Origin of the sequence: Patulibacter sp. (genome assembly GCF_030655195.1) — a bacterium.
In the GTDB taxonomy this organism is placed as follows: Bacteria; Actinomycetota; Thermoleophilia; order Solirubrobacterales; family Solirubrobacteraceae; genus Patulibacter.
Genome location: NZ_JAURWA010000128.1, coordinates 1 through 43,281, shown reverse-complemented (window position 1 = coordinate 43,281; position 43,281 = coordinate 1). Strand labels below are relative to the sequence as shown.

At 75.2% G+C, this 43,281-nt stretch carries 39 protein-coding genes; 18 read left to right on the top strand and 21 right to left on the bottom strand.

All coding sequences use genetic code 11. From position 1 onward, the window contains the following. Window positions 1-143: 143 nt before the first annotated feature. From Q7T67_RS14300 to Q7T67_RS14285, 4 genes are all read right to left on the bottom strand, one after another. A complete protein-coding gene (locus Q7T67_RS14300; protein ID WP_304790852.1) occupies window positions 144-1,262 on the bottom strand; it encodes an oxygenase MpaB family protein in 1,119 nt (372 codons plus the stop codon). Between the two features lie 60 nt (window positions 1,263-1,322). Then, window positions 1,323-2,201 (bottom strand): DsbA family protein, encoded by an 879-nt coding sequence (locus tag Q7T67_RS14295; RefSeq protein ID WP_304790849.1) that lies wholly within the window; start codon window positions 2,199-2,201, stop codon window positions 1,323-1,325. 241 nt (window positions 2,202-2,442) lie between these two features. Further along, window positions 2,443-2,613, bottom strand: a complete 171-nt coding sequence (locus Q7T67_RS14290) for a CsbD family protein (RefSeq protein WP_304790846.1) — start codon at window positions 2,611-2,613, stop codon at window positions 2,443-2,445. 132 nt (window positions 2,614-2,745) lie between these two features. Continuing rightward, the gene (locus Q7T67_RS14285) at window positions 2,746-3,408 is read right to left on the bottom strand and encodes a DUF1707 domain-containing protein (protein ID WP_304790843.1); all 663 of its coding nucleotides are present in this window, start codon (window positions 3,406-3,408) and stop codon (window positions 2,746-2,748) included. Between the two features lie 47 nt (window positions 3,409-3,455). Here Q7T67_RS14285 and Q7T67_RS14280 point away from each other — a divergent pair, with 47 nt between their 5' ends. Continuing rightward, a complete protein-coding gene (locus Q7T67_RS14280; protein ID WP_304790839.1) occupies window positions 3,456-4,016 on the top strand; it encodes a hypothetical protein in 561 nt (186 codons plus the stop codon). A gap of 58 nt (window positions 4,017-4,074) precedes the next feature. Here the strand turns inward: Q7T67_RS14280 and ettA are convergent, their stop codons facing one another. Continuing rightward, window positions 4,075-5,727 (bottom strand): energy-dependent translational throttle protein EttA, encoded by a 1,653-nt coding sequence (gene ettA, locus Q7T67_RS14275; RefSeq protein WP_304790836.1) that lies wholly within the window; start codon window positions 5,725-5,727, stop codon window positions 4,075-4,077. Between the two features lie 175 nt (window positions 5,728-5,902). Between ettA and sugE the strand changes: the two genes are divergently transcribed. Together sugE and Q7T67_RS14265 are read left to right on the top strand one after the other, a co-directional pair. After that, a complete protein-coding gene (sugE, locus tag Q7T67_RS14270) occupies window positions 5,903-6,229 on the top strand; it encodes a quaternary ammonium compound efflux SMR transporter SugE (protein WP_304790833.1) in 327 nt (108 codons plus the stop codon). A gap of 21 nt (window positions 6,230-6,250) precedes the next feature. Continuing rightward, complete coding sequence (locus tag Q7T67_RS14265; protein ID WP_304790829.1) at window positions 6,251-7,417, top strand: NAD(P)/FAD-dependent oxidoreductase; 1,167 nt, start codon at window positions 6,251-6,253, stop codon at window positions 7,415-7,417. A gap of 27 nt (window positions 7,418-7,444) precedes the next feature. Here Q7T67_RS14265 and Q7T67_RS14260 read toward each other — a convergent pair whose 3' ends face one another. Then, complete coding sequence (locus Q7T67_RS14260) at window positions 7,445-8,476, bottom strand: aldo/keto reductase (RefSeq protein ID WP_304790825.1); 1,032 nt, start codon at window positions 8,474-8,476, stop codon at window positions 7,445-7,447. Between the two features lie 50 nt (window positions 8,477-8,526). Further along, window positions 8,527-9,570, bottom strand: a complete 1,044-nt coding sequence (locus Q7T67_RS14255) for a medium chain dehydrogenase/reductase family protein (protein WP_304790822.1) — start codon at window positions 9,568-9,570, stop codon at window positions 8,527-8,529. Between the two features lie 93 nt (window positions 9,571-9,663). Here Q7T67_RS14255 and Q7T67_RS14250 point away from each other — a divergent pair, with 93 nt between their 5' ends. The 6 genes from Q7T67_RS14250 (at window position 9,664) to Q7T67_RS14225 (ending at window position 15,961) form a co-directional block, all read left to right on the top strand. Further along, on the top strand, window positions 9,664-10,401 hold the full coding sequence (locus Q7T67_RS14250) for a TetR/AcrR family transcriptional regulator (protein ID WP_304790819.1): 738 nt from the start codon (window positions 9,664-9,666) through the stop codon (window positions 10,399-10,401). Between the two features lie 122 nt (window positions 10,402-10,523). Next, window positions 10,524-11,879 carry a hypothetical protein gene (locus Q7T67_RS14245; RefSeq protein ID WP_304790816.1) on the top strand — a complete coding sequence of 452 codons (1,356 nt, stop codon included), beginning with the start codon at window positions 10,524-10,526 and terminating at the stop codon, window positions 11,877-11,879. Window positions 11,880-12,364: 485 nt separating this feature from the next. After that, complete coding sequence (locus Q7T67_RS14240) at window positions 12,365-13,693, top strand: glycerophosphodiester phosphodiesterase (RefSeq protein WP_304790813.1); 1,329 nt, start codon at window positions 12,365-12,367, stop codon at window positions 13,691-13,693. A 116-nt stretch (window positions 13,694-13,809) separates the two neighbouring features. Next, on the top strand, window positions 13,810-14,277 hold the full coding sequence (locus Q7T67_RS14235) for a hypothetical protein (protein ID WP_304790810.1): 468 nt from the start codon (window positions 13,810-13,812) through the stop codon (window positions 14,275-14,277). 136 nt (window positions 14,278-14,413) lie between these two features. Next, window positions 14,414-15,271 carry an endonuclease NucS gene (nucS, locus tag Q7T67_RS14230; RefSeq protein ID WP_304790808.1) on the top strand — a complete coding sequence of 286 codons (858 nt, stop codon included), beginning with the start codon at window positions 14,414-14,416 and terminating at the stop codon, window positions 15,269-15,271. A 9-nt stretch (window positions 15,272-15,280) separates the two neighbouring features. Next, on the top strand, window positions 15,281-15,961 hold the full coding sequence (locus tag Q7T67_RS14225; protein ID WP_304790805.1) for a phenylalanine--tRNA ligase beta subunit-related protein: 681 nt from the start codon (window positions 15,281-15,283) through the stop codon (window positions 15,959-15,961). Window positions 15,962-16,281: 320 nt separating this feature from the next. On the opposite strand, the gene Q7T67_RS14220 is transcribed toward Q7T67_RS14225, so the two are convergent. Then, window positions 16,282-16,527 (bottom strand): hypothetical protein, encoded by a 246-nt coding sequence (locus Q7T67_RS14220; protein WP_304790802.1) that lies wholly within the window; start codon window positions 16,525-16,527, stop codon window positions 16,282-16,284. Window positions 16,528-16,792: 265 nt separating this feature from the next. Next, window positions 16,793-17,464 carry an MBL fold metallo-hydrolase gene (locus Q7T67_RS14215; protein WP_304790799.1) on the bottom strand — a complete coding sequence of 224 codons (672 nt, stop codon included), beginning with the start codon at window positions 17,462-17,464 and terminating at the stop codon, window positions 16,793-16,795. A gap of 94 nt (window positions 17,465-17,558) precedes the next feature. Here Q7T67_RS14215 and Q7T67_RS14210 point away from each other — a divergent pair, with 94 nt between their 5' ends. Then, window positions 17,559-18,326 carry a crotonase/enoyl-CoA hydratase family protein gene (locus tag Q7T67_RS14210; RefSeq protein WP_304790796.1) on the top strand — a complete coding sequence of 256 codons (768 nt, stop codon included), beginning with the start codon at window positions 17,559-17,561 and terminating at the stop codon, window positions 18,324-18,326. 79 nt (window positions 18,327-18,405) lie between these two features. Then, the gene (locus Q7T67_RS14205; protein ID WP_304790792.1) at window positions 18,406-19,626 is read left to right on the top strand and encodes an acyl-CoA dehydrogenase family protein; all 1,221 of its coding nucleotides are present in this window, start codon (window positions 18,406-18,408) and stop codon (window positions 19,624-19,626) included. A 15-nt stretch (window positions 19,627-19,641) separates the two neighbouring features. Here the strand turns inward: Q7T67_RS14205 and Q7T67_RS14200 are convergent, their stop codons facing one another. After that, the gene (locus Q7T67_RS14200) at window positions 19,642-21,054 is read right to left on the bottom strand and encodes an FAD-binding oxidoreductase (RefSeq protein WP_304790789.1); all 1,413 of its coding nucleotides are present in this window, start codon (window positions 21,052-21,054) and stop codon (window positions 19,642-19,644) included. Between the two features lie 104 nt (window positions 21,055-21,158). Between Q7T67_RS14200 and Q7T67_RS14195 the strand changes: the two genes are divergently transcribed. Then, the gene (locus Q7T67_RS14195) at window positions 21,159-22,667 is read left to right on the top strand and encodes an LCP family protein (RefSeq protein ID WP_304790786.1); all 1,509 of its coding nucleotides are present in this window, start codon (window positions 21,159-21,161) and stop codon (window positions 22,665-22,667) included. 101 nt (window positions 22,668-22,768) lie between these two features. Here Q7T67_RS14195 and Q7T67_RS14190 read toward each other — a convergent pair whose 3' ends face one another. Next, entirely contained in the window at window positions 22,769-24,220 is a 1,452-nt protein-coding gene (locus tag Q7T67_RS14190) for an aspartate aminotransferase family protein (RefSeq protein ID WP_304790783.1), read from the bottom strand. Window positions 24,221-24,360: 140 nt separating this feature from the next. On the opposite strand from Q7T67_RS14190, the gene Q7T67_RS14185 reads away from it, so the two are divergent. Together Q7T67_RS14185 and Q7T67_RS14180 are read left to right on the top strand one after the other, a co-directional pair. Further along, the gene (locus Q7T67_RS14185; protein ID WP_304790781.1) at window positions 24,361-26,280 is read left to right on the top strand and encodes a hypothetical protein; all 1,920 of its coding nucleotides are present in this window, start codon (window positions 24,361-24,363) and stop codon (window positions 26,278-26,280) included. Window positions 26,281-26,355: 75 nt separating this feature from the next. After that, complete coding sequence (locus Q7T67_RS14180; protein ID WP_304790778.1) at window positions 26,356-26,934, top strand: hypothetical protein; 579 nt, start codon at window positions 26,356-26,358, stop codon at window positions 26,932-26,934. Window positions 26,935-26,991: 57 nt separating this feature from the next. Here Q7T67_RS14180 and Q7T67_RS14175 read toward each other — a convergent pair whose 3' ends face one another. From Q7T67_RS14175 to Q7T67_RS14130, 10 genes are all read right to left on the bottom strand, one after another. Beyond that, window positions 26,992-27,996 (bottom strand): hypothetical protein, encoded by a 1,005-nt coding sequence (locus Q7T67_RS14175; protein ID WP_304790774.1) that lies wholly within the window; start codon window positions 27,994-27,996, stop codon window positions 26,992-26,994. Window positions 27,997-28,218: 222 nt separating this feature from the next. Continuing rightward, window positions 28,219-29,682 carry an aminobutyraldehyde dehydrogenase gene (locus tag Q7T67_RS14170; RefSeq protein ID WP_304790771.1) on the bottom strand — a complete coding sequence of 488 codons (1,464 nt, stop codon included), beginning with the start codon at window positions 29,680-29,682 and terminating at the stop codon, window positions 28,219-28,221. Between the two features lie 40 nt (window positions 29,683-29,722). After that, window positions 29,723-30,826 carry an alanine dehydrogenase gene (ald, locus tag Q7T67_RS14165; RefSeq protein WP_304790768.1) on the bottom strand — a complete coding sequence of 368 codons (1,104 nt, stop codon included), beginning with the start codon at window positions 30,824-30,826 and terminating at the stop codon, window positions 29,723-29,725. A gap of 73 nt (window positions 30,827-30,899) precedes the next feature. Beyond that, entirely contained in the window at window positions 30,900-32,363 is a 1,464-nt protein-coding gene (locus tag Q7T67_RS14160) for an aminotransferase class III-fold pyridoxal phosphate-dependent enzyme (protein WP_304790766.1), read from the bottom strand. Window positions 32,364-32,477: 114 nt separating this feature from the next. Continuing rightward, window positions 32,478-33,731 carry a PAS domain-containing protein gene (locus Q7T67_RS14155; protein ID WP_304790763.1) on the bottom strand — a complete coding sequence of 418 codons (1,254 nt, stop codon included), beginning with the start codon at window positions 33,729-33,731 and terminating at the stop codon, window positions 32,478-32,480. Between the two features lie 99 nt (window positions 33,732-33,830). Beyond that, window positions 33,831-34,754 carry an LLM class F420-dependent oxidoreductase gene (locus Q7T67_RS14150; protein ID WP_304790761.1) on the bottom strand — a complete coding sequence of 308 codons (924 nt, stop codon included), beginning with the start codon at window positions 34,752-34,754 and terminating at the stop codon, window positions 33,831-33,833. Between the two features lie 135 nt (window positions 34,755-34,889). Beyond that, a complete protein-coding gene (locus Q7T67_RS14145) occupies window positions 34,890-35,066 on the bottom strand; it encodes a hypothetical protein (RefSeq protein WP_304790758.1) in 177 nt (58 codons plus the stop codon). Window positions 35,067-35,194: 128 nt separating this feature from the next. Then, window positions 35,195-35,605, bottom strand: a complete 411-nt coding sequence (locus Q7T67_RS14140; RefSeq protein WP_304790755.1) for a hypothetical protein — start codon at window positions 35,603-35,605, stop codon at window positions 35,195-35,197. 182 nt (window positions 35,606-35,787) lie between these two features. Next, on the bottom strand, window positions 35,788-37,461 hold the full coding sequence (locus Q7T67_RS14135) for a PucR family transcriptional regulator (protein ID WP_304790752.1): 1,674 nt from the start codon (window positions 37,459-37,461) through the stop codon (window positions 35,788-35,790). 95 nt (window positions 37,462-37,556) lie between these two features. Next, window positions 37,557-38,633: a glycosyltransferase gene (locus Q7T67_RS14130; protein ID WP_304790749.1), complete on the bottom strand. Its 1,077-nt coding sequence runs from the start codon at window positions 38,631-38,633 to the stop codon at window positions 37,557-37,559. Window positions 38,634-38,824: 191 nt separating this feature from the next. Between Q7T67_RS14130 and Q7T67_RS14125 the strand changes: the two genes are divergently transcribed. From Q7T67_RS14125 to Q7T67_RS14110, 4 genes are all read left to right on the top strand, one after another. Then, complete coding sequence (locus tag Q7T67_RS14125) at window positions 38,825-39,796, top strand: WcbI family polysaccharide biosynthesis putative acetyltransferase (protein ID WP_304790854.1); 972 nt, start codon at window positions 38,825-38,827, stop codon at window positions 39,794-39,796. Beyond that, entirely contained in the window at window positions 39,793-40,785 is a 993-nt protein-coding gene (locus tag Q7T67_RS14120; protein ID WP_304790746.1) for a hypothetical protein, read from the top strand. The genes Q7T67_RS14125 and Q7T67_RS14120 overlap by 4 nt, the downstream gene beginning before the upstream one ends. Further along, window positions 40,782-41,960: a glycosyltransferase gene (locus Q7T67_RS14115; protein WP_304790743.1), complete on the top strand. Its 1,179-nt coding sequence runs from the start codon at window positions 40,782-40,784 to the stop codon at window positions 41,958-41,960. The genes Q7T67_RS14120 and Q7T67_RS14115 overlap by 4 nt, the downstream gene beginning before the upstream one ends. A gap of 87 nt (window positions 41,961-42,047) precedes the next feature. Further along, window positions 42,048-42,965 (top strand): alpha/beta hydrolase, encoded by a 918-nt coding sequence (locus tag Q7T67_RS14110; protein WP_304790740.1) that lies wholly within the window; start codon window positions 42,048-42,050, stop codon window positions 42,963-42,965. The last annotated feature ends 316 nt before the right edge of the window (window positions 42,966-43,281 follow it).

Here is a 43,281-nt window from a genome sequence, read left to right as displayed (position 1 = left end):
GGACCGCCCCGGCGCCCGGCTCTCGGACAGCCCCGGCGCCCGGCTCTCGGACCGCCCCGGCGCCCGGCTCTCGGACCGCCCCGGCGCCCGGCTCTCGGACCGCCCCGGCGCCCGGCCCTCGGCCAGCCCCGGCGCCCAACCCTTCAGACGGGTCCGTCGACCGCCCGGCGGAACGAGACGCGCTGCTCCCGGGCGATCTCGCGCATCGCCGCGTAGGCGAGCGGGTGGTACCGCACGAACGGCGGCAGCAGGCCGTTGAACGAGCGGATCGCCGTCCGCAGGTACGCGAGCCGGCGCTCGTCGCGGTCCGTCCACGCCACGCCGAGGGTGTCCCGGCAGTCCTCGGGCAGCAGCCCGACCCCAACCCAGAGCCACGCGGTCAGGAGCGGCCGCTGGACCAGCTCCCACACGGGCTCGGGCAGCCCGGGGACCGGGCACGGGACCCCGTCCTTCGCGGCGTCGAGGATCCCCTGCGACGTGGCGTTCAGCTCGAGCACGTCGCGGCACATGTGCGCCCACCAGGCCTCGAGCTCGGCCCGGGTCTCCGGCATGCCGTCCTCGCTCGCGCCGTAGCGGCGGTACCAGAGCAGGGCCTCCGCGAAGAGCTGATCGCGCTCCTCCTCCGTCAGCGGCACCCCGAGCCGGTCGCTGCCGGCGACGATCCCGTAGACGAAGGTCATGTGCGCCCAGAAGAACGTCTCGCCGTCGAGCGCGTCGTAGTCGCGACCCTCGTCGTCGGTCCCCTTGATCGACCCGTGGAAGCTCCGGACGAGCTCGCCCTTCGCGGTCGGTCCGGGCGGCGCGAACGGGTCGGCGTAGACCACGCGCATGATGTGCGGCAGCGACCGGAAGATGCGGTCCAGAGGGTCCTCGAAGAAGTTCGAGTGGTCCTGCAGCGACTGGCCGATCCCCGGATGCATCGTCTGCAGCAGCCCGATCGAGCCGGCCGTGAGCGCCTGGTAGGACTCGGCGAAGAGGCGCCAGACGAGCGAGCCGGGGCCGAGGCCCAGCGGCGGGCCGTCCCCGGCGGGCGGCATCGCGGGCGACCGCCGCGGGGCGTCCTGCTCGGCCGGGGTCAACCCGAGCGGGAGCAGCGACCCGGCCAGGCGCGTCGGGCCGGGGAGCACGGTGCTCGCGACCCGCACCGGCGTCTGCAGCACGGCCCCGGCGACCCGGACGGGGGTCCGCAGGACGCCGCCGGCGGCCCGGACGGGGTCGCGGAGCGGGACGCCCGGGACCCGGACGGGGGAGGTCAGGCGCACGTCCGGGCTACGCGGTCCGGGGCCCCGTCGGACGCATCGGCACCGGGCGCGGGGCGCCGCTCATGCGAGCGACCAGAACGCGTCCGTGCCGACCTCGTGCTCCACGCCGCCGGCCGTGCGCAGCCGCTCGCGGGCCTCGTCGCGGTCGACGTCCATGAGATCCGCGAGCTCCTGGGTCGAGAGCGGCACCGGCGCCCAACGCAGGACCTCGGCCGCGTCCTCCGGCCAGTCGCGGCGCTCGAGGCCCGGCGCGAGGTTCGCGACCACGGCCTCGACCGCGGCCCACGGCTGGAAGCCCGGGACCTCGGCGACCGTCCCCTGCTCGTCGTCCAGCTCGAACACGAACGTCGGGCAGGTGTAGCGACGACCCGACGGACCGGAGGCGCCGTCCCAGTCCTCCTCGACGTCCGCGAGCTTGTGGTCCATCGCCAGCGCCGCCGGACCGGGGGCGCGCGCGGCGTCGCAGTCGGCGCGGAAGTCGCGCTCCGTGGCGTCGTCGCGCATCCGCTCGAGCAACGCGTCGGGCGGCAGACCGGCGGTCTCGCACGCGTCGGACAGGACGTCGGGATTGTCGATCGGGCGGGCCTCGGCCAGCCCCGCGACGCGCAGGGCGCGCAGCAGCCGGACCGCGCCGTCCTCGTCGTCGCGGCGCGCGGCCACGACGAGCCGGCACGCGTCCCAGCTGCCGGCGGGCTCGCGGCGCTCCGCGGTGCTCAGCGGCATCCCGAAGCGGTCGAAGTTGCGCAGGATCTCGGCGTTCCGCTCCGCGTCGAAGCCCTTGGCCTCCTGGGCGGCGGCGTCCCGTGCGAGACCGACCATCCGCACGGTCCAGTCGAGCTGGTCGCCGAAGCGCCAGGCGAGCCTCCACCGCACGGGCTCGGCGCTGTAGGCGAACGGGCAGGCCGGATCGGTGAACTCGACGACGGAGACGCGGGGCACGTCCTCACGCTACCCGGGGCGGGGGAGCACGGAACGGGCAGGCGCGGCGCACGGGCGGGGACGGGCGGGCGGCCCTGGTCCGGGACGGAGCGCCGCCCGCCCGGCGTCCGCCCGGGCGGACCCGCCCCCCCCCGGAACGATGACGACCCGCCGCCTGGTCGGGCGACGGGTCGAGGAACGCGGGCCCGGCGCGCCGTGGAGGGTGCGGGCCGGATCCAGGTGACGCCCGAGGGCGTCGGGACTACTTGCCGGAGAGCTTGTCCTTGACGGCGTCGAGGGCGCCCTCGACCTTCTCCTTGACCTTGCCGACGTTCTGGTCGGTCTTGCCCTCGGCCTTGAGCTGGTCGTCACCCGTGGCGGTGCCGGCGGTCTCCTTGACCTTGCCCTTGAGCTTGTCCGTGTTCCCGGTCATGTCTTCGTCCTGGATCGTGGGGTCCGGCTGATGCGGGGCCGCTGGGGCCCCGCTCCGCCCTCGGTCATCACGTACCCGCCTCGGGCGCCGGGCCACGTAAAAGTCTCCTGAGCAGGTGTACGCGCCAGGTCCTCAGGGCCCGAGCCGGCCGCGCAGCACGTCGGCGAGGCGCTCGCGCAGGCGCTTGGCGCGGACCCGCACGTCGCCGAACCACGAGCCGCCCGTGAGGACGACCACCGGGGCGCCGGGCGGGCCGGACTCCCCGGCCTCCTGCCGCACGACGCCGAACCCCGTCCGGCTGCGCACGTCCACCACGACGCCCTCGGGGACGAGCAGCGTGACGTCGCCGAAGACCGTCTGCGCGTCGATCTCGATCCGCCCGTGCGAGACGACGGCCTCGCGCAGGTCGATGTCGATGTCGCCGAACACGGTCGACCAGCGGCTGACGTACGGGACGCGCCACGCCCCGGCCTGCCGGACGTCGCCGAAGACGGACCGCCGGTTCTCGGGGGCCCGCACCGCGGTGCCCGGGCCGTCGGCGGGTGCGACCGCGCTCGGCAGGCCCGCCGCCCCGTGCCCGCCCGTGGGCGGCAGGTCGGCGATCAGGGCGCCCAGGTCGTCCCGGGTGACGGCGCGCCCCGCGGCGTCGATCCGGTCGGCGAGCTCCTCGAACGTCAGCCGCCCCTCGGCCGCGGCGTCGCGCAGGGCGTCGATGACGTGGTCGCGCTCGGCGTCGGACGCGCGGATCGGGACGGCGCCGGGACGCGGCCGGTCGTGGTCGGCCTCGCCGGGCATGCACGGGATCGTAGCCCGGTCCGCGACGGACCCGCGAGGATGGGGGCATGGCCTCTCTGCGACCCCCGGACGCCCCACCGGACCGCTCGCCCGAGGCCCGCGAGCTCTGCGACGCGCTCCGGCAGGAGCTGTCGGACGAGTGGATCGTCGTCCTGCGGCCGCTGCCGGGGCTGCCCCGGGAGGACCGGCTGCAGCTGACCGGCTGGGCGCTCGTCGGACCGCCCGGCGTCCTGTGGCTGGCGCACGGGTTCCGCTTCCGCTGGGAGGCCGGCGGCTGGTGGTTCGCGGGCCACGGGGCGCGCGACGTCGTCGCCGGCGCCCGGGGCGCGGAGGACCGGGTGCGGTCCGTGGTCGGCCCGCACGCCCGGACCCTCGGCGGAGGCGACGTCGTCCTCGGCCACGGCGTCCTCCTGACGGCGGGCGGGCTCCCCGCCGACGCCCCGGGCGACCGCTTCGTGGCGTGGTCGCCCGAGCCGGACGGGGAGTCGCTCGCCGCGTTCGTCGACCGCCTCGCGGCGCGCGGCCGGGTGGCGCGGCGCGTCGAGCGCCCACCGTTCACGCCGGCCGAGGTCGAGCGCCTCGCGGCGCTGCTCGACCCCGGACCGTGATGTGCCTCGCCGGCGAGGCCGAGCGCGGGTCAGCGCCCTGGCACGCCGGGGCCTGCCCTCAGCGTGCGAGCTTCTTGTACGTGAGGCGGTGCGGGCGGTCGGCCTCGTCGCCGAGCTCCTCGCGACGCCACGCCTCGTACGCCTGCAGGTTGCCCTCGAACCAGGTGGCGGTCGAGTTGCCCTCGAAGGCGAGGATGTGGGTGGCGATGCGGTCCAGGAACCAGCGATCGTGGGAGATCACGACGGCGCAGCCGGGGAACGCCAGGAGGCCTTCCTCCAGCGCCTGCAGCGTCTCGGTGTCGAGGTCGTTGGTCGGCTCGTCCAGCAGCAGCAGGTTGCCGCCGCGGCGCAGCAGCTTGGCGAGGTGGACGCGGTTGCGCTCACCACCGGAGAGGTTGCCGACCTTCTTCTGCTGGTCGCCCTTCTTGAAGTTGAACGACGCGACGTACTGGCGGGAGTTCATCTCGCGGTCGCCGACCTTGACGTAGTCGAGCTTCTCGGAGATCTCCTCCCAGACGTTGTTGTTCGGGTCCAGGTTGTCGCGCGACTGGTCGACGTAGGAGAGGTCGACGGTCTCGCCGAGCTTGATCTCGCCGGTGTCGGGCTTCTCGAGCCCGGTCAGCAGCTTGAACAGCGTCGACTTGCCCGCGCCGTTGGGGCCGATGACGCCGACCATGCCGCCCGGGGGCAGCGTGAAGGAGAGGTCCTCGAACAGCAGCTTGTCGCCGAACGCCTTGGAGAGGCCCTTGGCCTCGATGACGGTGTCGCCCAGGCGCGGTCCGGGCGGGATCGTGATGCGCGTCTCGTCCAGGCGCATCGCCGACTGCTCCTTCATCAGCTCGTCGAGGTTGTTCAGGCGGGCCTTCTGCTTGACCTGGCGGCCCTTGGGGTTCTTGCGCGACCAGTCGAGCTCCTCGTTGATCCGCTTCTGGCGGGCCACGTCGGTGCGCTTCTCCATGGCCATGCGCTTGGCCTTGTTGTCGAGCCAGCCGGAGTAGTTGCCCTCGAAGGGGATGCCGCGGCCACGGTCGAGCTCGAGGATCCAGCCGGCGACGTTGTCCAGGAAGTAACGATCGTGGGTCACCGCGACGACGGTGCCCTTGTAGGCCTCGAGGTGGCGCTCCAGCCAGGCGACGGACTCGGCGTCGAGGTGGTTGGTCGGCTCGTCCAGCAGCAGCAGGTCGGGTGCGCGCAGGAGCAGGCGGGCGAGCGCCACGCGGCGCTTCTCGCCGCCGGAGAGGTCGACGACGTTCCAGTCGCCGGGCGGGCAGCGCAGCGCGTCCATCGCGTACTCGACCTTGGCGTCGAGGTCCCACGCGTCGGCGGCGTCGATCTCGGCCTGCAGGCGGGCGAACTCGTCGGCCGTCTCGTCCGAGTAGTTCATCGCGAGCTCGTTGAACCTCGTGACGAGGCCCTTGAGCTCGGAGAGGCCCTCCATGACGTTCTCGTGGACCGTCTTGGACTCGTCGAGGTTGGGCTCCTGCTCCAGGATCCCGACCGTCGCGCCGGCCAGCAGCGTGGCCTCGCCGTCGAAGTCGGTGTCGGTCCCGGCCATGATCTTCAGCAGGGAGGACTTGCCCGAGCCGTTGATGCCCAGGACGCCGATCTTGGCGCCCGGCAGGAAGGACAGCGACAGGTCCTTGAACACCGTCTTGTCCGGAGGATGCACCTTGGTCAGCTGGTACATCGAGAAGACGAACTGCGTGCTCATTCCCCCAACGGTACCGGGGATCGGACGGTTCTCGAACGCGGCGTGCGGGGCGATCCGGGACGCGGCGGGGGTCGGCCCCCGGTGCTACGGTCGACCGGCGACCCCGATGGGGCCCGCCCGGACGAGAGGACGCGCCGTACCCGGCACGACGACGGCGCCTCGAAGGGACACCACCATGGCGTGGATCTCGCTGATCGCCGCAGGCCTGCTCGAAGTGGTCTGGGCGCTCGCCCTGAAGCGGTCCGAGGGCTTCTCGAAGCTGCCGGAGACCGTCGCCTTCGTCGTCGCGCTCGTCGCCAGCATGGCGCTCCTGGCCCTCGCGCTGCGGTCGCTCCCGGTCGGGACCGGCTACGCCGTCTGGACCGGCATCGGCGCGGTCGGGACCGCCATCGTCGGGATCGCGTTCCTGGGCGAGTCGGCCGCGGCCCTGCGTCTCGTCAGCATCGCCCTGATCGCGGCGGGCATCGTGGGACTGGCGCTCGCGAGCCCCGCGGGATCGTGAGCGGGGGATAGCCTCGGGGCCATGAGTCCCAGGCGCGCCACGCTCCGCGGTGCCGAGCGCACGTCGATCGACGGCGACGCGGCCGACGTCCTCGTCTGCGGGGCCTCCTTCGCCGGCCTCGCGCTCGCCCGCGAGCTCGCGGGCCTCGGCCACGACGTCCTGCTGCTGGACCGCTACGAGATCGGCGAGCGGCAGACCTCGGCCTGCGCGGTGCCGACCCCGTGGCTCGACGCGCTGGGGATCCACGAGGCCCGGCGCTCCGAGCTGCCGCACATGTCCTTCACGACCCCCCACGGCTCCGCGCGCTACCGCCTGCCGTGGACCTGGACGAGCTTCGACTACCGCACGCTCTGCCACGAGCTGTGGGACCAGTGCGGCGATGCGCGGTTCGTCACGGCGAAGGTCCAGGGGCGGACCCGCACGGCCGACGGCCACGTGGTCCACACGGACCGCGGCGACGTCTCCGCACCAATCGTGGTGGACGCGATGGGCTGGCGCCGCACGCTCGCCACGCCGCACTACCAGCCACCGGACGCCCCGCTCTCCCGGGGCCTCGAGGTCCATCCCGACGTCGATCCCGCGACCCAGGACGACGCGCTGGACTGCTGGATCGACCGCTCGGTGATCCCCCGCGGCTACGCCTGGCGCGTACCGGCCGGCGGCGAGTCGCGGGTCGGGGTCGGCTCCTACGACCCGCACGACCACGTCAAGGCGCCGACCCAGGAGGTCGCCCGGCGCCTCGACGTCGACGCGGTCCGCTACCAGGGCAACTGGTTCCCGCACCGCCTGCGCCCGGCGGCCGAGGACGGGGTCTTCTTCTGCGGCGACTCCGCGGGCCACTGCATCCCGGTCTCGGGCGAGGGCATCCGCACCGCGTTCCTCTTCGGCATCGCCGCGGCGCGCGAGATCGCGAAGGTCCTGGACGGTGCGCAGACCCGCGACGAGGCCCTGGTCGCGTACGCGGCGTTCTCGAAGACGCGTGCCGCGTTCTTCCGCCGGCTCCTGCTGCTCCAACGCGTGATGCCACGGATCCCGCCGCGCCTGCTGACCCTCGGCTTCAAGCTCGTCTCCCCGCAGCCGGTCGTCGACCGCGCCTTCGGCTGGTACCTCGCCGCGGCCGACGCGGAGATGGCGCTGCGGGACCGGCCGGTGCGACGGGCGTCGGCACCGGCGATCGCGGCGGACTGAGGGTCTCGATCCGGCCCGAGCGCGGTCTCAGCCCGCCGACGTCTCGCTGTCGAGGTGCTGCATCTGGGCGTGCGGGTAGCGGGCGCCGGACGCCGCGTCGCGGGGGACGGCCTCCTCGATGCGGGCCAGCGTCGCGTCGTCGAGGGTGACGTCGAGCGCGCCGAGGGTCTCGGTCAGCCGCTCGCGGGTGCGGGCCCCGACGATCGGGACGACGTCCTCCCCGCGGCTGAGCACCCAGGCCACCGCGACCTGCGCGGTCGTGACCCCGAGGTCGCCGGCCACCGCGGCGAGCGCGTCGACCAGCGCCAGGTTCGTGGGCAGGTGGCGCTTGCGGAAGCGCGGCGACATGGCCCGGGTGTCCCCCTCGGCGGTCCCGCTCTCGGGTGTCCAGTGGCCGCTGAGCAGCCCCCGCGAGAGGACCCCGTAGGCCGTCACGGCGATCCCGAGCTCGCGGCAGGTCGGGAGGATCTCGTCCTCGAGCCCGCGCGAGATCAACGAGTACTCGATCTGCAGGTCGGCGATCGGGTGGACGGCGTGGGCGCGCCGGATGGTGTCGGCACCGACCTCGGAGAGGCCGATGTGCCGGACGTAGCCCTGCTGCACCATCTCGGCGATCGCGCCGACGGTCTCCTCGATCGGCACGTCGTCGGTCAGGCGCGCGGCGCGGTAGACGTCGACGTGGTCGGTGCCGAGCTTCGCCAGCGACTGTGCCAGCGAGTGCTTCGCGTGCGCCGCGCTCGGGTCGTGGCCGAACCACGCGCCGTCGGGACCGCGAAGCGCCCCGAACTTCACGCTCAGCTGCACGGCGTCGCGGTCGCGCCCCTTCAGCGCCTCCGCGATCAGCAGCTCGTTGTGGCCCATCCCGTAGAAGTCGCCGGTGTCCAGCAGCGTCACGCCGGCGTCCAGGGCCGCGTGGATCGTCGCGATCGATTCGGTGCGGTCCGCCGGTCCGTACATCCCCGACATCCCCATGCAGCCGAGGCCGACCGGGAAGACCGCCGGGCCGTCCGTGCCGAGGCTCCGCGGCTTCGGGGTGGCGTCGGGGGCGTTCGGGCTCATCCGTCGAGGGTGCCAGGTCGGGGTCCGACGACGAGGCGGCCGCGCCTGCGTCACCCGGCACCGCCGGCCGCCGCCGGCCGCAGCAGCACCTTGCCCGTCAGGCCGCCGCCCTCCGCGAGGCGCAACGCCGCCGCGGCGTCCTCCAGCGCGAACTCCGCGGCGATCTGGGCGGTCAGGCGGCCGTCGCGCAGCAGGGCGAACACGTGGGAGAGGTCCGCGCGGGCCTCGCGGCGGTAGCGGTCGGGATGCCGACGGTTGCCGGCCCAGAGGTCGAAGAACGACGCGCGCCGGCCGTTGGGCAGCGCGTTCCAGAGCAGGAGTCGGGCGAGGAGCCGGAGCACCGGCAGCCGCGGATCGCCGGGGAGGTCCTTCGTGGCGGCCGTCCCGTAGGAGACGAGCGTGCCCCCGCGGCCGAGCATCCGCCAGGAGCGGACCAGTCCCGGACCGCCGACGTGGTCGAAGACCGCGGCCACGCCCTCGGGCGCGATCTCACGGACCCGGGAGGCGACGTCCTCGGTGCGGTGGTCGACCGGGATGGCCCCGAGCTCGCGCACCCGGTCGAGCTGTCGGACGCCGGCCACGCCGACGACGGTCGCCCCGGCCTCGATCGCGAGCTGCACCAGCAACGAGCCGACGCCCCCGGCGGCGCCGAGCACGACCACCGTGTCCCCGGCCCGCACCTTCGCGGTGCGGTGCAGCATCCGCCACGCCGTGAGGCCGTTGACGACCGCGGTCTCGGCCGCGGCGGGGTCCAGGCCCTCCGGCACGGGCGCCAGGTCGCGGGCCTGCAGGAGCACGTGGGTGGCCCAGCCGCCCGTCTTCGTCAGGGCGGCGACGCGGTCGCCGGGCACGACGTCGGGGACCCCGGCGCCGACCTGCTCGACGACCCCCACCAGGTCGTAGCCGGGGACGAACGGGAACGCCGGCTGGTCGTAGTACTTGCCACGCCGCATCTGCTGCTCGGCGAACGAGACGCCCGTGGCCTCGACGCGGACGAGGGCCTCGCCGTCGCCGGGGGCGGGGAGCTCCCGCTCCCGGACGCGGAGGGTCTCGGGTTCGCCGATGGCCGGCAGTTCGATCTGGGTGGTGCGCATGGTCGTCTCGCTGTTCGGTGCTGTTGCTTTGGTTAGATGTTCTAACACAAAGGAGACCCAATCGCGAGAGTGTCGATCCGTTACGGTGGGGCCGTGCCCGCGAACGCCGACCCGTCCGAGTCCGCCGAGCCGGCGGGGTCCCGCCGCGAGCGGCTGCGCCGACAGACGCTGGGGGAGATCAAGGAGCACGCGCTCGGTCAGGTCGCCGACGGTGGTGCGGCCGCGCTGTCGCTGAACGCCATCGGCAAGGCGATGGGGATGTCCGGGCCGGCGATCTACCGGTACTTCCCGTCGCGCGACGCGGTCCTGTCGGCTCTGGTCACCGACGGCTACGCCCAGCTCACCGCCGTGCTCGAACAGGCCGACGCCGGAGCCCGGAGGCGCACCCCGGAACGACGCCTCGAGGTGCTGGCCGAGGCGTACCGCACCTGGGCGACGGCGCAGCCCCAGCTCTACGCCCTGCTCTTCGGGCTCCGGCCGGCGGGATACGAGGACGGCGACGAGGCGATCGCCGCGATCCAGGGGGCGATGGAGGTGCTGCTGCGGACGATCGGGGCGATCGCCGTCGGACCGCGACCGCGACGGCCGCGCGACGCCCTCGACGAGCAGCTCCTGCGCTGGGCGGCGTCCCGCGGGAGCACCGGTGCGGGGGAGGACCCCGACCCGCTCGTGCTGCGTCTCGGCGTCCTCACGTGGACCCGGCTCCACGGACTCCTCGGGCTCGAGCTGGCGGGGATCCTCGGCGACATGGACCTCGATCCGGTCGCTCTGCTGGCCGCCGAGCTGCGGACGGTGGTCGACGCCGCGTCGGGGCCCGGAGACCCCGCCTGAGCACCGTCGCGGTCCGCGGGCACGCAGGCGCCCGGAGCGCCGTCCCGTAGCACCTCGAGGACGCCCGTGCCAGGGCCCGTGACCTGCCTGGCGGGGTGTCGCGGCGCGGTACTCTGGATGCAGTGGCCGGTTCCGTCTTCGACATCGAGCACGCACTCGGACTGCTCGAGCTGCGCCCCCCGTTCGGCAAGCGCGACGTGCAGCAGGCCCGTCGCTCGCTGGCCAAGCGCTGGCACCCCGACCTGGCCCCGCCGGGCAAGCAGTTCGAGCACGAGCGCCACCTCAAGGGCATCAACGAGGCGGCCGACCGGCTCGAGAAGCTCGCCGAGGACTCCCACGGCGGCGAGGTCACTGCGACCGCCGTCAAGGTCAACGCCGCCGCCGCCCGCGCCGCGCGCGAGGAGGCCGGCCGTCGCGCCTACGAGAACGAGCAGGCCACCCGCGACCGGGCGAAGCACGACCCGTTCGGCAGCCGCACGCCCGACCACTCGGTCGTCCACCGCTACGCCCGCTGCGTGTCGTACCCCGAGTGGGGCGTCGGCAACGTCACCGGCGTGTACTTCACGGGCGAGGGCGACGAGATCCTGCAGTTCGCCCGCGTCTCGTTCCACCTCGGCGTGCGCACGGTTCCGGCCGGCACGCTGCAGTTCGTCGACTTCTCCAAGCCCGACCCCGGCGCGGAGCGCGTGCAGCGGTTCATGACCGCCGCGCAGCACGCCATGGCCGAGGGCGAGTTCAAGGTCGCCGCCAAGCGCCTGCTCTACGCCCGCGACGCCGACCCCGCCAACGCCGCCGTCCTGCGGATGCTGACCGTCGCGCTGCTCCAGGCCGACGACCTGCCCGCCGCCGGGCGCGCCGTCCGCGACTGGCTGCGCGCCGAGGGTGAGCGTCCCGCGCCGCACCGCTTCGCCGCCCGGATCTACGAGGCGCAGGGCGCCAACCTCCAGGCGGAGGAGTCGGCGGCCCGTGTCGTGCGCCTGACCCCGGCCGACGGCGCCGCCTGGGCGCGGCTGGGGCGCCTGCGCCTGCGCCTGCACGACCGCGAAGGCGCCCTCGTGGCGCTCGAGCGCGGCATGCAGCTGGACCCGACGGTCGAGGGCCTGCTGGACCTCGCGCTGGCCGCGCACCTCGCCGGCGACATCGGCCGTCAGGTCGACGCGTGCCTGCAGGCCACGCGGCTGGCCGACGGGGCGAGCGGATCGCGTGCCGACGACGCGCGCGCGGGCTCGGCGGACGCCGGGGCGTCGGGCACCGCGGTCCAGGACGACGACGAATCGCCCGCGGGCGTCACCCCGGCCCTGCGCGCCCGGGCCTGGTCCCGCTACGCCCACGCTCTGGCCCGGACCGACCGCACGACCGATGCGCTCTCCGCGGCGGACCGGGCGCTCGACCTGGCGCCCGAGGACCGCGAGGTCCGCGACCTGCGCGACCGCCTGCGCGAGCGCATCCCGCGCGAGCTGCAGACCGCCGCGGGCTGAGGGCCTGCCCGGGGGCGGGCCGGCTTGGCCGCCCGAGCGGCACGTCGGGTGCGGCCTTGGCGCTGCTCTCGTCGGGTCGTGGCGCCCGACGGGGGGTGGGGGCGGGGGTGGGGCGAACCTGTGCCAGGGGGTGGCACCGGATCGACCGGACCCCTGGTCGGGTCGTGATGGGCGACGGGGGGTGCGGGCGAACCCGTGCCAGGGGATGGCACCGGATCGACCGGGCCCCTGGTCGGGTCGTGATGGTCGACGGGGGGTGGGGCGAACCTGTGCCAGGGGGTGGCACCGGATCGACCGGGCCCCTGGTCGGGCCGGGATGGGCGACAGGGGGTGGGGCGAACCTGTGCCACGGGGTGGCACCGGATCGACCGGGCCCCTGGCGCCCCGGGGCGATCGGCCGAACCCTTCCACGTGATTCCCCGCGGTTCCGCCACCTTCACGTCCGCGACACATCGCGGCGGCCCGTCGGCGGTTGACTGGGCCGGATGATCCCCCACGCTCCCGTCCCTCCGCCCGCGTCCGACGCGACCCCGTCCGGCGGCCGCCGGTCCCGCCGCCGCGGCCTGGCCGCACCGCTCGTCGCGGGCGTCGTCGTGCTCGGACTCGCGGTCCCGGCGGCCGCCGACGCCCGCGACGGCCAGGGGCACGGGTCCTCCCACGGCGGCCCCACGCAGGGCCACGACAAGCCCGGCGGGCCCGGCGGGGCGACCAAGCCCGGCAAGCCGTCCAAGCCCGGCAAGCCGACCGGGCCCGGCAAGGGCTCCCGCTCCTGGGAGCGCAGCGCGCCCGACTTCGGCTCCGCGAAGAACCGCGTGGTCTACGCCCACCGCGGCGCCAGCGGCTACCGGCCGGAGCACACGCTCGAGGCCTACCGCCTGGCGATCCAGCAGGGCGCCGACGTCATCGAGCCCGACCTCGTCTCGACGAAGGACGGGCAGCTCGTCGACCGGCACGAGAACGAGATCGGCGGCACGACCGACGTCGCGACCCGGCCGGAGTTCGCCGACCGCAAGCGCACGAAGACGATCGACGGCGTCTCGTACACCGGCTGGTTCACCGAGGACTTCACGCTGAAGGAGCTGCGGACGCTGCGGGCGAAGGAGCGCCTCCCGGCCGTCCGCCCGGCGAACACCGCCTACGACGGCAAGTACCAGGTGCCGACCTTCCAGGAGGTCATCGACACCGCCAGGAAGGCCAGCCGCACGACGCGCCGCACGATCGCGATCTCGCCCGAGATCAAGCACTCGACGTACTTCCGCTCCGTCGGCATCGACCAGGAGTCGGCCGTCCTGCGCACGCTCCGGAAGAACCGCCTCGACGACCGTCGCGCGCCGGTCATCGTGCAGTCCTTCGAGGTCGCCAACCTCAAGCTCATCCGCCGCGAGTCGAAGGTCCACACGGTCCAGCTGCTCGACGCGGCGAAGAGCAGCCCGGCCGACGTCGTGGCCGCCGGCGGCACCACGACCTACGGGCAGCTCGCGACCCCCGCGGGCCTGAAGGGCATCGCCCGGTACGCCGACACGGTCTCGCCCAACACGGACTACGTGATCCCCCGCGACGCGACCACCGGAGCCTCGCTCGCCCCGACCTCGTTCGTGCGGGACGCCCACGCCGCCGGGCTGCCGGTCGTCGTCTACACGTTCCGTCGCGAGAACCAGTTCCTGCCGCTCGAGCGCCGGTCGAGCGCCGACCCGGCCGGCATCGGCGACCTGCAGGGCTACATGGGCCAGATGCTGGATCTCGGCGTCGACGCGCTGTTCACGGACAACCCGGACCTCGGCGTCGCGGCCGTGAAGGCGTTCGAGGCGAAGTAGTCCCGCGCCCGGGCGGTGCCGCACCATCGCGGTGCGGTCCGCCCCGGCGGCCCGTGCCGCGTTCCCTCACGAACTTCTCACGCACGAGCGGCACGGCGCCGCGAAGATCCCGGGCGATGCGCCGCGTCCGACCGTCCGTCGCCCTCGTCCTCGCCTCGCTCGCGGTCCCCTCCGCGGTCGGGGCGGTCGCCGCGCCTGCGGGCGCCCAGGGGGCGGCGCAGCCGCCGGACGCGTGCAAGGAGTCCCTCGACCGCGGGGAGCGGGAGTCGTACCGCTTCAAGGACGGCCGCCGCACCTGGGAGCCGGGCCGCGTCGTCGTCACCCCGACGCGGGCGGACCCCGACCGGTACTGCATCGAGATCCGGTTCGGCGGTCGCGAGGTCCTCCACGAGTCCAGCACGAAGGGCTGGGAGCGACGGAACGGCCGCTGGGTCGTGATCGGTGGGGACGGCGGCGGCGGAGACCTCACCCGCAGCTACACGCGGACGGCGCAGATCAAGGAGCGCCGCCGCGTCGAGTTCCGGTACGACGTCCGCATCCAGGGTCGCGAGTACCGGGCGTCGTTCCGTCGCCAGAACCTCTGACCGGCCGTCGGCGTCGCCCTCGACCGGCCGATCCGGCCGCGCCCGGGGTGCTCGTCGCCGACGCGGCCGCCGGCGCACCGCGGCCCCGTCGTCACCCGCCCCGGTCCCGGCCGCCCTGCCGGGTACGGTGTCGGACGTGCGTCTCATCGTCGCCCGCTGCGAGGTCCGCTACTCCGGGCGCCTCGAGGCCCTGCTGCCCGAGGCCCTGCGCCTCCTGATGATCAAGTCGGACGGGTCGGTCATGGTCCACGCCGACACGGGCGGCTTCAAGCCGCAGAACTGGATGACACCGCCGACGGTGATCGAGCTGGAGCGCGGCGGCGTCCCCGTCCCCGAGGTCGCCTCGGGCTTCCCGGACCTCGGCGGCGTGCGCACCGTGACCGAGGCCCGGGCCGCCGCGGCCGGCCTGGGGCTGGTCGAGGAGGAGCCGACGCCCGCCGAGCGCGCCGCCGCCGACCAGGCCGCCGCCGCGGCGGCCGCGGTGATCGACGAGCCGCTGTCGAAGATCGTCGTCCGCAAGCGCGCCGGCTCGACCGAGGACCGGTTGGACATCGTGATCTCCGAGGTCGTCTCGGACGTCTTCCACGACATGGGGGAGGCCGCGGCGCTCGAGAAGTCCGGCGTCGAGCGCGAGTTGCAGGAGCTCCTGGCCGACGCGCCGCACCACTGCGGCGACGGCTTCCGCCTGGTGCGGCGCGAGTGGCCGACGGACATCGGCCCCGTCGACCTGATGTGTCGCGACGAGGACGACGGCTGGGTCGCGGTCGAGATCAAGCGGGTGGGCACGATCGACGCCGTCGAGCAGCTCTCGCGCTACCTCGAGCGGATGCGGGACGACCCCGGGATGGGCGACATCAAGGGCGTCCTGGCGGCGCAGTCGATCAAGCCCCAGGCCCGCGTCCTCGCGGAGAGCCGCGGGCTGGGCTGGGTCGAGGTCGACCTGGACGTCCTGCGCGGCGACCGCGAGCCCGCCCTCAAGCTCTTCGAGCTCTAGGCCGGACCGATGGCGGGCCTCCCGGACGACCCACCGGCCGAGGAGGGCGAGGGCCCCGCGCAGCTCGGCTGGATCGAGGCCGAGATCGAGGACGAGTTCCCGGGTCTCGCGCTCGTCACGGTCGAGGTCCCCTGCCGGCCCACCCGCACCGCGCCGTGGGTCGTCCACCGCCTGACGGACCTCGCCAACCGCATCACCGGCCCCTACGCGCTGCGCGTCCGGCAGCTGCCCGTCCCCGCGCTGCACCGGGCGTTCTACCGACAGCTCGGGCTGGACCCCGACGTCCGCCGACCCCCGCTGGAGCAGGCGCTGTTCGACCGCCTGTGGAGCGGCGGCTTCGTCCCGGGAGGGATGCCCGGGGACGCGCTCCTCGTCGGCCTGCTCGAGACCGGCGTCGCCGTCTGGGCGGCCGACGCCGCCGCGCTGTCGGGCCCGCTCGGCGTGCGCGGCGCCCGGACGGGGGAGGAGCTGTGGACGGCCGGTCAGGTCCGGCCGCTGGCGAAGGGCGAGCTCGTGATCGCCGACGCCGACCGGCCCGTCGCCCGCATCTTCGAGCCGCTCGCCCCGCCGTTCGCCGTCGGCCCGACCACGCGGCGCGTCGTCCTCTACGTCCTGCAGGTGCCGGGCGTCCCGGCGCTCGACGTGCAGGAGTCGCTCAACACCTGTCGCAAGCTCCTGCGGATCGCCTGAGGCGGGGCGACCCGCGGCCCGCCCCGGCCCCATCGCCGGTCGGTGGCGCCGTCCGACGTCGCACGGTGTCGCCCGCCGACCGATCCGGGACACCGTGGATCGGATCGGACCCGCGTCACGTACGGCGTCGGCTCACGTGTCGGTTGCCGGTCGACGCCACCGACGCGCGCTGCTACGGTCGAAGGACGGAAGGCGACGTGGAGGAGGTGGGTATGCGCGGGATCGAAGGACTCGAGCTGGTCGACGAGGAGCCCGTGGCGCCGTTCGCCGCACCAGCCACGGAGCGGCTCCCCGTCGTTCCGTCCCTGCCCGACCGGGCCCTAGAGCAGGACGAGCACGCCGCTCGCCGCACGCTGCGCCGCCAGGTCGCGCGGTTGGAGCAGCAGCTCTCGATCGCCGTCGCCGACGACCTCTTGGCCGGTGCCCGAGGGCGCCTGCAGACCGACGTCCTCGCCGCCCCCGCGGGCGTCGCGCGACTCCAGTCCCTCGGCGAGCTCGAGCGGCGGCGCGACGAGCTCGTCGCCCGCCTGACCGAGGTCGAGGCGCGTCGCACCGAGGAGCTCCACAACCGGGTGCTGCTGCGCGAGATGTACCGCGACCCCGCCGCGTACAAGCACACGCGGCTGGAGACGTCGGACCTCGCCGAGCGCGGCTGCCGCGTCTACGAGGTCGTCCCGCGCTTCGGCCTCGTCGGGATCCTCGGCGGCTGGTGGCGCGTCAAGGTCTCCTCCGGCTGCCCCTTAGCCCCGGCGGCATCCAGCTTCGCGGGCGATGAGGCCCGCCACACCGACGGGCGGCCACGGGCCGCCCGTCCCGTGTCCGGGGTCGGCCTCAGTCCTGGGGCAGGCGGCCGGCGAACTCGCGGAAGGGCGTGGCGGCGTTCGTCACCGGCGGGCCGTGGCCGACCAGCACGAGGCGCGGCGAGAGGTCCGCGAGGGTGCGGATCGACTGGCGGTTCTGGGCCGGGTCGGGCGTGAGCGGCTTCGGCGGCTCCCGCAGGCCGGGGATCGTCGTCTTCAGGTCCATGCTGTTGACGACGTCGCCGCAGATCAGCACGCCGTCGCGCTCGCGCCAGAAGCTCACGTGACCCGCGCTGTGGCCCGGGGTGTCGAGCACCACGAAGTCCGGTCCCACGACGTCGCCCGCACGCAGCGCCGCGGCCTCGGGCACGGCGGAGAAGCTGCCGAAGCGGCGACCGAGGGCCCGGAGCGGCCCGGGGAGCTCGAGCGCGCTCTGCCCGGCGTGCAGCGCCGGCAGGTCGCGCGCGCCGGCCCGGACCGGGATCCGCAGGGCGTCGACGACCTTGCGGGTCCCGCCGGCGTGATCGGGGTGGGCGTGCGTCAGCACGTGCTGGGTGACGACCCGGCCGCGCACCGCGGAGAGCACCCGACCCGCCTGGAGCGCCACGCCCGCGTCGACGAGCACGTCGCCGATCAGGTAGGCGTTCACGCTGTTGCGCGGAGCCAGGGGCAGGTGGAAGACGTCGTCGGCGACCTCGCGCATGCGCGGAGACTAGCGCCGCCGACCGTCGCCGGAGCGGGAGTCGCGGCCGCTGAAGTGAGATGTGGCACCTCCTACTCTCGGGTAGCATCGCGCCATGACCGACCAGCCCGTCCTCGTCGAGCGCCGCGACGCGGTGCTCCTCATCACCATCAACCGGCCCGATCAGCGCAACGCCGTCAACAAGGCCGTCTCGGACGCGATCGGAGCGGCGATCCGGCAGCTCGAGGACGACCCGGAGCTCATCGTCGGCATCCTCACCGGGGCCGGGAAGGGCTTCTCGGCCGGGATGGACCTGGCCGCGTTCGCCAAGGGCGAGCTGCCGTTCGACCCCGAGCGCGGCTTCGCCGGGATGGCGCAGCAGCGGCCCGCCAAGCCGGTCATCGCCGCCGTCGAGGGCTTCGCCGTCGCGGGCGGCCTCGAGATCGCGCTCTGTGCCGACCTGCTCGTCGCAGCGGAGGACGCGAAGCTCGGCATCCCCGAGGTCAAGCGCTCGCTCGTGGCCGCGGGTGGTGCGCTCAGACGCCTGCCGGAGCGCATCCCGATGGGGGTGGCGATGGAGATGGCGCTGACCGGCGACCCGATCACCGGGCGGCGCGGCTACGAGGTGGGGCTCGTCAACCGGGTCACGCCCGCGGGCGGCGCGCTGGACGCCGCGTTCGAGCTGGCCGCGAGGATCGTGCCGAACGGGCCGCTCGGTCTGGCGTCGTCCAAGCGCATCCTGCACGCCCAGGGCGACTGGGGCGAGCAGGAGTTCTGGGAGAAGCAGGGCGAGATCGCCGGCCCGGTGCTGTTCTCGGAGGACGCGCGCGAGGGCGCCATCGCGTTCAAGGAGCGGCGCGACCCGGTCTGGAAGGGGCGCTGAGACCGGGCCCCGCCCGTGTCGGCCCCGGGCCGCCGGGGCCGTGTCCCGGTGGCCGCGGGGTCTGAGGTAGCGTCGAGGCATGGACTTCGCACCCACCGACCGCTCCGCCGAGTACCAGGAGCGGCTGCGCTCGTTCATGGACGAGCGGGTCTACCCGGCCGAGGCCGTCTACCACGAGCAGATGCTCGCCTCGGGCGACCCGCACCACCAGCCGCAGATCCTCGAGGACCTGAAGACCGCCGCGCAGGACGCGGGTCTCTGGAACCTCTTCCACCCCCACGCGTCCGAGTGGGGGCCGGGCCTCACCAACGCGGAGTACGCCCCCCTGGCCGAGCTCATGGGCCGGGTCCACTTCGCGCCCGAGGTCTTCAACTGCAACGCGCCGGACACCGGCAACATGGAGGTCCTCGAGCTGTTCGGCTCGGAGGAGCACCGCGAGCGCTGGCTCAAGCCGCTGCTGCTCGGCGAGGTCCGCTCCGCCTTCGCGATGACCGAGCCCGACGTGGCGTCGTCGGACGCGACGAACATCTCGATGCGGATCGAGCGGGAGGGCGACGAGTACGTCCTCAACGGCCGCAAGTGGTGGACCAGCAACGCGCTGCACCAGAACTGCCAGGTCCTGATCGTCATGGGCAAGACCGCGCCCGACGCGGCGCCGCACAAGCAGCAGAGCATGCTCGTCGTGCCGATGGACACGCCCGGCGTCACCGTCGTCCGCGGTCTGCCGGTCTTCGGCTACATGGACCGCGAGGGCCACGCCGAGGTCCGCTTCGACGACGCGCGGGTGCCCGCCGACGCGATCCTCAAGGGGGAGGGCGAGGGCTTCGCGATCGCGCAGGCGCGCCTCGGACCCGGTCGCATCCACCACTGCATGCGCTCCATCGGCGCGGCCGAGCGGGCGCTCGAGCTCATGTGCACCCGCGCGCAGGAGCGGGTGACCTTCGGGCGGCCGGTCAGCGAGCGGGCGAACATCCAGGACTGGATCGCCGAGGCGCGGATCGACATCGAGATGATCCGGCTGCTGGCGATGAAGACCGCGTGGCTGATGGACACCGTCGGCAACAAGCACGCGAAGACGGAGATCGCGGCGATCAAGGTCGCCGCGCCGCAGATCGCGCAGAAGATCATCGACCGCGCGATCCAGGTCCACGGCGGCGGCGGGGTCTCCGACGACTTCCCGCTGGCGATGATGTGGGCGCACCAGCGCACGCTGCGCCTGGCCGACGGCCCGGACGAGGTCCACAAGCGCGCGATCGCCCGCACCGAGCTGCGGCGCCACCCGGCGGGCGCTGCGGACTGAGCGGACCGCGGGGCCTCAGTGCCCCGAGATCCGCTCGGCCAGGGCCGTGACCCGCGAGGGGCGGCCCGTCCGGCGCTCGATCTCCTGGCCCAGGCCGAGCAGGCCGTAGACGCCGCGGACGCCCGCCCAGCGCAAGGGCTCCGGCTCCCAGCGCGGCGGCCGGCCGCCGGGCGGCAGCACCCAGGGCAGCGCCGCGAGGTCCGAGCGGCGCCCGACGAGCAGGTCGCGCAGGGTGCGGCCGGCCAGGTTCGATGCGGCGACGCCCTCGCCGACGTAGCCGCCGGCGGAGGCCACCCCGGTCGCGCTGTCCGCCGTCACGAACGGGGTCCAGTCGCGGGCGACGCCGAGGACGCCGTGCCACGCGTCGTCGACGGCGACGTCCGTCAGCGCGGGCCCGAAGAGCCGGACGAGGCCGTCGCGCAGCGTCGCGACGGTCGACGCGGGCACCGGGCCCTCGCGGTCCGTCCGCGAGCCGTAGCGGTACGGCACGCCGCGCCCGCCGATGGCGATCCGGCCGTCGGCCGTGCGCTGGAGGTAGTGGTAGAGCGGGCCGGCGTCGAGGATCGTCTCCGCGCCGTCCCAGCCGACCTGCGCCCACCGCTCGGCGCCGAGCGGCTCGGTGACGATCATCGAGCTCGTGATCGGCGCGAGGGTGCGGCGCTCGCCGGGCAGCTCCGGGGTGTAGCCCTCCGTCGCGCGGACGACCCAGCGGGCGTGGACGTCCCCGTGGTCCGTGCGGGCGACGGCGGGGACGGTCCCGCGGATCGGCTCGATCGCGGTCACCGCCGTCCCCTCGACGATCGTCGCTCCGGCCCGCTCGACGGCGTCGGCCAGGCCCCGGGCCAGCGCTGCCGGCTGCACCCGCGCGCACGCCGGGTCGAACAGCGCGCCGACGGCGCCGGGGATCCGCACGCGTGCGGCGACCTCGTCCGGGCCGAGGAGCGCGTCCTCGCCCTCGTCCCACAGGCCGTCCCGGCGGGCGGCGTGCTCCAGCTCGCGCAGCCGATCGAGCTCCACGGCGGAGCGGGCGATGGTCAGCGTGCCGCCGACGAGCAGGTCGCAGGCGATGCCCTCGGCCTGCACCACCGACGCGATCTCGCCGACGGTCGACCGGATCGCGGCCCGCATGCGCCGGGCGCCCTCCGGGTCGCCGCGGCCCGTCCACGTCGACGGGTCGCCGGCCAGCGCGCCCTGCACCCAGCCGCCGTTGCGCCCCGACGCGCCGAAGCCGCAGACCTCGCGCTCCACGACGAGGACCTCGAGCTCCGGGTGCGTGCGCCGCAGCTCGTACGCGGTCCAGAGGCCCGTGTAGCCCCCGCCGACGATGCAGACGTCGACGCGTCGGTCGCCGTCCAGCGGCGGTCGGGCGGCGGGCATCCCGGCGTCGCCGCCGAGGGCCGAGAACCAATGCGACACGGAGGCGCTCATGGTCGGCCGGTGCCCGTTCCCTGCGCGCGCAGGCATGTGGTCTGATGGGATCGCGTGCCGTCGCCGTCGTCCCAGCAGACCGCCGTCGTCGTCCGGCACGCCGCGTGAGCCCGCAGCGCCCGGCCGGTCGGCCACCCCGCTGCGGCCGACCCGCGCTCGCCCGCCGGCTCGTGCCGGTGCTGGTGACCGCGGTGCTCGCCGTGGCCGCCCCGGCGGCGCTCGCCGGCTGCGGGGGAGGGGACGACTCCGTCGGCGACGCGACGCCCGACGCGCCGCAGACGACCCCGCTCCCCGCCGTCGACCTGCCCGACCCCGGCGAGGCGCGCACGATCCTGCTCGCCGGGCTGGACCGCCGGTTCGCGGACGGACCGAACGCCCGCACGCGCTCCGACACGATGCTGCTCGTCCGGCTGGACCCGCGGGCGAAGGCGACCGCGATGCTCTCCCTGCCCCGCGACCTGCGGGTCGAGGCGCTCGGGGGGCGCGACCGGGACAAGCTGAACCAGGCGTGGTTCCAGGGCGGGCAGCGCCGGCTGACCGAGATCGTCGGGACCGAGGTGCTCGGCACGGAGGACGACCCGTTCGAGATCGACGACGTCCTCTCCGTCCGCTTCGGGACCTTCGCGAAGATCGTCAACGCCCTGGGCTGCCTCTACGCCGACGTCGACCGGCGTTACCTCGTCCCACCGGGCGCCGGGCACGCCGAGATCGACCAGCCCGCGGGCTACGCGCGGCTGTGCGGCGAGGACGCCCTGGCCTACGTGCGCTACCGGATCGGGGACAGCGACTTCGTCCGCGAGGCGCGCCAGGCGAACTTCCTCACCGAGGCCCGCACGCAGATCGACCCGCTCGCGGTCCTCGACGGCGGGCTGCTGCCCCGGCTGGCGCGGCTGATCGGGAAGGACGCCGGGACGCGCGAGGGGCTCGCGGAGCTCGTGCGGCTCGCGGTCTACGTCGTCGGGCGCCCGACCGCGCGCGTCGAGATCGACGGGATCCGCGACGCGACCGACGGGTCGGGCGACGTGCTCGCCTCGGAGGCGGCGCTCCGACGGGCCCGCGACCGCTTCCTGGACCCGCGGCTGCCGGCGCAGAAGACCCCCGTGGAGGAGCGCACCGGGCGCCCCGCCGTGCTGCCCGGGCGCGGCCGACGGCTGCGGACGAGCAGCCCGTCCTCGCTCGTGCGCGACGTCGCCGGGGCCCGGGCGGTCGCCCGTCGGGTGGCCCGCGGCGCCGGGCGCCTCGCGGTCTTCGTCCCCGACCTGCGGCCCGGATCGGCGGGCTACGACCTCGCGGCCGGCCGCGGCTACCGGATCGCCGGACCGCGGGGCCGCGGCGGGTGGCCGGCCTACCGCGTCGTCGCCCGGACGGCGACCGGCCAGGCCTACGGCATCCAGGGCACGGGCTGGAAGGCCCCGCCCGCCCTGGACCTGGCGAGCGACGTCGTCCGCATCGGCGGCCGGACGTGGAGCGTCCAGTACGTCGGGCGCCGCGTGCACCGGCTGTTCTGGCGCGACCCGGACGGCGGCGGCACGTACTGGATCACCAACACCCTGACCGACGAGCTCGACGGCGCGGAGATGTACGCGATCGCCAAGAGCCTGCACCGCCGCTAGGAGAGAAGGCCGGGCCCCGCCCCGTGCGTCTCGGGTCGACACCGGGTCGGCCTGCGGCGCGGCACGGGGCACCCGGAGGGGGCGTCCGTGCCGCTGCGGGCTCACCCCTGGGCGCTCTGGTTGCCCGCGCGCAGCTCGTCGCCGACCGAGCCCGACGGCATCGCCTTGACCCGCGCGGTGGCCTCCGTCAGGACCTCGCCGAGGATGCCCGTCATCTCGTCGAAGATCGCCTGGTCGGCCACCAGCGGCGGGGACACCTGGATGACCGGCTCGCCGCGGTCGTCCGCGCGGCAGATCAGGCCGGCGTCGAAGAGGCGGTCGGAGAGGAAGTTCTGCAGCAGGTCCTTGCCCTCGGACGAGGAGAAGCCCTGCTTCGTGTCCTTGTCCTTGACGAGCTCGAGCGCGTAGAAGAACCCGGTCCCGCGCAGGTCGCCGACGATCGGCAGGTCGAGCAGCGGCTCGAGCGTGCGGCGGAACGCGTCCTGCTCGCGGTTCACGTGCCCGACGACGTCCAGGCGCTTCATGATCTCGATGTTCTTCAGCGCGATCGCGGCCTGGACCGGGTGCCCGCCGAAGGTGATGCCGTGCTTGAACATCTGCTCGTGGCCGTAGAACGGCTCGGCGACCTTGTCCGACACGAGCAGCGCGCCGATCGAGGCGTAGGCCGACGAGAGGCCCTTGGCGGACGTCAGGAGGTCGGGGCGGATGTCGTACTTCAGCGAGCCGAACCAGTCGCCGAGGCGCCCGAAGCCGGTGATGACCTCGTCGGCGCAGAGCAGGATCCCGTACTCGTCGCAGAGGGCCCGGACGCCCTGGAAGTAGCCCTTCGGCGGCGTGAACGCGCCACCGGAGTTCTGCACGGGCTCGAGGATGACCATCGCGATCGTCTCGGGGCCCTCGGAGAGGATCCGGTGCTCCATGTCGTCGAGCAGCATCGCGGTGAACTGCTCCTCCGTCTCGCCCTCGGGACGGTGGAAGCGGTCCGTGTTGCGGACGTGGGAGACCTGCGGGACGAGCGGCTCGAAGGGGTTGCGGATCGACTCGACGCCCGTGATCGACAGCGCGCCCATCGTGGTGCCGTGGTAGGCGACGTCGCGCCCGATGGCCTTCCAACGGCGCTCGCCGTTGAGCGCGTGGTACTGCCGGGCGATCTTCCACGCGGACTCGACGGACTCGGCGCCGCCCGAGGTGAAGAAGACGCGGTTGAAGTTCTCCGGCGCGAGCGACGCGACCTCCTCCGCGAGCTCGATCGCACGCGGGTGGGCGTAGTTCCAGTTCGTGTAGAAGGGCAGCTCGCGCATCTGGGCGGCCGCCGCCTCGCCGATCTCCTCGCCGTGCGAGTAGCCGATCTGCACGGCGAAGAGGCCGGCGAGGCCGTCGAGGAAGCGCTTGCCGTCGACGTCGGTCAGGTGGCAGCCGTCGCCCGAGACGATGATCGGCAGCGGCCGCTTCTCGAAGTCGGACATCTGCGTGAAATGCAGCCAGAGGTGGTCCTGCGCGGAACGGCGCAGCTCCGCGGCCCCGGCGTGGCTGGCCTTCTGCGTCGTGCTCATGCAACTGATATTGACATCAGTTAGCTCGAAATGCCAGTGGCGGGGAATTGCTACCGGTGGTACAACTCCGCCTACGGTCCCGTACCTACGACTCCGTAGGCACCTCGGCCGCCCTGTTCCCCAGCCGGATCGCCCGCACCATGAGCCCACTTCTCGCAAAGGCCGCCGCACGCTCCGAGGGCGGCGGCGCGCCACTGGACCAGATCGCGATCGTCGCGGCCGCCACGACCGGCGTCACGCTGCTGATGCTGCTCCTGATCGCCCGCTACCGCGCCGGTGGCGCCAAGCCGCTGCGCGCGCTCTCGGCGCTGGCGGAGCGCACGATCGGGATCCCCGGCTGGGCAGCGGTCCCCGGCATCTCCACCGTCGCGTTCGCCACGATCATCATCCTGGGCGCGACCTGGGACATCGGTCTGCACATCGACGTCGGCCGCGACGAGGGCCCGCTCGGCACGACGGCGCACTACCCGCTGCTCGTCGGCCTCTTCGGCGTCTTCCAGATGGGGCTGCTCGCCATCGGCATGGCGCCGAAGAACCCGGCGCGCTCGTCGCCGGTCGCTCTGCGGATCAGGGGGCTGTGGCCGCTTCCCGCAGGCGGCGTCCTGCTGCTGGCCGGCGGCGCGTTCGGCTTCGCCGCGTTCCCGCTCGACGACCTGTGGCACCGCACCTTCGGGCAGGACGTGACCCTCTGGGGCCCGACGCACCTGATGATCGTCGCCGGCACCGCCGTGGGCGGCACCGCCGGCGTCCTCCTGCTGGTCGAGGGCGCGCGCTCCGTCGGCCGCGAGCCGGCGAACGGGAAGAACGCGCTGATGCGCCCGCTGCCCGCGCTGCTGGCCGCGATCTTCCTCTACCTCTGGGCCGCGTCGCTGCACGAGTTCAACTGGGGCGTCCCGCAGTACCGGATGGTCTGGCACCCGCTCCTGCTCGCCCTGGGCGCCGGTCAGGCGCTCGTCCTGGCGCGGATCTGGGGCGGCCGCGGCTCGGCGCTCCTGGCGCTCGCCATCTGGGCACCGATGCAGGTCTTCATGTCGCTGATGATCGGCGGCCCGCTCGAGGTCACCGCGCCGGGCATGCCGCTGTTCGTGGTCGAGGTGCTGATCGTCGAGCTGCTCGCCATCCGGGGCGCCTGGCGCAGCCCCGTCCGCTTCGGCGCGGTCGCCGGCGTCCTGATCGGCACCGTCGGCTTCGCCTCGGAGTACGCCTGGACCCACGCGATCATGCCGATCCCGTGGACGCCCGCGATGCTGCCCGAGGGCGTCCCCGTCGCGATCCTCGCCGGGGTCGCCGGCGGTGTCCTCGGCGCCCTCATGGCGCAGGCGCTCCAGGGCACGCTGGCCCCGTCGCGCCGCGGCCCGGTCCTGCGTCGTCCGCTCGTCGTGGCGTCCGCCGCGGGCCTGCTCGTGATCGCCCTGGGCGTCAACGCGTTCCTCGCCACCACGCCGAAGGACGCGCGCGTGACGATGGCGCTCTCGAACCTGCGCCAGGCCGACGTGCCGGGGACGGGCGGCCCGCAGACCGTCGGCGACCTGCGCGTCTCGTTCTCGAACGTCGACACGGAGGACGCGATGTACGTCTCCGCGCTGGGCTGGCAGGGCAAGGGGCGGTACCTGGACGACCTGCGGCGCCAGGGCGACGGGTCGTACGTCTCGACCTCGCCGGTCCCGCTGACGGGGACCTGGAAGTCGTTCGTGCGCGTGCAGGAGGGCCGGACGATGCTGTCCGCCCCGATCCGCATGGCGGCCGATCCGGCCATCGCCTTCGGCGGCTTCCCGGCCCGCGCCCAGGTCACCCGCCCGATGGTCGCCGACCGCGCGCTGATGCAGATCGAGCGCAAGCCGGGCGTCGCGACGTGGCTCTGGACCGCGGCGACGCTGACCGTGCTGCTGTCGATCCTCCTGATGATCGTGCTGCTCGCGGCGATCGTCGTCCGCGTCGGGCGCATGCAGAAGGGCCCGCGGCGGGGGTCCGGTGGGGACGCGGCCCGCGCGGCCGACCCGGTCGCGCCGGGCCGGGCCGGGCGGCGGCACGTCGCGGCGGGCGCCGGCGCGGCGGACTGACGCCGGCAACGGGCCGGGCGGACGCACGACCGCGCCCGTTCGTGTCCCGGGCGCGGCGGCGGGTACGGGTCGGCCATGAGCTACGACGAGGATCCACCGACGCGTCGGCTGCCCATGCCGCCGCGGGAGCCCGGTCCCCCGCGGCCTCGCGAGCGCCAGGCGCAGCCCCCGGGCGCCGGTCCGCCGACCGGCGAGCGCCCGCTCGCCGCGGCTCCGGGCGATCCGCAGCTCTACGCCCTGGAGCAGCAGGTCCGCTCGCTGCGCACGTGGATGACGGCGCTGGCGGTCCTCGCCGTCGTGGCGCTCGGCGTCGCGGCGTGGGCGCTCGTGTCCGGTGGCGACGACGACTCCTCCTCCGGCGCCCGCACCCCGGCGGCGCTGCGCAAGAGCGTCGATCGGCTGGAGGACCGCGTCGCCGACCGCGCGACGAAGGGCGACGTCTCGGACCTGCAGGACGACATCACCGCGCTGCAGAAGTCGGTCGCCGCGGCAGGCTCCTCGTCCGGCGAGACGACCACCACCGAGGCGACGGAGGCCCCGGACACCAGCGGGCTCGAGAGTCAGCTGAGCGACCTGGCCACCCGGGTCGACGCCCTCGAGCAGGGGACGACGACGGACGACCCGACGGCGCCGTCCGACGGGACGACGCCGTAGCCCCACGGGGCCGCCGGCCCCGAGCGCTCAGGCGGCTCGGGACGGGGCCCGCCGGCGTCACCGGCTGGCGTCGCCCGACGTCGAGCCGGTGCCCGGGGACAGGCGGATGCGCCCGACGACCCCGGCGTTCTCGGGCGAGGTGTAGCTCTCGCCGTCCGAGGCGAACTCGAGCGCCCCGCCCTCTCGTGGGTCGTCCGCGGTGCGGGGGACGTCGAAGAGGAACGTCGCGCGCGCGGTGGCGCCCGGCTGCATGGGGAACGCGTCGGAGTCCAGGTAGTAGCCGTTGCGGGTGTCCGCACCGTAGCGGCGGCCGTTGATGACGAGGTCGGGCCGCAGGCCGGTCAGCGGCGCGTCCGAGGTGTTCTCGATCTTCACGCGCACGGCGACGAACGCGCCCTGGGCACGGACGCGGCGGGTCGTGCCGAAGCGCTTCGACGTCAGCGTCCGGCCGATCTTCTGGTCCAGCGAGCCCACGGTGGCCAGCGGCAGCTCCAGCGGGCCCTTCGCGTCCACGACCGTGACGGTCTGCTGCCGGTCGAGGCAGGTGCCCGTCTTCCCCGTGCCGCCGTCGGGGTCGATCCCGAGCTTGGAGCACGGGGTGTCCTCGGGCGCCAGCCGCACCTGGGCGACGGGCGTGCCGAGGGAGCCGACGATGCGGGCCACGCGCTGGAACTCGACGTCGTCGGACCCGATGCCGCGGAGCACGACGTTCTTGACGACCTTCTCGGTCCCGGTGGACGACGCGAACTCCCGCCGCCGCTTGAAGCTCTCCTCGTCGTTGGAGACGGTGATGAGGAAGCTGCCGTACCGCTGGCGGATCCTCGTGGAGTCCGTGCCACCGCTCGGCAGGCTGAGCGTGTCCGTCCCCTGCCCGGAGGAGCCCATCACCCGCAGGTCGATGCCGGCGAGCTCCTTGAAGCGCTGCTGGACGTCCTGCGTGGTGAACGCGGCGAACTCGTCGCCCCCACCGCCGCCCTCTCCGCCGTCGTCGCCGCCGCAGCCGGTGAACGCGACCGCGCTCAACGTGGCGACGATCGAGGCCTTCAGGAGGTGCTGCTTCACGGGACGCTCCGGGGAGTTCGCGACCCGCCCCGACGGCGGATCTGTCCCGCAGGACGGTAGTTGCGTCCGGCGTCCGCATCGTGAGAAACGATTGAGACCGTGGCGCGTCCCCGCTCGGATCCGGCCCCGCCGGGACCCCGGGGCCGTGCTGTGCGCGCGGCGCCGGCCGGCCGGGGCGCCCGCCGGGGCCCCGGGCCAGGCTCCGGGGCCGGCGCCGGCCGGTCAGTCGAGGCGGACCATCACGTGCTTGATCCGCGTGTACTCCTCGAGCGAGTACGCCGAGAGGTCCTTGCCGTAGCCCGACTCGCCGAAGCCGCCGTGGGGCATCTCGGAGAGATAGGGCATGTGGTCGTTGACCCAGACGCACCCGAAGTGCAGCTCGCGCGTGAACCGCATCGCGGCGCCGACGTCCCGGGTCCAGACGGACGCCGCGAGGCCGTAGACGGTGTCGTTGGCCCACTCGAGCGCCTGGTCGGCGTCGGCGGCCCGCTGGACCGAGACGACCGGACCGAAGACCTCGCGCTGCACGATCTCGCTGTCCTGCGCGGGGCCGGCGACCAGGGTCGGTGCGACGAAGAAGCCGCGGTCGCCGACGGCGCTGCCGCCGGTCAGGACCTGCGCCCCGGCGTCGGCGGCGCGGTCGACGAAGCCGAGGACCTTCTCGCGCTGCGGACCCGAGATGACCGGGCCGAGCTCGACGTCGTCCTGGTGCGGCCCGCCCGGGGAGCCGCCCGGCTCGCCGACGACGAGGCCCTGGAACGCGGGAACGAGGGCCTCGAGCAGCCGGTCGTGGACCCCCGGCGTGGCGATCACGCGGCAGGCTGCGGTGCAGTCCTGGCCGGCGTTGTAGAGCCCACCGACCTTGATGCCCTCGACCACGGCGTCGACGTCGGCGTCGTCGAGGACGACGACCGGGGCCTTGCCGCCCAGCTCGAGGTGGGTGATCGCCAGGCGCTCCGCGGCCGCGGCGGCGATCCGCCGGCCCGTCGCGACCGAGCCCGTGAGCGAGACCAGGCGGACCCGCCGGTCGTCGACGATCCCGGCGCCGACCGGCATGCCGTGGCCGGTGATGACGTTCAGGACGCCCGGGGGCAGGATGCCCGCGGCGATCTCGCCGAGGCGCACGGTGGTCAGCGGCGTGAGCTCCGACGGCTTCAGGACGATCGTGTTGCCGCCGGCCAGCGCCGGGCCGATCTTCCACATCGCCATCGGCAGCGGGTAGTTCCACGGGGTGATCTGTCCGACGACGCCGAGCGGCTCGCGGCGGATGATCGAGGTGTGCTCGCCCGAGTACTCGCCGGCGGCCTGCCCGTTCAGGGAGCGGGCCGCGCCGGCGAAGAACCGCAGGTGGTCCGAGCAGCTGCGGACCTCCTCCAGCGCGGCGGGTCGGGGCTTGCCCGCGTCGCGCGACTCGAGGTCGGCCAGCTCCGCCTCGTGGGCGTCGAGCGCGTCGGCGAGCGCCAGGATCGCGGTGGCGCGGTCCTTCGGCGTGGTGCGGCCCCAGGCCCGCGCCGCACCGGCGGCGGCGTCCACCGCGCGGAGCACGTCGGCCGGACCGCCGAGGGGCACACGGGCGATGACCTCCTCCGTCGCGGGGTCCAGGACGTCCTCGAGCTCGCCGGTGGTCGCGTCGACGACCTCGCCGCCGACGACGTTCTTCAGGGTCGTGACCTCGGTGGTGCTCATGCGGTGCTCCTCGGGGTCGGTGGGCGGTGCGGCTCCGCCCTCAGGCGGCGTGGCGGCTCGCGTCGAGCGCCTGCTGCACGGCCGGGACCAGGATCGCACCGGCGCGCACGTTGACGCCGGCGGCCAGACCGGGATCGGCGGTCAGGGCCGCGTCGATGCCGCGGTCCGCCAGCGCGCGGACGTACGGGAGCGTGGCGTTGGTCAGCGCACGCGTGGAGGTGTTGGGCACGCCGCCGGGCATGTTGGCCACGCAGTAGTGCAGGACGTCGTCGACGACGTAGGTCGGGTCGCCGTGCGTGGTCGGGGTCGAGGTCTCCGCGCAGCCGCCCTGGTCGATGGCGACGTCCACGATGACCGCCCTGGGGCGCATCGCGCCGAGCATCTCGCGGGTGATGAGCTTCGGCGCCGCGGCGCCGGCGACGAGGACCGCGCCGATGACGACGTCGGCGTGGGAGACCTCCTCGCGGAGGGTCAGCGGGTCGCTCATGAGGACCCTTGCGCGGCCGTCGAAGAGGAGCTCCAGCTCGGTCAGGCGCGCGATCGACCGCTCGAGGATCGTGACCTCCGCTCCCATCCCGACCGCGACGCGCGCGGCGTTGGTGCCCACGACACCGCCGCCGATGACCACGATCCGCGCCGGGGCGACGCCGGGGACGCCGCCGATCAGCACGCCGCGGCCGCCGAACGGGTCCTGCAGGAAGTACGCGCCGGCCTGCGCGGCCAGGCGGCCGGCGACCTCGCTCATCGGTGCGAGGAGGGGGAGGCCCTTCCCGGCGGGTCCTGTGACCGTCTCGTACGCGATGGCGGTGGTCCCCGACGCGACGAGCGCGTCGGTGAGCGCCGGGTCGGCGGCGAGGTGCAGGTACGTGAAGAGCGTGGCGTCGGGGTTCAGCGACGCGTACTCCGACGCGATCGGCTCCTTGACCTTCAGCAGCAGCTCGGCGTCGGACCAGACGCCGGCGGCGGTCTCGACGATCCGTGCGCCGGCGCCGACGTAGGCCTGGTCGGTGAACCCGGAGCCGAGGCCGGCGCCGGCCTGGACGAGCACGTCGTGGCCGGTGGCGGCCAGCTCGTGGGCGCCCGCCGGGGTGAGCGCGACGCGCTTCTCCGCGGGCTTGATCTCGGTGACGACGCCGACGCGCATCAGTGGCTCTTCTCGGACGGGGTGGGGCGGGGGACGGCCGGGGTGGCCGTGGAGGTGCGGGGGACGCCGGTGCTCACGAGGCGAGGCCCATGTGCTCGCCGGCGGCGGTCAGGACGACGCGCAGCGCGGCGACGATCTCGTCCAGCAGGGCGGCGTCGGCGATCAGCGGCGGGGCGATCTGCAGGACGCTGTCGCCGCGGTCGTCGGCGCGGGCGACGATGCCGGCCTCGCGCAGGGCGTGGGGGAGGAACCCGCGCAGCAGGTCGTCGCGCTCGGCCTGGTCGTACCGGGTGCCCTCCGCGTCCTTGACGAGCTCGACGGCCCAGAAGAAGCCCTTGCCGCGGACGTCGCCGACGATCGGCAGGTCCAGCAGGCTCTCGACGCCGGCCCGCAGGTGCGGCTCGAGCGCCCGGACGTTCTCGAGCACGCCGTCGCGCTCGAAGATCTCGATGTTCTTCAGGGCCGCGGCCGCCATGACGGGGTGGCCGCCGAAGGTGATCCCGTGGCGCAGGACGATCGACGGGTCGAAGAGCGCCTCCGCGACCTTGTCACCGACGAAGACGGCACCGCCGGGCACGTACGCGGAGGTGATGCCCTTGGCCGTCGTGACCATGTCCGGGACGACGTCCTCGTGCTCGATGCCGAGCCAGTTGCCCATCCGCCCGAAGCCGCAGATGACGGAGTCGGCGACGAGCAGGATGCCGTGCTCGTCGCAGATCTCGCGCAGGCCCTTCCAGTAGCCCGCCGGCGGGGTCAGGCAGCCGCCGGCGTTCTGCACGGGCTCGGCGATGATGACCGCGACCTCGTCGGCGCCGGCGGCGGTGATCGCCTCGCGGACCTCGTCCAGCAGACGGGCGCAGAACGCGGCCTCGTCGCCGGCGTCCTCCGCGCGGAACGCGTTGGTGTTCGAGACGTGGGTGACGTCGATGGGCGGCGTGCCGAAGCCGTCCTTGTAGCCCGGGACCCCGGTGAACGCGAGGGCCCCCAGCGTGACCCCGTGGTACGCGTTCTTGCGCGCGATCGCCTTGCGCCGCTGCGGTCGGCCGGTCGAGCGGAAGTACTCCAGCGCGATCTTCCACATCGACTCGACGGCCTCGGAGCCGCCGTTGGTGAAGAAGACGTGGTTGAGGTCGCCCGGCGCGCGCTGCGCGAGCGCCTCGGCCAGGCGGATCGACGCGGGGTGCGCGGTGTTCCAGTTCGTGTTGAACGGGAGCGTCGCCAGCTGCTGCCCGATCGCGGCGGTGAACTCCTCGCCGTAGGAGTAGCCGATCTGGGCGCAGTAGAGGCTCGACAGCGCGTCCACGTGACGCTTGCCCGTCGTGTCGAAGACGTACGGTCCCTCACCGCGCTCCAGGACGAGCAGCTCGTCGCGGGCCGCACCGGCCGTCGCGGGGCCCGGCTCGCCGACGGCGGGGTCCGCGGCCTCGGTGCCGTACGCCGCGGCCTGCTTGGTGAAGTGCAGGAGCAGGTGCTCGCGGGCTGCGCGCTGCAGCTCGTCGTGGCCAGAGGCCGTGGGGGTGGTGCTGGTGCTCGCCATCGGCGCGGCTCCTGGGGACGTGCGGGTGTCCTCCGAGCCTGACCACGGGCCTCGCCCGGGTCATGGAGCAGCCCGTCGAGACCTCCCCGGACCGGGCGGACGATCTGTCGCCGCTCAGTGCATCGCCAGCGGCGGTCCGCCCGTTCCGCCGGGTCCGCCGGGCCGCGACAGCAGGTCGGCGTCGAGGACCTGGGCGATCATGCCGCGGGCGCTGCCGTCCGCATCGCGCACCGCGGACGCGCGCACGTGGACGGCGACGGAGCGGCCGTCGGCGTGCAGCAGCCGCAGGTCCAGGGCGTAGCGGTCGCGCCGACCCGCGAGCAGGTCGTCGACGAGCGCCCGCTCGCCGGCGCGGTCGTCGGGGTGGGTGATCTCGCTGACGTGCCGCCCCGCGAGCGAGGCCTCGTCGCGCCCGAGCAGGCGACGCAGCGCATCGTTGACCCGCAGCCACTGCCCGGTCGGCGACAGCAGCGCCTGGCAGATCGGGGAGTGCTCGAAGGTCAGCTCGAAGACCTCCTGCAGCTCCGACAGCAGCATCTGGTCGCGACGCCGGTCGGTGACGTCGCGCGTGACGATCATGCCGCCCGCGATCTCGGACCCGGTGAGGACGGGGCCGCAGGTCGACTCGTAGAGCGCGGTCCCGTCGCCGCCGTCGATGTCGACCACCGTCGTCTCGCCGGCCAGCGCCGCCGGCAGGGCGTCGCGCAGCCGGTCCCAGCGCTCGGCGGCCAGGACCTCCACCACGGGCCGGTCGACGGTCTGCTCGGGCGTCCGGCCGTCCTCCGCGTGCGCGTGCCCCGTGACGGCGCGGACCCGCAGGTCCGCGTCGAAGACGAGGATCGAGACGTCGGTCATGGACTGCAGCGCGCCGGCCAGCACGTCGGCCGACGGGGTGGTCGCGACGTCCGCGGGACCGCCGGGGCCCGCGGCGCGCGCGGGGGCCGACCGGGGCGGGGGGACGAGGGTCGCGGCGGCCAGGGGGCCGGGGGGAGCGAGGACGGGAGGACGTGGCGCGGCGGTCCCGCCGGTCCCCGGGCGCGCGGCGGTCGGGCTCAGCACGACCAGGAAGCCCCCGTCCCGGAACGTGCACGAGACGAGGTTGCGGTGGAGCACGCGCCGCAGCTCGGACGCGAGCGGGACCGGCCGGGAGACGACGACCGCCAGGCGCAGCTCGCCACCGTCGTGGGCGGTCGTCGTGGCGCTGCGGACGCCGCCGATCCGTCCGAGGGTCGCGACGAGCGCCGCGGCGTGCTCGGCCGTCCGGACCGGCCGCAGCGCGACGGCGACCTCGCCGCGGGTGAGCCCTGCGGCACCGAAGTCGGGCAGGCCGGGGCCGCGGCGCCCGCCGTCGGGCGACCCGTCGCTCATCCGGCCGGGACGGGGGCGGGGGACGGACGCGGGGTGGTGCGGATCACGCGACGCACGACCCACCCATCGTAGGCGAGCCGACGCCGGCGGGCAACGGACTCAGCGCGTCAAGGCGCCGAGCCGGCGGACGTCGTCCAGGGCGGGGTCGCCGTTCTTCTCGCCCAGCACCTGCAGGCAGACGTGATCGGCACCCGCGGCGTGGTGCTCGGCCACCCGCGCCCCGATCGCCTCCTCGTCGCCGATGACGACGAGGGCGTCGACGAGGCGGTCGCTGAGGTCCCCCTGGGTCTCGTCCTCCGTGAAGCCCAGGCGCAGCCAGGCGTTGCGGTAGTTCGGCAGGCCCTTGTACATCTCGAGGTGGACGCGCGCACGACGCAGGCCGTCCGCCCGGTCCGTCGTCAGCACCGCGCCCTGCTCGACCGCGAGCGTCCGGTCGGGTCCGAGCGCCTCACGGGCCTGCTGCGTGTGCTCGACGGTCACGAGGTAGGGATGGGCGCCCTGGGCGCGGTCCCGGGCGAGCTCGAGCATCTTCGGCCCCAGGGCGGCGAGCAGGACGGGCGGTCCGGGCTGCCGGGACTCCGGGGTGCCCTTGGGCGCGGCGTCCATCGCGTCGAGGTACGCGCGCATGGTCTTGAGCGGCTTGCCGTACTCCTTGCGCATCATCCCCTCGACCAGCGGCGCGTGGCTGACGCCGAGTCCCAGGACGAAGCGCCCGGGGTGCAGCGCCGCGATCGTGCGGGCGCCGGCGACCGTCGCGGCGGCGTCGCGCATGTAGAGGTTCGCGATGCCGGTCGCGGCGACGAGGCGCTCCGTCGCGCCGAGCAGGACGAGCGCCTGGGTGAGCGTCTCGCGGGCTCCGGGGGCCTCGCCCCACCAGAGCGTGCCGAAGCCGAGCTCCTCGATCTCGGCCGCGACCTCGCGCAGCCGGCCCAGCTCGATGCCTCCGAGGCCGCCGGACCAGAGGCCGACGCGGCCGAGGTCGACGTCCTGGGTGGCGGGGGCGTTGTCGGTGCTCGTGCTCATGGGGGCTCCTCGAGGTCGGGACCCCGACCCTAGGGGGCCGGGGTGGGCGGCCCGACCGGGCGGGACGTCGCGGGCGAGGGTCGCGCGGGAGCGGGGCGCCCGGTCGGGCGCCCCGGGGCCCGCGCGGGCGCGGCCTCACTCCTCGGACGCGGCGGCCTCGGCGTCGTCGACGAGACCCGGGAGCTCGCGCCGGAGGGCGACGATCTCGGCGTGCAGGCGCTCGACCGCCGCCGTGGTCCGGGGGTCCGTCCCGGGCTCCTCCCAGGCGGGGCTCTCCGGATCGGGCGTGCCGCCGGGGCCGGGCGAGCTCATCGCCGGGTCCCCCGGTCGCGAGGGGCCCGGTCGGGGAACGCCTGCCGGGACGATCGGGACGCGTCGCTGCGCTTCATGCCTCCGGGAACGCGGGCGGAGCCCGATCGGATGCCGGATCGCGGCACCCGTCAGTCGGGGCGGGCCCGGCAGTCGTCGTCCACCGTCGTCCGGCCCTCGGGCTCCGGTCTGCTCCCGAGCAGCCGCTGCGCCCGCGCCATCAGGGTCCGGGCCTCGTTGCAGTGGTCGGCCGCCGCGGACGAGAGCTGCTCGATCTCGCGCGCGCCGGGGCCACCGAGGGGGCGGGCCATGACCTCGGCGAGGGCGTCGAGCCGGCCGAGCAGCCCCTGGAGGTGGCGTACGACGAGGTCGAGCTCCTCCGCGCCGTGGACGCCGGTCGGCAGCGCCTGCAGCCGACGGGTCTGCTCGGAGATCGTCGGGCGGGCGTCGCGCGTCAGCCAGACCGCGAAGACCTCGACGAAGCTCGCGACGGACTGCCCGGGGTCCCGGGCCGGTGGGCCTGGACGGTGCTCTTCGCTCATGGTGTCCGATCTCGACGGGGGAGGCCTGCCTTCTACCGCACACCACCCGTCCATCCGCGCCGGACGCCCGGACTCGGCAAATGTACGGGCGCCGGTGGGCCTCCGGCGGCCGCCGTGCGGTGCAACCGAGGCGTCCCGTCCCGGTTGGCCCCCGTCGCGGCCCGGCTCCGTCCCGGCGCCGCTCAGCGCCCGGGGTCGGTCACGTGCGGCAGCGCGCGCAGCGCGAGGTGCAGCGTCAGCGTCTGCTCGGGGTCGGCGAGGTCGACGTCGAGCAGCTCCTCGATGCGGGCGAGGCGGTTGTAGAGGGCCTGCCGGTTGAGGTGCAGGGCCCGTGCGGCCTCCGCCTTGCGCCAGCCCCCCGCGCACAGCGCCTCGAGCGTCGGCAGCAGCTGGTGCTTGCGGCGCAGGTCGTGCTCGAGGACGGGACCGAGGCGCCGCTGGACGAACGCCTGCAGCTCGCGGTCGTCGCGCCAGCGCCAGAGCAGGCGCTGCAGCTCGAGCGACCGCACGTCGAACCAATCCGCCGGCGGCAGGGCGACGGCGCTGGCCGCGGTCTCCGACGCCAGCCGCAGCGCGGGCCCGGCGTCGCGCCACGCCGTGGGGGAGCCGACGGCGATCCGGGTGACCCCGTCGCCGAGCCGCCGGGCGACGGCGGTCCGCAGGGCCCGGGCGACGGTGTCGGCGACCCCGGACCGTCCCTCGGGATCGCGCAGGCCGACGAGCGCCAGCAGCTGGCCGGGACGCTCGCGCTGGCCGGCGAGGACGGCGAGACCGTGCGACTCAAGCTCGACCGCGAGGTCGCGCAGGACGAGGCTCCACGACGCCGCGGCGGCCGGCGCACCGGTCTCGGCGGCGATCGGCAGCAGGTGCCCGCTCGCGGTCCGGAACCCGATCGACCCCGCCTGCCGCTCGGCGTGCGCGGCGGTGGTGCGGCCCTCGGCCAGGTCGACGAGGAAGTTGCCGCGCTCGCGGGCGATCAGCTCCTCCTCCTGCCTGGCGCGCAGCAGGGCGAGCGCGACGATGCCGGCGGCCCGCTGCAGCGCGACGCCGGCGATCTCGTCGAGCGGGCCGGCGACCGGGAGGGCCAGCAGCCGGCCGTCGCCGCCGTGCCCGGCCAGCGGCACCGGCTCCGCCAGGCCCGCCCGCCACGGCGCGCGCCCCGACGGGCGGCTCGAGGCCTTCCACGCGTCGAGCGCGTCGACGTCGTCCCCCGCCGTGCCGGCGTGGTAGAGCAGGCGCCCCTCCCCGTCCTCGAGGAACACGGGGTTGCCGACGATCTCCGCCGTCGCGCGCAGGACCTCGGGGATCCCGTGACCGTCGAGCAGCAGCTTGGTCAGCGTCCCCTGCACGTCGTCGCCGCGCCGGAGCAGCGCGTACTGCGCGTTGACGATCTCGGTGTGGATCGCCTCCGTCACGGTGATGAACGGCACCTCGCGGTTCAGCGCGACGAGCACGAGCTCGTGCTGGCGGGCCGCCTGCACGAGCGGGCCGGGGAGCTCCGCGAACGTCGGCCCGAGCTCGATCACCAGCGCCGCCAGGCCCAGCTCGGCCAGGCCGGCGACGAACCGTCGTTGGTCGACCGCCTTGCGGCCGATGCCCATCCCGGTGGTCAGGAGCAGCTCGCCGCCGCGCAGCTGCGAGGCCATGTACGCGACCTCGCCGGCGTGGACCCAGCGGATCGGCCGCGAGAGGTGGTCGGCGCCGGAGACGACGTCCGGCAGGCCGCGGCGGAGCACGGGCAGGGCGAGGGCGTCGGCGACCGTGATCCGCGGCGTGGGGGCGGCGAGCGGCCGGTACGGCTCGACCTCCGGGAGCGCCGGCAGGCGCGGGGAGACGGGCGGGTCCACGAGCGTCACCCGACCGATGATGGCCCTTCGGGCGCCGACGGGCAACACCGGACCGTCCATCCGTTGGCCGCGGACGCCGGACAGGGTGTCGACCGCCGGAGGGGTCAGCGTCGTCCGAGCGCCCTGCCGTAGGCGGCGGCGTGGGCCTCGTGGTTGCGCCCGGCGACGCGCCGGCGCTCGGCGAGGCGCTCGGCGGCGGGCGGCGCGGGCGGGGCGTCGAGCACGCGGTCCAGGGCCGCGGCGACGGTGCCGGGACGTCCGGGGTCGAACGTCCGCAGCGCCCAGGGCTCGCGGTGCTGGTCGGCGATCGCCCCGACGTCCGGGGCGAGCACCGGCGTGCCGAGGTCCCAGCACAGCTCGAGCCAGCCGGAGTGGGTGCCGTGGGCGTAGGGCAGGACGGAGACGTCGAGGCCGGCGAGCTCCGCGGCGAGCCCGTCGTCGTCCGGGCGGGGGCGGCGGACGTGGTCCACCGGCAGGCCGCGGAGGCGCTCGTGCAGGTCGAGCAGGACGGGGTGCGCGGCGGTGCCGGGGGCGACCTCGTCGTTGACCACGAGACGCAGCCGTCCGCCGCGCGCCGCGACCGCCTCGGCGAGCTCGGCGATCCACGCCCCGGGCCGCACGTTCGCGCGCAGTCCGCGGAGGTGGACGCCGACGACCGGCCCGGCGGCGCGCGGGCGACCCCCGCGAGCGGGCCCGTCGGCCCCCGTCCCGGCCGCGGGCCGCAGCTCGTCGGCCCCCGTGCCGGCCGTGCGCCGCAGCTCGTCCGCCCGTGCGAACCACGCGTCGGGGGCCAGCTGCGGGTGCGGGACGACGGTCGCGGTGCGGCCGCAGCGCTCCAGCACGGTCGCCGCGGCCCGGTCGGTCAGGGTGAGCAGCTCGTCCGCGGCGCCGAGCAGCGCGTCGAGCTGTCGGCGGTGGTGCGCCTGGTCCTGCAGCTGCGGGTGCTCGAGGTCGTGGACCGTGTGGACCAGCGGCGTGCCGAGCTCGCGCAGGGCCGCGAGCGCCGCCTCCAGCGCGCCCGGCGGCAGGCTCTCGGTGCCGAAGTGGACGTGGACCAGGTCGAACGTCCCTGCCGCGCCGCGCAGCCATGCGGGCGTCAGGACCTGCGGCGGCCACCACCGGTCCGCCGGCGCCCCGGGGACGGGGGGATCGGGGAGCAGCACGTGGCCCGGGGGCAGCACGGACCGCACGTAGGGGTGGCCGGCGGGGACGGCCGCGATCCGGACGGGCGCGGGTGCGGGTGCGGGCCGGCCGACGGGCGCGGGTCGGCCGGAGGGCGCGGGTCGGCCGTCGGGGTGCGGGACGGGTGCCGGGGCACGAGCGCCGTCGCCGAGGGGGCCGGGTCGCGGGTCCACTAGATTCGCCCGACTTGGTGCGACCCGAAGATGCCGCCCGACGTCGCCACTACGGGCGATTCTACGAGCTCGACCCACCGCCCGGCGGTGACCGGCCGCTGCTCGTGGTCCACGGCAACTGCCAGGCCGAGGCGCTCCGCGTCGTCCTCGAGGCGTCGGACCCGTCGCTGGACGCCGTCCGCGTCCCGCCGGTGCACGAGCTCGAGGCCGACGATCTGCCGTACCTGGACCGCCTGCTCGCCCGGACCGACCTGCTCGTCGCCCAGCCCGTCCGCGACGATTGGCGCGACCTGCCCGTGGGCACCGCCCAGGTCCATGCGCGTGCCCCGCGGGCCCGCCTCGTCGTCGTGCCCGTCATCCGCCACACCGGCCTGCACCCGTGGGGCGCGCTGGTCCGCACCCCGTGGATGGGCGACCCGCCGACCGTCCCGTACCACGACCTCCGCACGATCCTGGCCGTCGCCCGGGGCACCGGGCGCCGGCCCGTCGGGCACCTGCGGCCCGCCGGGTTCCGCGCCGTCGCGGGACGGTCGCTGGACGAGCTGCGTCGCCGCGAGGAGCGTCACGGGGCCGTCCCCGCGAGCGACCTCGTCGAGGCCGCCGGCGCCGGCGCGATGCTCACGATCAACCACCCCGGCAACCCGGTCCTCGTCCCGCTGGCCGGTCGGGTGCTCGAGGCGTGCGGGCTCTCCGCCGTCGCCCGCGATCCCGGCCGGACGCTCCTGGCCTCCGTGCGGGCGCCGATCCGCCCCGAGGTCCTCGACGCGCTGGGCCTCGACCCGGCGGCGGCCGACGCCGCGTGGGGCGCCCGGCAGGCCCCGCCCCCCGACGGCCACCGGGCCGGAGGGGACACGTGGGACGTCGGCGGCACCCGGATCGACGACGACGCGGTCGCCCGGGAGCAGGCCGCCTGGTACGCCGAGCGCGGCCCCGTCGTCGCCGCGGCGCTGGAGCGCTACGCCCCCGCGATCGAGGCGCTGGGGCTGTGAGCGTCCACCCCGTCGTCGTCGGCGACCCCACGCACGGGGTCGCGCTGCTGGCCCTGCAGCTCTCCGACGGCCTCCCGCGCACGACGCTGCCCGCACTCCTGGACCCCGCCGGGGCGCGGGCGGCCCGGGCGCTGCTGCCCGCACCCGACCGCGCCCCGGCGCTGCACCTGCACCTCAACGACGACCTGCTCGGACCCACCCCGGCCGCCACGCTCTCCGCGCTGGCCGACGGTCGCCGCCTGGCGATCACCCTGCACGACGTCCCGCAGCCCGGCGAGGGCGACGCGCGGCTGGCCCGACGCCTGGCCGTCTACCGGGAGCTCGCCGCGACGGCCGACCTCGTGGTCGTCAGCAGCGAGCACGAGCGGGCGGGGATGCGGGGGGCGGGGGCGTCCTGCGGCGCCGTCCTCCCGCTGCCGATCGATGCGCGTCGCGTCCCCGCCGACCCGCGGGACGACGCGACGGTCGGCGTCCTCGGGTGGATCCACCCCGGCAAGGGCCACGCGGCCGTCGCCGACGCGCTCGCCGCCCTGGACCGGCCCGCCACGCTCGTCGCGCTCGGTGGCGTCGCCCGTGGACACGAGGGTCTCGACCGCGAGCTGGCCGCCCGGTGCGCGCGGCAGGGGGTCGGGTTCCGGTGCACGGGGTACCTCGCGGAGATGGAACAGTTGCGCGAGGCGGCGCGTGTCGCCGTGCCGGTGAGTCCGCACCGGCACGTGTCGGCGTCGGGATCGATCGGGTCGTGGCTCTCCGCGAGTCGAAGGCCGCTCGTCGTCGACGGCGGCTACGCCCGCGAGGTCGACGCCCGCAACCCCGGCGCGCTCGCGCTGACCGACGACCTGCCCGCGGGGCTGCGCGCCGCCCTCGCCGATCCCGCATCGACCGTGCTGCGCCCCGGCGTGCGGGTCGGACCGACCACCGCCGAGGCGGCCGTCGCCCAGACGGCGCTGCTGGACCGCTGGGCGCGGACGCGGGGGACGACGGCATGAGCCTGCGCGCGACCGTCGTCATCCCGTACTTCGAGGACCAGCGGCTGCTGGACCTGGTCCTCCGGGCGCTCGAGCTGCAGACGCTGCCGGCCGAGGCGTTCGAGGTGATCGTCGCCGACGACGGCTCGGCCACCGCCCCCGAGGCCGGCGAGCGCCCCTACGCCGTCTCCGTCGTGCGCCAGGAGGATCTCGGCTGCCGGCCGGGGGTGGCCCGCAACCTGGGGTCGCGGATCGGCACCGGCGAGACCCTCGTCTGGCTCGACGGCGACACGGTGCCCGAGCCCGCCTACCTCGAGGAGCTGCTGCGCGTCTGCGACGGCCGGCGCCTCACGGTGGGCCGGCGGCTGCACGCCGACCTCAGCACGACGACGCCCGACGAGCTCGCCTCGTGGCTGACGACGGGCGAGCCCGCACCCGAGCGACTGCCCGAGCCCGCCTGGCTGGCGGAGGGCTACGCGGTCTCCGACGATCTCGCCCGGAGCGACCTGCGCTCGTACCGGTACATCATCAGCGCGGTGCTGGCCTGTCCCAGGTGGCTGTTCGAACGGGTCGGGGGCTTCGCCGAGCAGATCAACGGCTACGGCGGCGAGGACTGGGAGTTCGCCCGCCGCTGCTGGCTGGCCGGCGCCGAGTTCGCGCACGCTCCGAAGGCGCTGGCCTGGCACGACGGACCCGACCTCGGTGGCCGCTTCGAGGACGTCGGCGCGGTCAAGGACGGCGAGACGCTGCGCATCGCCGGACTGCTCACCGACCCGCACCTGCGTGGTCGGGGCCTGCTCTGGACCTACCCGCGCTTCGTCGTCCGCTTCGCGATGGGGAAGGACGTCCGCGAGGCCCGCCGCCTGGCCTGCGCCGAGGGCCTGCTGCGCACGGGCGACGTCGGGATCTGGCTCGGCACCGACGCGGCCACCGCCTCCCCGGACCCCCGCCTGCACCGCGGCCTCCCGGGACCGGAGATCCTCGGCCGTGCCGAGCTGGTCGTCGACGTCCACGCGCCGGTCCAGACGGACGGCACGACCCTCGAGACCTGGCAGGCCCTCGCGCCGGCCCGCGGCGCCTCGGTCACCGTCCGCTCCCCGCGGGACATCGCGCTGGACCTGCCGTGCGCCGAGCTCGACGAGCCGCCGGTGCTTCCGGTGGACCTGCAGCTCGAGCGCTGGTTCGACCGGCGCTGAGGCGGGGTCGACCGTCGGCCCATCGGACGTCGGTCGACCGCCACGGACTGGGGGTGACAGGCGCCAGGTCCTGCGGGATAGTGGCCCATGGCCCAGAGCACGACGATCGCCCCGGTCCGCGATGCGCCGCTCGCGGACGACGTCGAGGACGTCCGCGTCGGCGAGGTCGCCGCGTGGATCCTGCGGCCCGAGGAGCCGCCGAGGACCGCGGTCCTGATGGCGCACGGGTTCTCGATGACCCGCCACGACGGCCTGCTGCCCTACGCCCGGGCCCTGCGCGACGCCGGCCACCTGGTCGTCGCCTTCGACCACCGCCACCTCGGCGACTCCGGCGGGGAGCGCCGCCAGCGGTTCCGCCCGGCCGAGCAGCGCGCGGACTGGCTGGCCGTCGCCGACCGCCTGCGCCGTGCGGAGCCCGCGCTCGCCGGCCGGATCGTCCTCTGGGGCTTCTCGTTCAGCGGCGGCCACGTCGTGCGGCTGGCCCGCGAGATGCCCGGCGTCGTCGCGTCGCTGGTCCTCTGCCCGTTCCTCGACGGCTTCGCGCGCGTCCTCTCGACGCCGCTGTCGACGTCGGCGTGGATCCTCCCGCAGGCCCTCGCCGACCTCGCGGGCAGCCACCGCACGATCCCCGTGACCGGTCCTCCCGGCTCGCGCGGCGCCATGACGCTGCCGGGCGAGGCCGAGGGCTTCGCCGCCTCGGCCGCCGCCAGTCCCTTCGGCTCGCCGTGGCAGGACGCGATCAGCCCGGGCGTCTTCGCCACGGTCGCGATGCACCGGCCCAACCGGCACGCGGCCCGGATCACGACGCCGATCTGGGTCGGCTTGGGCGAGCGCGACGTCTCGGTCTCCAACGCCGCCGTCCGGGAGCTCGCCCGCAAGGCCCCGCGCGGCGAGCTGCACACCTACGACGTCGACCACTTCGAGCCGTTCTACGACCCGGAGGCGATCCGCACGATCTCCGCCGACCAGGTCGCGTTCCTCGAGCGGGTGCTGCCGAAGGACTGAACCGGACCGGCGCGCCGGCCGCGGGACGGGGCCCGGGAGTGGGGGTGCGTCGGTCGCGTGCCACCTGTCGGCACAGGATCGTCCCCACCCGTCGGGGAGGAGGGGTCGGCCGAGGGGTGCGGTCGGACCCGTGCCACCTGCCGGCACCGGATCGTCCGGACCCGTCGGGGAGGAGTGGTCGGCCCGGGGGGGTGTGGTCGATCGCGTGCCACCTGTCGGCACCCGATCGTCCGGACCCCCCCCGCTGCGGCGGCCACCGGCCGGCGCTCGCCCGGCGGGGCCCGCCGCAGCCCCGTCCTCCGCCCGCCCGCCCGTC

Excerpts from the sequence above, each read along its gene's own strand:
- Q7T67_RS14290 (WP_304790846.1), bottom strand. The coding sequence starts at position 2,613 with ATGACCGGGAACACGGACAAGCTCAAGGGCAAGGTCAAGGAGACCGCC.
- Q7T67_RS14285 (WP_304790843.1), bottom strand. The coding sequence starts at position 3,408 with ATGCCCGGCGAGGCCGACCACGACCGGCCGCGTCCCGGCGCCGTCCCG.
- Q7T67_RS14280 (WP_304790839.1), top strand. The coding sequence starts at position 3,456 with ATGGCCTCTCTGCGACCCCCGGACGCCCCACCGGACCGCTCGCCCGAG.
- ettA (WP_304790836.1), bottom strand. The coding sequence starts at position 5,727 with ATGAGCACGCAGTTCGTCTTCTCGATGTACCAGCTGACCAAGGTGCAT.
- sugE (WP_304790833.1), top strand. The coding sequence starts at position 5,903 with ATGGCGTGGATCTCGCTGATCGCCGCAGGCCTGCTCGAAGTGGTCTGG.
- Q7T67_RS14265 (WP_304790829.1), top strand. The coding sequence starts at position 6,251 with ATGAGTCCCAGGCGCGCCACGCTCCGCGGTGCCGAGCGCACGTCGATC.
- Q7T67_RS14260 (WP_304790825.1), bottom strand. The coding sequence starts at position 8,476 with ATGAGCCCGAACGCCCCCGACGCCACCCCGAAGCCGCGGAGCCTCGGC.
- Q7T67_RS14255 (WP_304790822.1), bottom strand. The coding sequence starts at position 9,570 with ATGCGCACCACCCAGATCGAACTGCCGGCCATCGGCGAACCCGAGACC.
- Q7T67_RS14240 (WP_304790813.1), top strand. The coding sequence starts at position 12,365 with ATGATCCCCCACGCTCCCGTCCCTCCGCCCGCGTCCGACGCGACCCCG.
- Q7T67_RS14235 (WP_304790810.1), top strand. The coding sequence starts at position 13,810 with ATGCGCCGCGTCCGACCGTCCGTCGCCCTCGTCCTCGCCTCGCTCGCG.
- Q7T67_RS14225 (WP_304790805.1), top strand. The coding sequence starts at position 15,281 with ATGGCGGGCCTCCCGGACGACCCACCGGCCGAGGAGGGCGAGGGCCCC.
- Q7T67_RS14215 (WP_304790799.1), bottom strand. The coding sequence starts at position 17,464 with ATGCGCGAGGTCGCCGACGACGTCTTCCACCTGCCCCTGGCTCCGCGC.
- Q7T67_RS14210 (WP_304790796.1), top strand. The coding sequence starts at position 17,559 with ATGACCGACCAGCCCGTCCTCGTCGAGCGCCGCGACGCGGTGCTCCTC.
- Q7T67_RS14205 (WP_304790792.1), top strand. The coding sequence starts at position 18,406 with ATGGACTTCGCACCCACCGACCGCTCCGCCGAGTACCAGGAGCGGCTG.
- Q7T67_RS14200 (WP_304790789.1), bottom strand. The coding sequence starts at position 21,054 with ATGAGCGCCTCCGTGTCGCATTGGTTCTCGGCCCTCGGCGGCGACGCC.
- Q7T67_RS14190 (WP_304790783.1), bottom strand. The coding sequence starts at position 24,220 with ATGAGCACGACGCAGAAGGCCAGCCACGCCGGGGCCGCGGAGCTGCGC.
- Q7T67_RS14185 (WP_304790781.1), top strand. The coding sequence starts at position 24,361 with ATGAGCCCACTTCTCGCAAAGGCCGCCGCACGCTCCGAGGGCGGCGGC.
- Q7T67_RS14180 (WP_304790778.1), top strand. The coding sequence starts at position 26,356 with ATGAGCTACGACGAGGATCCACCGACGCGTCGGCTGCCCATGCCGCCG.
- Q7T67_RS14170 (WP_304790771.1), bottom strand. The coding sequence starts at position 29,682 with ATGAGCACCACCGAGGTCACGACCCTGAAGAACGTCGTCGGCGGCGAG.
- ald (WP_304790768.1), bottom strand. The coding sequence starts at position 30,826 with ATGCGCGTCGGCGTCGTCACCGAGATCAAGCCCGCGGAGAAGCGCGTC.
- Q7T67_RS14160 (WP_304790766.1), bottom strand. The coding sequence starts at position 32,363 with ATGGCGAGCACCAGCACCACCCCCACGGCCTCTGGCCACGACGAGCTG.
- Q7T67_RS14155 (WP_304790763.1), bottom strand. The coding sequence starts at position 33,731 with ATGAGCGACGGGTCGCCCGACGGCGGGCGCCGCGGCCCCGGCCTGCCC.
- Q7T67_RS14150 (WP_304790761.1), bottom strand. The coding sequence starts at position 34,754 with ATGAGCACGAGCACCGACAACGCCCCCGCCACCCAGGACGTCGACCTC.
- Q7T67_RS14145 (WP_304790758.1), bottom strand. The coding sequence starts at position 35,066 with ATGAGCTCGCCCGGCCCCGGCGGCACGCCCGATCCGGAGAGCCCCGCC.
- Q7T67_RS14140 (WP_304790755.1), bottom strand. The coding sequence starts at position 35,605 with ATGAGCGAAGAGCACCGTCCAGGCCCACCGGCCCGGGACCCCGGGCAG.
- Q7T67_RS14115 (WP_304790743.1), top strand. The coding sequence starts at position 40,782 with ATGAGCCTGCGCGCGACCGTCGTCATCCCGTACTTCGAGGACCAGCGG.
- Q7T67_RS14110 (WP_304790740.1), top strand. The coding sequence starts at position 42,048 with ATGGCCCAGAGCACGACGATCGCCCCGGTCCGCGATGCGCCGCTCGCG.